Source organism: Actinoplanes sp. NPDC024001 (assembly GCF_040638955.1).
In the GTDB taxonomy this organism is placed as follows: Bacteria; Actinomycetota; Actinomycetes; order Mycobacteriales; family Micromonosporaceae; genus Actinoplanes.
Map to the genome: position 1 here is coordinate 1 of NZ_JBEZZB010000062.1, position 54248 is coordinate 54248.

Genomic DNA, 54248 nt, shown 5'->3' on the forward strand with positions numbered 1-54248 from the left:
TCCGCCGCGGCTCGTTCCGCGGCGGTGCGCTCGGCGGCGGCCCGCTCGGCCTGCCGGCCCGCGGTGCCGCGCTGCTCAGAAGTACGCTCCGTCGGCTTCCGGTCGCCGCGCTCCGCGGCCCGGTCGGCCGACGTGTTCCGCTGGGCGGAACCCGTCCGGTCCGCCACCGCAGCCCGGTCGACGAGAGCCCGGTCGGCCATGACCCGTCCCTTGACCGCCCGCTCCGCGAACGCCCGCTCGGCAAGCGCGCGCCCGGACAGGGCCCGGTCGGCCACGGTGCGGTCCGTACCCGGTCGATCCGCCGGGGCCGGGCCCGGCGTCTCCCGGCCCTTCTTCTCGTCGTCCGGCCGGTCCAGTTCGGCCGAGAGCGCCGAGCCGAAGTCCGCGGCGCCCTCCTCGCGTCGCCCACCCGTCCGGCGGGTGGTGTCGGCCACGGGGCGGCGATCGGGACCCGTCACAGAACTCGGCGTGGTCATGCGGTCTCCCTGCTGCTATCGGCGATGGACTCTGCTGGAGGGAAGGGGACGTCTCAGCCGCCGAGCGCGGCCAGGGCCTTCTGGACCTTCGGCACGTACGCCTGGGTCTCCGCGAACGGCGGGATGCCGTCGTACTTGTGCACCGCGCCGCCACCCGCGTTGTACGCGGCCAGGGCCAGCGGCACCGACTTGAACTCCTTCAGGTGCTTGGCGAGCAGCTTCGCCGCACCGTTCACGGCCTGCGCCGGGTCGAAGGCGTCGTCGACCCCGAGGCCACGGGCGGTGGCCGGCATCAGCTGCATGAGACCCTGCGCACCGGCCTTGCTGACCGCCCGCGGGTTGTAGCCCGACTCCACCTTCGCGACCGCGGCCAGCAGCTTCGGCGAGACGCCGTGGCGGGCGCCGGCCTGCTCGAACAGGTCCGCGTAGGGCACCCCGCTCAGGCCACCGGACGTACGCAGGCCGGCCGGGCGCAGCGCGGACATGTCCTGCACCGCGGCGGCCGGCACGCTGTCCAGGACGCGGCGGATGGCGGTCGGCTTCTCGTACACATTCTGGATCTTGACCTGGTCGCCCGGCTTGGGCGCCGCGATCATCTTGTTGTCGCCGAGGTAGATGGCGACGTGGTCGACCGGCGAGTTGAAGGCCAGGATGTCACCCGGCTTGGCCTCGGCCAGGCTCGCCACCGGGCGCCCGGCCCGGGCCTGCTGGCCCGAGCTGCGCGGCAGCTCGATGCCGAGGTCCCGGTAGGCGCGCTGGACCAGGGCGGAGCAGTCCATCCCCTTGTTCGGGTCGGTGCCGCCGAAGACGTACGGGGTGCCCAGGTACTTCTTGGCGGCCGCGACCACGGCGTCCCCGCTCGGGCCTGCGACGTTGGACGGCGCCGCGCCGGTGCGGGTCGCGTCGGCGAGCGCGGAGGCGAACTTGTTGCCCGAGGCGGTACCGGCCGGGCCGGCCGGCGCCGGGGCGAGACCGAGCTGATCCTGCAGCTCCGAGATGCGGGACAGAACCCCACTGACACCCAACGTCATGCTTCGCTCCCGTTCGGCTCGGCGACATCTGGTTCGGCGATTTCTGCGTCAGCGACACTGCCGGCGGCTTGACGTGCCTTGGAAGTGATCGCCAGCTCGTCGAGGTTGGCCTGGTCGACGCGCAGGTCGTGGGCGCGGACGGTGGCGGCGTGCCGCTCGGCCATCAACTCCACCGCCCGGCGGCGCTTCGCAGCGTCAGCCAGCGCGGCGACCCTCTCCCGCTCCACCTCTTCGGCGTCGGTGACCATCCGCTGAGCCCCGAACAGCCCGGCGGCGAGCGACTGCCGGGCCACCAGCGAGGCCACCATCGCCCGCGCGGTTCCCTCGGTCGGCGCGTCCGACCCGGTGAGCTCCAGCTGACGGCGCTTGACCAGGGCCTGGGCATCACGGATCTCGGCGCGGGACTGGATCACCGCACCGCGAGCGGCGTCCTCCTGAGCCTTGCGGGCGCGAAGCACGGGTCCGAGTCGGAACAGGCGGTTCAACGTTGGCCTCCTAGCGTGGGGCCGCGGGGCCCTCACCTGACCGCTTCGGCCCGCCCGCCGATCCGCTGAGCGCCTGCACCCGGGTTGCTACTGAGCTGGCTGGCCTTCGCTGTCGCTCGGCGGGCATTGCGCCCTTGGACGCTGACGTCGAAGGCGCCGAAAACGACCACGCTTCGCTAGTCGTTTTCGGTGCCCTCGACGTCAGCGGGCGCAATGCGTGGTGGTCGGCCAGAGCGCGGGGCCCCGGGCGGGGTCAGGTGGTGGCCAGTAGGGCGCGCAGGGCGGCCCAGGCGTCGTCGGCGGTGACTCGCTCGTCGAGATCCTGGCGGAGGAAGGCGCTGATCTGCGGCCAGGCCGCGTTGGCGCGGTCGGCGTCCGGGTTGGTGCCGGGGACGTAGGCGCCGATCTCGACCAGCTCGCGCACCTCGCGGTGGGCGGCCATCAGCCGGCGCAGCTCGGTCGCGTCGGCCCGCTGCTCCCGCGTGGTGATCTTGTTGGCGACCCGGGAGATCGAGTCGAGGGCCTGGATGCTCGGGAAGTGGCCGGCGGTGGCCAGCTTGCGGTCGAGCACGATGTGGCCGTCGAGGATCGACCGGGCGGCGTCGGCGATCGGCTCGTTGTGGTCGTCGCCCTCCACCAGCACGGTGTAGAGGCCGGTGATGCTGCCCCGGGCGCCCGGCCCGGCGCGCTCCAGCAGCGAGGCGAGCATCGCGAAGACCGAAGGCGGATATCCGCGGGTGGCCGGCGGCTCGCCGACCGACAGCCCCACCTCGCGCTGCGCCATCGCCGCACGGGTCACGCTGTCCATCATCAGCAACACGTCGGAACCCTCGTCCCGGTAGTACTCGGCGATCCGGGTGGCGACCGAGCCGGCCCGCAGCCGGACCAGCGGGGGCGTGTCCGAGGTGGCGATCACGACGACCGAGCGGGCCAGGCCCTCCGGGCCCAGGTCGTGCTCGATGAACTCGCGGACCTCCCGGCCCCGCTCACCGACCAGGGCCACCACGTTCAACTCCGCCGAGGTGCCCCGCGTGATCATGCTCATCAGGGTGGACTTGCCGACACCGGAGCCGGCGAAGATGCCGATGCGCTGACCCCGCCCGCACGGCACGAGCGTGTCGAGTACCCGTACCCCGAGGGACATCGGCTTGTCGACCAGCTGGCGCTCCATCGCCGAGGGCGGCGCCGCGTCGATCGCGACCAGCTCGCCGCGCAGCGGCGGCCCGCCGTCCATCGGACGGCCCAGGCCGTCCAGGATCCGTCCGCGCAGGTCCGGGCCGACCGCGATGCGCAGCGGCCCGCCGGTGCTCACCACCGAGGTGCCGGCGCCGATCCCGGCGATCGGGCCCAGCGGCAGGCAGGAGAGCCGATCGCCGTCGAGGGCCGCCACCTCGGCATAGACCGCCTCCGGACCGGAGCCGATCCGCAGCAGGTCGCCGACGTTCGCCTCCAGTCCGCTGACGGTGACCCGCAGCCCGACCGCGCCGGTCACCCGGCCGCTCACCAGTGGCCGGGCTGCGGCGATCGCGTTGTGCAAACGGTGCTGAAAGACGTCGGTCACCGACCGTCTCCTCAAGGCTGGGGTCAGATGCGAAGCGCCTCGTGGGCACGCGCGAGCGCGGCGGCGATGGTCGCGTCGACGGTCGCGGTGCCGGTCTCGGCGACGGCGTCACCGGGCTGCAGGCCGGGGTCGGGGCGCAGGGTGATCCGGCGGCCCTCGTGCTCGAAATCGCCGTTGGGTGCGGTGCCCACCAGCGTCTGGTAGTCCTCCGGGTGCAGGCTCACGGTCACCCCGCCGTGCTCCGGCGCGGCACTCATCGCCCGGCGCAACGCGTCGATGCCGCGCTCCGGATCGTCGCGCAGGGTGCGCCCGATGATCGCCTCGGCCAGCTCGAAGGCGCTCGCCAGCACGACCTCCTGCAGCTCGCTGAAGGTCGGCATGAGCTGGTTCTCGATCTCGGTGACCGCACGGCCGAGAGCGTTCACCGCGCTCGCGAGGGCGGCGGCGCGGCGATGGTCGTACGCCTCCTCGGCCGCGAGCGCGCGTGCCGCGGCGGCCTCCGTGGCCGCCGCGGCGTCGCGCTTGCCCTGCGCCCAGCCTTCGGCATAGCCCGTCGTACGGGCCTGCTGTCGAGCACGTTCGGTGGCCTCGTTGTCGATCGGTTCCGGATTGCGCAGGTCGACCGCGAACCGCGCGGCGGTGGCGCTCTCGGCCACCGCCCCGCGGATCACCGGCCGGTCAGGCGATGAGCTCATCGGCTTCGCCACCGCGCTGGATCTCGATCTGACCCGAGTCCTCGAGGGTGCGGATGACACCGACGATCTTGGCCTGGGACTCCTCGACCATCTTGACCTTGACCGGGCCGAGCAGGTCCATCTCCTCCAGCAGGTTCTCCCGGCCACGCTCGGAGAGGTTCTTGGTGACCTTGTCCCGCACGTTCTCCGGCACGCCCTTGAGCGCGGTGGCGAGGTCGGCCGGCTCCACCTGGCGGAGGATGAGCTGCACCGCCCGGTCCTCCAGGTTCACGATGTCCTCGAACATGAACATCCGGCGCCGGATCTCCTCGGCGAGCTCCGGGCTGCGCGCGTCCAGCGCCTCCAGGATGAGCCGCTCGGTGGTGCGGTCCGCCCGGTTGATGATGTCGACCAGCGGCTGCAGACCGCCGACCGTGGAGAGCTCGTCCGGCTGCAGCACGCTGGAGAGCTTGCGCTGCAGGGCCGTCTCCACCTGGCGGATGATGTCCGGCGAGGTCCGGTCCATGATCGCGATCCGGTGCGCGACCTCGGTCTGCACCTCCAGCGGCAGGCCGGCCAGGATCGAGGAGGCCAGGCCGGACGGGATGTGCGCGAGGACCAGGGCGATGGTCTGCGGGTGTTCGTACTGGACGTAGGAGAGCAGCTGCCGTGGGTCCGCGTTGCTGAGGAAGTTGAACGGGATGTCGTTCATCGAGGCCTCGAGCCGGTCCAGGATGAGCGCCGCCCGGTCCTTGCCGAGCGACGCCTCCAGGAGCTCCCGGGCGTAGTCCATGCCACCGGACCCGGCGTACCGGGTGGTGGCCATGGCGTAGAACTCGTCCATCACGTCGTCGACCTGAACCGGGTCGAGCTTGCCCAGCCGAGCCACCTCGGCGGACAGCATCTCGACCTCCTTCTCGGTCATGTTCGCGAGCACCTGCGCGGACTGTTCCTTGCCGAATTGGACCAGCATTATCGCGGCCTTGCGTACGCCCGTCATCGACAGCGTGGTGAGCGCGGGTGTGGTCAACGGATACTCCTCAAACGGTCGTGCTTGGTGTCAGGGAGGTCAGTGCGAGGAGTCCGCCGCCATCCAGCTGCGAATCAGCGCGGCGGTCTCGTCGGGCTTGTCCCGCACCAGGTCCTCGATCTCGCGGTGCCGTTCCTGACGGGCCTCGTCGTCGCGTCCCGCGACCTCGGCGCTCTCCAGCATGTTCACGCCGGCGATGGCCGTGGTGGCGTCCAGTTCCGCCTGACGCTGGGCCTCGAGCGCGGCCTGCATCTCCTCCAGGTGCCGGCGCTCCTCCTCGGTGAGCTGCTGACGCTTCTTGGCGCGCCGGTTCGCCCGCCAGGCCAGGAAGACCAGCGCGAGGACCACGAAGAGCAGGGCGGCCGTCTTGATCAGCGTGAGCTGCTTGGCTTCCTTCTCGGCAGCCGCCGCGGCAGCGAGCTCGTCCTTGGCCGCGTCCGCCGCGCTGGTGTCGAACGGCATCGAGGCGACCGCGATGGTGTCACCGCGGGTGGCGTCGATACCGGCCGCCGCGCTGATCAGCTGCTGCACCTGGTTGGCGTCCACCGCACCCGCGGTGGTGCTGTTCAGCAGGACCGAGACGTTGAGCCGGTCGATGCCGCCCGGCGCGTTGCGACGTACCTCCTGCACCTCGTTGAGCTGCCGGTTACGGACCTCGTTCTTGTTCGAGTACTGGCCGGAGCCGGTGCCGTTGGGGACCTGGATGTTGTCCGGGCCGAGCACTCCGCCGTTGCCGGAGCCGCTGCCCGAGTAGGTCTCGGTGTTGATGCTCTCCGACTCGGCCGGCACGGCCGGGTCGGCGCTGTACGTCTTGCTGCGCGTCTCGGTCTGGTCGAAGTCCAGCTCCGCCGTCGTGGTGACCACCGCGTTGCCCGGACCCACCAGGTTGTCCAGCATGCGCTGCAACGAGGAGTTCATCCGGTTCTGGAAGGCGACGGTCTGCTGCTCGGCGCTGTTGCTGCCGCCCGTGGCGATGGCCGCACCGCCGCCGGCGGAGAGCATCCGGCCCTCCGAGTCGGCCACCGTGACCTGGGTCGGGTCGAGACCCTCGACGCTCGAGGCGACCAGGTGCACGATCGACTGCACCTGGGGCTCTTCGAGCGGGTTGTTGGCCTTCGACGCGACCAGCACCGACGCGGTCGGCTTGCTCTGGTCGTCGGTGAAGACGTCCTCCTGCGGCATGACGAGGTGCACGGTGGCCGCCTCGACGCCGTCGATCGACTTGATCGTCTTGGCGAGCTCGCCCTCCAGCGCCCGCTGGTAGTTGGCGTGCTGCATGAAGTCGCTGGTGGTGATGCCCTGCTGGTCGAGCAGCGAGTAGCCGGTGCCCTCGTCGTTCGGCAGGCCCTCGCCGGACAGCTGGAGCCGCAGAGCGTTCACCTGGTCCCGGGGCACCAGGATGGTCTGCCCGTCGTTGGCCAGTTCGTACGACGTACCCGACTTCTGGAGCGACTCGACGATCGCGCTCGCGTCCTTGGTCGAGAGGTTGTTGAACAGAATCTGGTACGAGGGCTTGGCCGCCCAGGTGGCGAAGAAGTAGCCGCCGACCAGGATGGCGATGACGGCGAAGATCGTGACAGCCTTCTGTCCCGGTGTGAAGGACTTGAAGGTGTCCGTGACTCGGCGTACCGGAGCGGGAAGGCGGTCGGTCATGTCAGGCCTGCATCCTCATGATTTCCTGGAAAGCTTCGACGGCCTTGTTGCGGATTGCCATGGTCATTTGCAGACCGAGGGAGGCCTCGGTGGCGGCCATCGTGTACTGGGCCGGGTCCTTCAAGGTGCCGTCGGCGACCTGAACCGCCAGGTCGCTGGCCTTGGTCTGCGCTGCCTGGACGTTCTCGATGCCCTGCGCGAGCATCCCGGCGAAGTCGGCGTTGGGGCCCTTGGCCGCGGCGGTGCCGGTAGCCTCGCCGGCACCGGAGAACCAGTCGGTCCCCCCGATGCCGGCGATGCCGGAGAAACCGCCGATCGGGTTGATCGGTGAGCTCACAACACTCACTTCCCGAGGTTGATCGCAGCGGTGTAGGAGTCCCGCGCCCGGTCGACGACCGCCAGGTTGGCCTGGTACGAACGCTGGGCCATCATCATCTGGGCCATCTGGCTGCCCATGTCGATGTCCGGCCGGCGGACGTAGCCCTCGGCGTCGGCCAGCGGGTTGTCCGGCTCGTAGGCCAGCACACCCTCGGCACTGCCGAAGTGCACCCCGGCCACCTCGGCGCCGTTGCCGTCCTGCGCGGCACGTGCCTGCACGTAGCGCGCCTGGAAGGCGTTCTCCGAGGTACGGGTGGTGGTGTTGACGTTGGCGATGTTGTCGGCCACCGCGTCCAGCCACTTGCGGTAGACGGTGACGCCGGTGCCGGCTACGCCGATCGCGTTGAAGATGCTCATCCTCAGGCCCCCTTGATGGCTTCGCGCAGCGAGTTGTACTTGCCGTCCAGTGCACGGATGGTCAGCTGGTAGCGCATCGTGGTGTCGATGTGCTGCAGCGTCTCGTGGTCGAGGTTGACGTTGTTGCCGTTGAGCTTGGTCGGCTCCAGCGACTGCTGGATGCTCGGAGTAACCCCGAGCGGCGACTCGCCACGGGCTACGGCGCTGCTCAGCGCCTCCTCAAACTTGACCTTACGCGCCCGGTAGCCGGGGGTTTCGATGTTTGCGATGTTGTTGGCGATGGCGGTCTGCCGGGCCGCGAGGCCCGCGACAGCGACGCGCAGTGCGGACGACGAGCGGTCGTCGAACATAGGTTTCTCCCTAGTCGATATCCGTCATGTCGCCGATCCTTGGCTTGAAGTACTTGAGCAATCCGTGCTCGTACCATGCAGTTCGGCGTGACCGCCGATCCGCTGAGTCCCAAGCGGTTGCTGGGAGGTTGCACACGAAAACGTCCCGGACCCCCGCTCGGGGCTCCGGGACGTTCTCCCGTTCGTGATCACATGGCGCAGTCGAGGTAGACGGGGCGCTTGACCGCCTCGCCGGTCTCGATCCGGGACGTCATCGCCGACTGCTGGCGGTTGGCGGTGAGCCGCCGGGCCAGTTCCTCCGCCGCGGCGAGCTGGCGGGTCAGAATCGCGTCGGCCCGGGGGCGCAGCTCCAGCGGCAGCGCGCCGAGCTCGGTCGGCGGGCGCCACAGGTCCGACGGCGGCGTCTCGGCGAGCCGGCGCTCGTCGGCGAGCATCGTCTCGACCGCGACGACGTCCATCTCCAGCTCGTCGAGGGCGGCGGTCCAGGCCTCCCGCCAGTCCACGGCCGGCGTCGCGGTGCTCATGTCCCGGCCGCGGCGGCCTCGCGCCACGCGTCGCGCAGCGGCTCCAGCAGCTTGCGGCACCCGGCGACCCGGTCGGGATCGCGCTTGATGTTGGCGCCGATCAGCTCGGTCAGGATGAAGCCGTAGAGGTTCGCCAGTCCCGGCGCGCCGTCCCAGGCCTCCATGTCGAGGCTGCAGCGCAGCTCGATGATGATCTCCTGAGCGTGGCTGATCTTCTCGTTGGCGACCTCCCGGTCGTCGTTGCGGAACGCCTCCTCGCCCTGCATCAGGTCGAGGATCAGGCGGTCGTAGAGCATGGTCAGCAACTTGCCCGGCGAGGCGGTGTTGATCGAGTCCTGCAGGTAACGGTCACGAAGATTGGGTGCGCTCACTGGTTTTCCTCACTGATGGTCCGGTCCGGTCGGGCTGGCGCGGTGATCGGTCAGCCCAGGCCACCGAGCTGGCCGGCGAGCCAGTTGGACTGGTTCTTCAAGTTGCCGAGCGCGGTCTCGAGGTTGGTGTACTGCTTCTGCAGCGCGAGCTTGCGGGCCGCGAGGCGGGTGTCCCAGTTGCTGATCTGCGCGTTGAAGTTGTCGATCTCCTGGCGCCGTCCGAGGATGACCGAGGTGACGCTGCCCGCCTGCTTGCTGGTCTGCTCCTCGAAGTTGTCCGCCATGCCGATCACGGCTTCCTGGATCTTGGCGGGGTCGGCCTGGTAGGCGGCGACGAACTCGGAGGCCTTGAAGGACAGCTTGCCGGAGCGTTCGAGCTGGATCCCGAACTGCGAGAGGCTGCCGAAGGAGAGCGTCTTGGGGTTGGTGACCGGGTCGACCGGGGCCAGCTCGTTGAACTTCGGGTTGGCGTAGGAGAGGCCACCGCTGATCGAGCCCATGATCTTCGAGCTGAGCTCGCGCACCATGAAGTCACCGGTGAGCGGTGAGCTCTTCTTGGTGTTGGGGTCGTAGGCGGTCTGCGCGGAGACCTCCTCGAGAACCGCGTTGGCGGCGTCGACGAAGGCCTGCATCTTCTCCGCGATGCCGGCCGTGTCGATGTTGGCGCTGACCGTGACGCCGACCTCCGGCTTGGTCACCGTGACCGAGACGCCGGCGATCAGCCCGGTGAAGGTGTTGCTGCTGCTCTTGACCTCGTAGCTGCCCGGGGAGAGCGCCGGGTAGCCCGGGTCGCCCGGAAGGATGTACTCCGGCTCGCTGGGGCCGGCCAGCCGTCCGACGCGGATCTTGGCGTCCTCCGCGGCGGTCACCACGGTCGGCTCGGGCAGGACCCCGTTGGAGAGACCGGTCACCTGGAACGCGTTCTCGGTACCCGGCTTGGTGCTGCTGAGCTGCAGGACGGTGGCGCCCGTGCTGGTGGTCACGACACCGGCCCGTACGTTGAGGCCCTTGGTGCCGTTGATCGCCGCAGCGATGTCGGCCGGCTTCTTGCTCGTCCCGAGCGCTACCTCGACCGGGGCCCCGGGCGGCGTGCCGAACCGGAAGGTCAGCTTGGTTCCGTTGTTCCCGGTCGCGTCGTTGTTGCCGGCCGCGTACTCCATCGTCGCGACCTGGGCGGAGGCCGTCGAGATGACGTCGAACGTCGTGCTCCCCGCCGCCGAGTTCGTGCCACCCGTCGCGGTCGCGGTCACCGTCGTGGAACTGGAGGTCGCCTGGAGCGCCCGCCAGGTGGGGAGCTGGCCCAACGTGTCGGCGGAGCTCTTCAGCGCGCCCAGCTTGCTGTTCACGGACATGTAGGAGGCCACCGTGTTCTCGGCGGTCTGAACCTTGGTCTTGAGCCGGTTCTGCGGGGCTGCCTCGACCTGCATGAGGCTGCTGATCAGGCTGGAGGTGCTGAGACCGCTGACGAGGCCGTCGACAGAGCTGGACACGGTAGCTCGCTTTCAGTGCGGGAACTGCGGGCGGGAACTGGGAAGGGGTAGCCGGCGGGCGATCGCCGGCTACCCCTTCCTCTTCGGTTCGTTTGCGTTGCCGATTGAGTTGTGCTCGGTGGCAGTTCGGTTAGCGGAGCAGCGAGAGAACGCCCTGCGCCGACTGGTTGGCCTGGGACAGCATCGAGGTGCCGGCCTGGGTCAGGATCTGGGCGCGCGTGAACGACACCATCTCCTGCGCCATGTCGGTGTCGCGGATCCGGGACTCGGAGGCGGAGAGGTTCTCCACCGCGACGTTCAGGTTGTTGATGGTGTGCTCGAAGCGGTTCTGGATGGCACCCAGGGCCGCCCGCGAGTCGGACACCGACTGGATCGCCTTGTCCAGCGCGGTGATGGCCTTGTTCGGGCCGTCCGAGGTGGTCAGGTCCAGCGCGATGGTGCCGAGCGTGCCGGAGTTGACCGCACCGATCGAGACGCCGATGCGCTCGTTGGCGTTGGCGTTGGCGCCCACCTGGAAACGGCCGGTGTTGGTGAGGCCGGCGATGTCCGTGGTGGTGGAGGTGTCCATACCGAGGGCGGCGCCGGTGCCGGTGTCGGTCATGGCGAAGTCGCCGACACCGGTCATCTTGAACGACACCTCACCGTCGGTGCCGGTGGTGGCCGTCATGCTGACCTCGTTGCCCTGCATGCCGTTCGCCTTGAGCACCGTCGAGATCTTCTCGTTCATCGCCTTGGCGATGTCCTGGCCGCTCATGTCCGAGGTGATCTCGTTCGCGGCGAAGGTGACGGTGTTGTTCGCGCTGAGGGCGTTCCCGTCGGCCTCGGTCAGGGTGAAGCTGAAACCACCGGCCAGCGTGCTCTGCACGGTGCTGTCGGAAAGGTCGACCGATCCGGTGCTGGCCATCTGCTTGGTGGCGCCGAAGGTGCCGTCGAGCAGCTTTGCCTTGCCGAAGGAGGTCGTGCTGCCGATCCGGTCGAGCTCGGCGTTGAGCTGCTTCATCTCCTTGTTGGCGGCGTCCTTGGCGTCGGCGTCCATGGCACCGCTGTTGGACGTCTGCACCGACAGGTCGCGCATACGCTGCAGGATCGAGGTGACCTCGTTGAGCGAGCCCTCAGCGGTCTGGGCGACGCTCACGCCGTCCTGGGTGTTACGAACGGCAGTCTTGAGGCCGCCGATCTGCGAGCGCAGGCCCTCGGAGATCGAGAGGCCGGCCGCGTCGTCCGCCGCCCGGTTGATGCGGAAACCGCTGGAGAGCTTCTCCAGCGACTTCGCCATCTGGTTGTCCGTCACCGACAGGTTCCGGTAGGCGTTCTGCGCGGCGATGTTCTGGTTGATGCGAAGACCCATTGGGGTGATTCCTCCTTGATCGGGGTCTGACTCGGCCCGTCCGTAGGCCGTGGTGTTACGCCCCATCCATTCGGCTGGTCGCCGAGAGGCCATGAGGATTCTCTGAGATTTTTTCGGTCTTTTCGGGCGAACCGAAGAAAGCGCCGCCCCCAGTCCGTCTTTGGGTGGGCAGCTGGGGCGATCGTCGGAAACCGCTCAGCGGCACGGCGGATGTGCCGACCTGTCCGAATGAGCGGGCCTGCCGAGGGGGTGAGCCCGACCCAGCGATACGACGGAGGACCGGGTGAGCCTGACCGACCTGGCCAGCGTCCTGTGGCGTTCACGTGAGCTGCTCGAGATGCTGCTGTTCAAGCTTGAGGAGGAGCAGCTGCTCCTCGCGTCCAACCGGTCACGCTGGCTCAGCCACGCCACTCGCGAGGTGGAGGTGGTACTGGATCAGATCCGGCAGACGGAGGTGATCCGCGCCGCCTACGCGCAGGAGGTCGCCGTCGAACTCGGTCTGTCGCCGGACGCCTCGCTCGGTGAGCTCGCGGACGCGGCACCCGATCCCTGGTCGGACCTGTTGCACCAGCACCGCAAGGCGTTCCTCATGCTGACGTCGGAGATCCGGGCCCTGGCCGACGTCAATCGTGACCTGCTCACCGCGGGGCAGCGTGCGGCTCGCGAAACCATGCTCGCGTTCGCCGAGACTGTGGAAACGTACGGACCGCAGGGCCAGACCGTCAGCGGCGCCGTGCGGCGCCCCACTCTGGTTGATGAGGCGATCTGATGGGCAGCACATTCAGCGGACTCAACACCGCACTCACTTCTCTTTACGCACAGCGCCGGGGCCTGGACGTCACGGGCCAGAACATCGCGAACGCCAGCACCGAGGGTTACACCCGGCAGCGCGTGGTCATGCACGCGCAGAACGCCAACCTGGTGCCCGGCATCTACGCGACCACCGACGCGGTCGGCAGCGGCGTCACCGTCTCCTCGGTGGAGCGGATGCGCAACACGGCGCTCGACCATCGCAGCTACACCGAGCACGCCAACTCGGCCTACCACAACGCGCGGGCCGGGGCGTACGGGCTGATCGAGGACGTCTTCGCGGAGCCGAGCGACACCGCGCTGCAGGCCCGCCTGCAGGACATGTGGGACGGCTGGAACACCGTCGCCGCGAACCCCGACAAGGCCGCGCCGAAGGCCGCCCTGATCGAGCAGGCCACCACGGTCGCGGCCACGCTGAACGACGCGGCCGGGGCTCTGAACAGCCAGTACAAGTCGACCCGGGCCGGCCTGGAGACGTACGTCGGCGACGTGAACAAGGCCGCCGAGGCGGTGGCGAAGCTGAACAAGGAGATCGTCATCGCCACCCAGGCCGGTCTGCAGGCTAACGAGCTGCAGGACCAGCGGGCCCAGCAGATCCTCAAGCTCTCCGAGCTGGTCGGCGCCACGGCGACTGACACGCCCGACGGCGGGGTCAACGTCTATGTCGGCAGCGCCCAGCTGGTCAGTGACTTCTCCGCCCGGACCATCGAGGTTCGGCCCCACGGGGCCACCCGGCTCGAGGACCTCGCCACCGTCGACGTGAACCTGGACTGGGCCGACACGAAGGGACCGGTCAGCGCGGGCGGAACCCTGGGCGCCTCGATGGAACTGCTCGCCCGTGGCGGCACGCTGCAGACCATCTCCCAGCGCCTGGACACGGTGGCGACGAAGCTGGCTGACTCGGTGAACGCGGTCTACGCCGGCGGCACCAGCGCGGACGGCACCGTCCACGCTGGAGGGTTCGCGATGGACGGCACGCACGGCGACCCGTTCTTCGTCCGGATCGACTCCTCCGCGCCGCTCTCCGCCGCGAACATCAAGGTCGGTGTCACCGACCCGGAAAAGCTTGCCGTCTCGTCGGGTGACCCGTCCGGCAACTCGGTGCCGAAGATCCTGGACGGCGTCGTGGCCGACGACCTGTCCGAGCTGGCCACGTCCCGGACCGACGCCGACGCCGAGTATCAGGCGCTCATCGGCGACCTGGGTGTCTCCGCGCAGTCCGCGATCCGCCGGCGCGACATCCAGAACTCGGTGACCGACCAGGTGGACGCCGCGCGGGACGCGGAGTCCGGGGTGAACCTCGACGAGGAGATGACCAACCTGCTGACCTACCAGCGGGGTTACGAGGCGGCCTCCCGGGTGCTCACCACCATCGACTCGATGCTCGACCAGTTGATCAACAGGACCGGGCTGGTCGGTAGGTAAGGGGAGTTCAGTCAATGAGTAGCCCACGGGTCACCGAAAGCAGTGTGCGCACCCGGACGATGGCGAGCCTGCAACGAAATCTCGCCCGGACCCAGACCGCGCAGGATCAGATCTCCAGTGGCAAGCAATTACATCGCCCGTCGGATTCGCCGACCGGCACGGTGACCGCACTGCAGTTGCGCGGCGAGATACGCGCGAACAAGAAGTACTCCACCAATGCCGACGACGCGATGGGCCGGCTCGGCATGGTGCAGGACACCCTGCAGAGTGCGACCACGCTGATCGCCAAGGTTCGCGACCTGACGGTCGCGGCCGCCAGTTCCGGCTCCAGCAGCACACCGGAGGCGAACCGGGCCCGCGCCCAGGAGATCGAGCAGATCAAAGGAACGCTGCTTCAGTACGCCAACGCGAAGTACCTGGACCGGCCGGTCTTCGGTGGTGCCACGGCTGACCCGGCCGCCTACGATGCCGCGTCCGGCGGCTACATCGGGGAGGAGAACGGCCAGGTTCTCCGGGCCATCGGGCCGAACGCGAAGGTCCGGGTCGACGTACGCGGCCCGGAGGTATTCGGCACCGACAAGAACGCGGACGGGACCGACAACGAGGCACAGCTGTTTCGGGTCCTGGACAGCCTGACAGACGCCATGCGGGGAGGAGATGAGGCCTCTATCACCAAGGGTCTGGAGAACTTGGATAAAGCGTCCAATCTCCTGACTTCCACTCTTTCGGACGTAGGCGCCCGATACAATCGGGTTACCCAGATGAAGCAGTCCGCTGAGGATCGCTTGATGTCCGTGTCGTCGCAGCTTTCCGATATCGAGGATGTCGACCTGCCGAAGGCGATCATGGAATTGCAGCTCCAGCAGACCTCGTATCAGGCCGCCCTGGCCGCCACGGCCAAGGTGATCCAGCCCTCGCTCATCGATTTCCTGAGGTGACCATGACTACTCGCACCGCATCCCGACCGATTGAGTCCACCATGACCGACCCGTCGCTGGGTCTGCCGACCATCTCGATGGCGGTGCCCATGCCCGGGTTCCCGGCTCACCGGGAATTCGTTCTGGTGCGGCTCAACGAAGAAGGCCTGCTCTACGCCTTCACGTCGCTCGACAACCCGGAGCTGCGCTTTCTGGTCGCGCCGCCCGAGCCGTTCTTCCCGGACTACGCCCCGGAGATCGAGAACGAGGTGTTCGCCGCGCTGAACACCAAGGACCCGGACCGCCTGCTGCTGCTCACGGTGATCACCGCGGGCACCGAGGAGACCACCGCGAACCTCCTCGCGCCGATCGTCGTCGACCGGGACAGCATGCGAGCCATGCAGGTCGTTCTCACCGGGTCGAACTTCCCGGTCCGAGCGATCATGAATCGCAACTTCTGACCCTCCATTGAGGCTTTTTCAACGCGGCCAGGGCAGCAGCGTTGGCCGGTTGAAAAGGGTTCACTGCAGGCGCGGCCGTGTTTCCTCGCGGCCGCGCCTTTGCCATGCTGTCCGTTCCATGGATGGAGGAGGGCACCGATGCTTGTGTTGACCCGGCGGGCCGGGGAGAGCGTGATGATCGGGGACGACGTCGTCATCACGGTGCTCGAAGCCCGCGGCGACGTCATCCGGCTGGGCATTCAGGCTCCTCGCGACGTGCAGGTGCATCGTGAAGAGGTGTACCGCGAGCTTCAGGACGCGAACCGGGCGGCTGCCTCGCCCACCGAGGATGCCGTCCACGCACTGACCAGAATGCTGGAGAAGTCCGACTCGGACGAGTGAAAAGAACGCCCGCCGCCGGTCGCGGCGGGCGTTCTCCGTCCGAAGGGGAATCTCAGAGCTGCACGCCGCGGGCGCGCAGGAACGCGATCGGGTCGACCGCGTTGGCGTGGGTTGCCGGCGCCGCGTCCACGTGCACCTCGAAGTGCAGGTGCGGCCCGGACGACGAGCCGGACGTGCCGACGTGGCCGAGCAGCTGACCGAGGGCCACCGTCTGCCCCACCGTGACCACCGGGCGGCGGACCATGTGGCAGTACCGGGTGACGATGCCGCCGGCGTGCTGGACCTCGACGTACCAGCCGCAGCCCCGGAGGGTGCGGTTGCCGTCGACGTCGCAGGTGCCGGACGAGACGTTGCAGACCACCCGGATCACGGTGCCGGCCGCGGCCGCCAGGATCGGGGTGTCGCGCTTGGCGGACAGGTCGACGCCGTCGTGCGCCGGGCGGGCCACGGTGCGAAATCCGCTGACCATTCCGGCACTCACCGGCAGGCCCCAGCGCTCACCCTTGACCGGTGCCGGAATCCTCGGCGCCGGGTCCGGCGCCGGAGGGCGGGACGCGACCGGCGCCGGCGCGCACGCCGGGATCTTGGCGGCCGACCGTACGACGTACGCGTCGGACACGTACGCGCCGTTGGCCAGCCGGTTCCACAGGTTCGTGGTCCGCACCGTGCCGGTGATCCGTTGCGCGGTGACCTGGCAGACGATCCACACCTTCGCGCCGTTGGCGACGGAGCCGAACCGCTCGGCCGCCGCGGACGGGGTGCGCCGCAGGTTGAGCCGCGTCCCACCGGTCTGGGCGGTCCCGGTGAAGGTGGGTACCTTGCCGGCGGCAGCCGCCGGTGCGGAGACCGCGGGCAGCAGTGGACTCAGCAGGCTCGCGGCAGCCGCGGCCGCCAGCACGGTACGGCCCTGATGTCGAACCTTCATGCCTTCCCTTCCCGGCACGCGGGTGCGTGCGCGCGTACCGGAAAGGTTGACGGGCGACGGATGCCGGTCCCGGTGCCCGTCGAGTGCGGAACGGTTGCCGAAGTCGCGGCGCAGGACGCACCTCACCCGCACCCGCTGCTGACCCCGGAGACAACGTGGGGACCGCAGTCTTCTCCTCGGACGGATATCCCGTCCCTTCATCAGGGGAGCGAGTGTGGGCGCAGAGCGCGAAGCAGTCATCGGTGGCGGTGCGGTCGGTACCGCCTCGGCGCTGGATCTGACGGTGGATGCCCATGTGCACACCGGTTTCGCGGCCGGCCGGGACGCCGTCGGTGTGGTGGTCTCGGCGGCTGACCGGGCCGGCCTCACCGCCCTCACCTTCGCGGACCAGGCCGGGCCGGACACCACCTGGCTCACCGCGTACGCCGACGCCGTGCGCCGGGCCCGGCACCGCACCGAGCTGCGGCTGCGCGTCGCCGCCGAGGTGGAGGTCGTCCGCCCGGACGGCTGGCTCGCCCTGCCGCCCGACCTGACCCAGCTGGACACGCTCTCGGTCGCGGTCTCCGCCCTGCCGTTCGGCGACGAGCTGCTTGACGCCCGGGAGATCCGGTCGCGGCTGACCGCCGGCCAGGTGACCGCCGAGCAGGTCGCCGAGGCGCTGGTGCTGGTGACCGTGCGGGGCATCGAGCGGGCCTCCCGCTACGTGCCGTCGCAGCTGGCCCGCCCGCTCGCGCTGCTGACCCAGGCCGGCATCGACGACACCGTGATCAGCCCGGCGCTGGTCGGCGAGCTGACCGCGGCGTGCCGGACGACCGGGACGGTGGTGGAGATCAGCGAGGCCTGGCGCAGCCCGTCGGTGCGGCTGGTGGAGATGCTGCGCGACGCCGGGGTGCCCGTGCTCCCCGCGAGCGACGCCCGGTACGCCGCCGAGGTGGGCCGCTGGCAGTACCTTCGCCGATTCTGAAACCGCGTCTCCGCGAAACCGAACACGACTTGCGTTCGTCTCCGTACTCTCTGTCATGCCGGGACTTCTGCATGGGAGAGTTGCGATGAGTATGGTTCAGCAGGCTATCGAGGTCAGCGCACCGGTGCACACGGTGTACGAGCAGCTCGCGGCATTCGAGAACTACCCGCGTTTCATGACCGGCGTCCGTCAGGTGACCTCGATCGGGGCCGACCAGACGCACTGGATCATGGACGTCGACGGGAAGCGCCGCGAGTTCGACGCCCAGATCATCGAGCGGTCGCCGGACGAGCGCGTCTCCTGGTCGACGATGGAGGGGCCGCTGCTCGCCGAGACGATCACGCTGCGCCCGATGGGGGAGACGAAAACCCAGGTCGTGGCCCAACTGGAAGCCGACATCGCGTTCCTCATGCCGAGTGACCGGCACGGGCAGGAGTCGCTGAACCGCCGCCTCAAGGCCGACCTGACCACGTTCAAGGGCCTGGTCGAGAGCGGCGTGCTGGGCGGGCGCCCGATGCCGACCGGCGCGAGCGCAAAGCGGCTGTTCCCGGCCTCGCCGGCATCCGTTGCCGCGCGCATCCGCAACCGGCCCAGCACCTCGCAGCCGGGTCCCGGCGCGGGCTGGGACACCGGCGCGGCCGACCTCGGCAACGCCGACCCGACCGGCACCCGCCTCACCGACAACCCGCTGCACAGCGCGCCGACCTCGGCGGACCTGAAGACGCCGTCCGCCGTACGAGGTGCCCAAGATCTTGAGCGCGACATGCGCTCCGGTGGCGTGGCCGGCAGCGCCCGGATGGGCGGCCGCACCGGCAACGCCGACATGTGGGGCGAAGGCATGATCAACGAGGAGGAGCGCGGTTGACACCGCGCACGAAACAGAGGCCGGCCTTCGGGCCGGCCTTTTGCTATGCGGGCGCGGTCTCCAGCGTGACCAGCAGGCGGGCACCGCGGGGTACGGCGTGCTCGTAGCGAACCGAGCCGCCGTTCGCCTCGACCAGGTGCCGGACGATGAACAGGCCGAGACCCGCGCCCCGGATGAACCGGCCGAAGAGGTTGGGCAGCAGGTCCTCGGGAATCCCGGTGCCGCTGTCCTGCACCACCAGCAGCACGGTGCCGGCGTCCTGCCGGTCGGCCTGCACGTGGATCGGCGGCGCCCCGTGGCCCAGCGCGTTCTTCAGCAGGTTCTCCACCACGACGGTCAGGTGGCCGCGGTCGGCGAGCGCGGTCAGGTCCTCGTCGATCGCGATCTCGACGTCGCCCTCGGCCGCGGTCGTGGCGCTGACCGTCTCCACCACCTCGAGCAGCGGGACCGGCACCCGGCGGGCGGTCACCGTGCCGGTGTCCAGCCGGAAGAGCAACTGGAGGTCGTTCATCATCTTGATCAGCCGGCGGGTGTTCTTGTCGATCTTCGTGGCCAGCTCCAGCCGGATGTCCTCCGGCAGGTCGGCCCAGTCCGCGCAGAGCAGCTCGGCGAGGCTGGCGATCGAGCTGATCGGCTGTGCCACGTCGTGGGTGAGCATCGACGTCAGGTCGTTCTTAAAGGCGAGGGCCGCGGCGAGTTCCGCGTTGCCGCGTTCCAGCTCGGCGGCGTGCTCGGTGAGCGCGGTCTCGGCCTGTTTGCGGGCCCCGATGTCGACGCAGGTGGCGACGTAACCGCGGGGTGCGCCGGCAGCGTCCGGGATGGCGGCCATGGTGGCCAGCACCGGCACCTCGGTGCCGTCGGCGCGGGGGATGGACCAGTCCTGGCCGGTGCCGGGCGGGGGCAGCGGCGGCGGCTCGCGGACGGCGTCGTCGTGCCCGGTCAGCTCGCGCCACCGCCGGTTCACGTCGATCACCCGGTAGTTGGCGTCGAGCACCATGACGGCCTCGTTCATCGACTGCAGCAGGGTCTGGGCGAAATCCTGCCGGTCGCGCAGTTCGGCGAGCAGGTGACGCTGCCGCCGGTCGGCGCGGTCGAGGGTGCGGACCAGGTAGGCGAGCAGTGCCAGCAGCGCGAGCGCGGCGAGGATCACGCCGGTGCTCACCGCGGCGGCCGGCCGGCTGATCCCGGTCCGCACCGCGAACGCGCTGACCAGCGCGGCGATGAGGGGCGTGGCGATCAGAGCGGGGGCCAGCCGGCGTACGGCGATGCGCGGCCCCGAGTCGTCGAGGGTGCGCAACGGCCCCGTCTCGGGCCGGGCCAGGATGGTGCCGGTCGCCAGCAGCAGCAGCGCGCCGGCCAGCGGCAGCGGCATCACGCTGTCGGGTTCACCGCCGGCCGGAAAGGTCGGGGCGAACAGCCGGGGGACCAGGGCGACCAGCGCGATCGTGGCGGCGCCCAGCAGCAGCGGGTCGGCGACCCGGAACGAGACGATGCCGGCGCGGCGGGGCAGGCGCAGGTCGAGACAGGCGAGGGCCAGCCCGGCGAGGAGCGTGGCCACCGCCGCGGCGGGATGAACGCCCAGGGCGGCGCCGCCGAGACCGGCCGCGGTCAGCGCGAGGAGCGCCGCCATGGTGGAACGGGCCCGTGCGGACCGCGCGCCGGAGACCGGCATCACCTGGAGGAGGAGGGCGATCCCGGCCGGAACGAGCGCTGCCGCCGGGTCGGGGATCACCCCGCCCGACGGTGCACCGTCATTGAGCGTGCGCGTGTCCAGGACGCCGAGGACGGCGACCGTGACGCCGGCGCACCCGGCGATCAGCCGGGACAGCCTGCCCACGCCATGCGCCGCGATATGCACATATACCCCCAAGACGTGAGGGAAAGAGCATAACGCGGCTTACCGGAACGGGCGGTTACTTGCCCGCCCAGCTGAAGCCGTCCTCCAGGCGGATCTTGCTCGCGACCCGCGCGATGTCGGCGTGGTGCCGGTTGGCGTGATGGCCACAGAACGCCAGTTCGCCACCGCTGGTGAGGGCGACCTCCAACTTGGCGGCCGCGCCGCAGCGATCGCAGCGCTCGGTCAGCTCGCCGACGATGTCGATCTCGGGCGACAGCAGGGTGGTCATATCGCTCTCCTTGCTCAATGCGGTGCAGCGGTCCTGACAGCGTGAGATTCGGCCCGCGGCACGGTCGGCTTAGAGGTTCCCCGGTGTGATCCGTCCGATCCGAATCGGTCACGGATAACCGCACCGTGCGTGCAACCGGGGCGTACCCGAGCTTGCTCCTGTTCCTTTTCAGCATTTCCCTCAAGTGCTTACGGCATGCCCCTCGAGCCGGAGCAAGACCGAGAGGAAGTGCTTTTGTTCGGTACCGACGCCCGTCGCCTGGCTTTCCGTCTGATCGCCACCGCGAGCGCCGCCACAGCCGCCCTTTCCGGCCTGGCCGGCCCGGCTCTCGCCGGGGAGACCGCCGCTCCGGCCGTCGGCACGATCGCCGGGGCCGGCGCCGCCGGCGCCATCGCGGGTAGCTACATCGTCGTGCTCGACCCGGCGTCCGCCGGAACGAGCGGTGTCACCTCAGCTTCCCAGGAACTGGTGCGTGCGTACGGCGGAACGGTCGTCGACGACTACTCGGCCACCATCCGTGGCTTCCACCTGCGCGCGAGTGCCGAGCAGGCCCGCCGCATCGCCGCCGACCCGGCCGTCCGCTACGTCGAGCAGGACGCCACGATCAGCACGGCCGGGCAGCAGGCGGCGGACGTCGCCTGGGGCACGGACCGGATCGACCAGCAGTCGCTGCCGCTGTCGAACACCTACAGCTACCGGTCCGCCGCGGACGTCACCGCGTACGTGATCGACACCGGGATCCGCACCTCGCACCAGGAGTTCGCCGGCCGGGCCGCCTCCGGCTGGGACTTCGTCGGGAACGACCCGGTCGCCGACGACTGTCACGGGCACGGCACGCACGTCGCGGGCACCATCGGCGGCGCCACCCACGGCGTGGCCAAGGACGTCAAGCTGGTCGGGCTGAAGGTGCTCGGCTGCGACGGGCTGGGGTCGTACGCGGACTTCGTCGCCGCCGTCGACTGGGTGACCGAGCACGCGCAGCGGCCGGCCGTGGCGAACATGAGCCTCGGCGGGGAGGTCAGCCAGGCGCTGGACGAGGCGGTCACCCGGTCCATCGCCTCGGGGGTGACCTACACGATCGCCGGCGGCAACGAGGAGCAGCGGGCCTGCGACTACTCGCCCGGCCGCACCCCCGCCGCGATCACCGTGGGCGCCACCGACCGCACCGACCGGCGGGCCTGGTTCTCCAACTACGGCACCTGCCTCGACCTGTTCGCCCCGGGCGCCGACATCCGGTCCGCGGGCATCGCCTCGGACACCGCCGCCGAGACGATGAGCGGCACCTCGATGGCGGCGCCGCACGTCGCCGGCGCGGCCGCCCTGGTGCTCGGCGCCCACCCGGACTGGGCCCCCCAGCAGGTTCGCGACGACCTGGTCGCGCACGCCGGCACCGGCCTCGTCCGCAACGCGGGAAGCGGCTCGCCGAACCTCCTTCTGCACACCGGCCACCTGATCGGCGCCGCCTGACAACGGCTGCGCCAAGTGCCGTACGCGACCCCCACCCGGCGGATAGCGTGAACACGACCCCAGCTGCGAGGAGGATCGCCATGTCCGAGGCGCCGGTCGCCGAACGGCCGACCGTCCTCGTCGTCGACGACGAGGAGGACCTGCGCGACATCATGCGCCGCATGCTGGAGCGCCGTGGCTACGCGACGCTGGTGGCCGGTGATCCGGAGGAGGCGATCTCGGTCTGCCGGGAGCATCCGGAGATCGCCGCGCTGGTCACCGACCTGACCCTGCCCGGGGCCTCCGGTGGGGAGCTGGCCGGTCAGGCCAGCGACCTCCGTCCCGGGCTGGGGGTGGTCTTCATCTCCGGGCTGCCCAAGGACATCGCCGTCACCAAGGGCCTGGTCGGCGCGGACGCGCTGCTGGTGAAGAAGCCGTTCACCGCGGACGCCCTGCTGGCGGCCCTGAAGGCGGTCATCCCTCAGGCGGGATAGGTCAGCGTCAGCTCGCCCAGCCGCCAGCGGGCCGGGCCGTCCAGCACCGGCCAGCCCTCGGCGCGCATCCGGCGCACCGTGGCCAGCCAGCGCTGCCGCGGCCCGAACGGAGTGGCCTCGGTCTCCCACGCCCGGCCCAGCGCCCGCAGCAGCTCGTGCACCGGGTGCCCGGGAACGTTGTGGTGGATCAGCGACTTGGGCAGCCGCTCGGCGAAGACCGACGGGTGCTCCAGCACCGGCAGCCGGGCGGAGAGGGTCAGCGTGCGGGGCTCACCCCGCTCGACGACCACCCAGGTGGCGATCCGGCCCAGCTCGTCGCAGGTGCCCTCGACGAGCAGCGCGCCGGTCGCGGTCATCGTCCGCCAGGCGGCCGCCACGTCCTGCTCATCGTACTGGCGCAGCACGTTGAACGCGCGCACGACCACCGGGGCGAGCCCGGCCAGCTCGAACCCGCCGCGCCGGAACTCCAGCCACGGCGGGTCCGCGAACGGTTGGGCGCTGCTCACCCGTACCGGATCGATCTCCAGACCGACCACCGCGACGTCCGCGCGGACCGCGGCCGCCAGGCGACCGCGCAGTTCCACCGCGGTGACCGGCGTCGCGCCGTAGCCCAGGTCGACCACCAGCGGCCTCGCGGCCTGCGCCAGCAGAGCCGCACATCGGTACGCGATGTAGTTGTCCACGCGCCGCAGCCGGTTGGGATTGGTGGTCCCCCGGGTGATCGAGCCGACCGGCCTGGTCACCGTTACTGCTCCCGGTGCACCTTGTGCTGGGCGGCCTGAGCGATCGGGCGGATCACCAGCCGGTCGATGTTGACGTGCTGGGGACGGGTCGCGGCGAACGCGATCACGTCCGCGATGTCCTCGGCGACCAGCGGCTCCTTCACCCCGTCGTAGATCGAGTCGGCCTTCGTCCGGTCGCCGCCGAAACGGTTGAGCGAGAACTCGTCGGTGCGCACCATGCCCGGGTCGATCTCGATCACCCGGACCGGCTTGCCGCACAGTTCCAGCCGCAGCGTCCCGACCACGGCGGTCTGGGCGTGCTTGGCCGCGGTGTATCCGCCGCCGCCCTCGTAGGTGGTGAAGGCCGCGGTGGACCCGACCGTCACGATCGTGCCGGCCCCGCTCGCCTCCAGCGCCGGCAGCAGCGCCTGGGTGACGCGCAGGGTGCCGAGCACGTTCACGTCGTACATCCACTTCCAGTCCTCGACCGACCCGGTGGCCACCGGGTCCAGGCCGCGGGCGCCGCCGGCGTTGTTGACCAGCAGCGCGAGCGGGCCGCCCAGGCCGGTCACCACCTCGGCCAGCCGTGCCACCGACGCGTCCGAGGTCACGTCGCACTCGACCGCGGTGGCCTCCGGGCCGATCTCGGCGACCAGCTCGGCCAGCCGGTCAGCGCGCCGGGCGGCCGCGACCACGTGGAATCCCTCGGTGGCGAGGCGGCGGGCCGTGGCGGCGCCGATTCCGCTGGACGCACCGGTGACGACAGCGATTTTCTGCATGTCCCGATCCTCTCGTACGTCGCCGGTCAAGCCCGGTATCCAATGACCTGGATCACCCTCGATCGGCTGCGTGGGGGTTCGTGGACCGCCGATGGGGAAGATGAACGTTGGCGCAACAAGTTTTTCTGACGCGACGCGGAGGGGGTTCACACGTGGCTGAGCTACGGGCCGGCGGCCTGGCTGTCCCACGACGGATTGCCACCCTCTCGGTGCATACGTCACCCCTGGAGCAGCCGGGCACCGGCGACGCGGGCGGGATGAACGTCTACATCGTCGAGGTCGCGAAGCGTCTCGCCGAGCGTAACGTCGAGGTGGAGATCTTCACCCGGGCCACCGCCAGCGGCCTGCCACCGATGGTCGAGATGCTGCCCGGTGTCCACGTGCGCCACGTCACCGCCGGCCCGTTCGAGGGGCTGGCGAAGGAGGAGTTGCCGTCGCAGCTCTGCGCGTTCACCAACGGTGTGCTGCGCGCCGAGGCGGCACACCCGCCCGGTCACTACGACCTGATCCACTCCCACTACTGGCTGTCCGGTCAGGTCGGCTGGCTCGCCCGGGAGCGCTGGGGTGTGCCGCACGTGCACACCGCGCACACCCTCGCGAAGGTGAAGAACAGGTTCATCGCGAGCGGTGACCGGCCCGAGCCGAAGGCCCGGCTGATCGGCGAGGAGCAGGTCGTCGCGGAGTCCGACCACCTGGTCGCGAACACCCGGTTCGAGGCCCAGGACCTGATCACCCACTACGACGCGGACCCGGCCCGGGTCAGCGTCGTACAGCCCGGGGTGGACCTGGGCCGGTTCCGTCCCGGCGCCGTCGACCGGGCCCGCTTCGGGCTGCCGGAGAACGGCCGGATCGTGGCGTTCGTCGGCCGCATCCAGCCGCTCAAGGCGCCGGACGTGCTGATCTCCGCGGTCGCCGAGATGCGCGCCCGGGGAACGTCCGACGTGACTTTGGTCATCTGCGGCGGCCCCAGCGGCAGCGGCCTGGACCGCCCGACCGCGCTGATCGAACTGGCCGCGTCGCTCGGCGTCGCCGACTCGGTGGTCTTCCTGCCCCCGCAGACCGGCGCCGACCTGGCCGCCCTGTACCGGGCCGCCGACCTGGTCGCGGTGCCGTCCTACAACGAGTCGTTCGGCCTGGTGGCGCTGGAGGCGCAGGCCTGCGGCACCCCGGTCGTCGCGGCCGCGGTGGGCGGTCTGGTCACCGCGGTGCGCGACGGGATCAGCGGCGTGCTGGTCGACGGGCACGACCCGGCCGACTGGGCCCGCGTGCTGACCCGGCTGCTCGACGCGCCCGGTCACCGGCGCGGTCTGGCGGCCGGCGCGGTGGCCCACGCGTCCCGGTTCTCCTGGGACCGGACCGCCGAGGCGCTGCTACGGGTCTACCGTGACGCGATGAGTGAGCACCGGGCGCTGATCACGGCGCGGCTCGAGGGGGCGTGCGCATGGTGAAGGAACTGATCGAGCGGGCTCTGACCGAGCGCGAGCTGGAGTGGGAGTCCACCGGCGACAGTGCGTACGTGGTCACCCTGCCCGGCACCCACAAGCTGAAGACCGCCTGCAACCTGATCATCGGCGAGCACTCGCTGCGGATCGAGGCGTTCGTGATGCGCCGGCCGGACGAGCGGCACGAAGACCTCTGGGCCTGGCTGCTGCGCCGCAACGCCCGCATGTACGGCGTCGCCTTCTCGATCGACGCGGCCGGCGACATCTACCTGACCGGCCGGGTCGCCCTGAACGGCCTGGACGAGGACGAACTGGACCGCCTGCTCGGTTCGGTGCTCACCTACGCCGACGAGTCGTTCGACACCATGCTGGAGATCGGCTTCGGCACGTCGATCCGCCGGGAGTGGGAGTGGCGGGTCAAGCGCGGCGAGTCGCTCGCCAACCTGCAGGCCTTCAAGCACCTGGCTCCGGAGAAATGATCTCCATCTCCCAAGGTCGATGGCAGAGCGCTTAAAGCGGCGCCGAAAATAACGGTGCACCCCGCATCCGCCGGTTTGCCGCGCCCTGTCCGTGGGTACTCCGTTCCACCCGTCTGTCGTCATTTCCCGGTGTAGTTATTTCTTCCACCCGGGGGAGCCCGGACGAGTGATTGGTGGATCCTCCGATCGGTTGGTTGTCGGCGATTGTGACGGTTGAGACAGATGTCGACACGAAATCGGGTTGTAAGGCTTGACTGCCCCAACTAGCGTGGTCGATGGACGCCGAGCCGTTAGTTCGGGGAACGGGTCGATCGGCAACGATCGCCACGGAGCGGCGTTTGGGGACGGGTGGCATGAGCCGTTGGGGGACGGCGCGACCCGAGACCGGCGGTTAGTGCGGGCGGCGCCTATGGGGATGGGTGTCGCCCGCCGCCGCCGGCGCTTTTGTTTCCGGGTTGTTTCACGGCCGTCCACCGTTCCGTGGTTTTCCCGCATCGATCAAATGGTGTGCGCATTCCCCATTGGCGCGGTGTCCGATGTGTTCAGTGTCAGGAACCGGCCGCAACCAGAGCGGCCCGTGCCTCGGCCACCCGCTGCTGCTCGGCCCGCCGGGCGCGCGCCGGACCGGCGAGCAACTGACCGGCCGCGGCCAGGGCGCAGAGTCCGAAACACCCGGCCCAGAGCACCACGTCGCCGCCCTTCTGCAGGATCAGGCCGCCCAGGACCGGTGCCAGCGCCGTGCCGATCGACCAGGTGAGCGAGTTCAAACCCTGGTAACGGCCGCGCAGCGCGGGCGGTGACAGGGCCGCGACCGTGGTGGCGTTGCTCGGCGACTGGAGCATCTCGCCGAGCGTCCAGATGACCACGGTGAGCGCGTACATCCACGGGGCCTCGGCGATCGCGACCAGCCCGAACCCGACCCCGATGATCAGGACCGCGAGAGCCAGCACCCGCGAGCTGTCCCGGCCGGCGATGAACCGGGGCACGAAGAGCTGGCCCAGCACGATGAGGACACCGTTGACCGCGATCACCAGACCGTAGGTGGCGGCCGAGAAGCCGTCGGCCAGCATGGCGATCGGCAGGGTCGAGGCGTGCTGCAGGATGACCAGCACCGAGGCGAGGGTGAGCAGCAGATAGACCAGGAAGACCCGGTCCTTCAGCGCGGTGCCCATGCCGCCGGCGGAGCGGGCGTGGCCGGGACTGTTCGCCCGGACCGGGCGGGTCTCGGCCAGGAAGACCGCGGTGATGATCGCGGTGAGCAGGGTGGTGCCCGCGTCCACCACGAACAGCAGCAGGTAGTCGACCTGCGCGGCGAGGCCGGCCGCGACCGCGGCGAGCGCGAAGCCGAGGTTGATCGCCCAGTAGTTCAGCGAGTACGCCCGGACCCGGTCGTGCTCAGGGACGACGTCGACCATCATCGCGGAGAACGCCGGCCGGACTCCCTCGGAGAAGCAGCCCAGCAGCAGCGTGACGACCGCGATCTGGGCATAGGTCTCGGCGAAGCCCAGGGTGAGCATCAGCGCGGCCGCGCCGAACTGGGCGGTGAGCATGGTCGGCCGCCGGCCCCAGCGGTCGGCGAGGACCCCGCCGGTCATCGTGCCGATCGCGCCGCCCACGCCGTAGAGCCCGAGGACGATGCCGGCCTGGCTCTGCGTGAAGTGCCGGTCGCCGGTGAGGTAGATGCTGAGGAACAGCACCACGAAGGCGCCGAGCCGGTTGATCAGCGTGCCGGTCCAGAGGAACCAGAACTGCCGGGGCAGTCCGCCCACGGCTTGCCGCAACCAACCCCGCACCATGCCTCCCTGTAAGCACTGATCATGTGCTTTTCCCTTACAACCTAGGGGGCGGCGCAACCGGGTTTCCATGTGGCGGCGGACACGTACCGGGTGGCCCGCACACGGCCCGGCGCGGCGGGGGAAGATGTGCTCATGACTGGAACCCTGGTGCTGCTGCGGCATGGCAGAAGCGAGTGGAACGCCAAGAATCTCTTCACCGGCTGGGTCGACGTGGACCTGGACGCCACGGGTGAGGACGAGGCCCGGCGCGGGGGCGAGCTCCTCAAGGAGCAGAACGTGTTGCCCGACGTGGTGCACACCAGCCTGCTGCGCCGCGCGATCCGGACCAGCGAGATCGCCCTGCACATCACCGACCGGCACTGGATCCCGGTCAAGCGCCACTGGCGGCTCAACGAGCGCCACTACGGCGCCCTGCAGGGCAAGGACAAGAAGCAGACCCTGGAGGCGTACGGCGAGGAGCAGTTCATGCTCTGGCGCCGGTCGTACGACGTACCGCCGCCCCCGATCGAGGACGGCTCCGAGTTCTCCCAGTTCGGCGACGCCCGGTACACGGACCTGCCGCCGGAGCTGCTGCCGAAGTCGGAGTGCCTGAAGGACGTCCTGGAGCGCGCCCTGCCGTACTGGTACGACGCGATCGTCCCGGACCTGCGCGCCGGCAAGACCGTGCTCGTCGCCGCGCACGGCAACTCGCTGCGCGCCATCGTCAAGCACCTCGACCAGATCTCCGACGAGGCGATCGCCAAGCTCAACATCCCGACCGGCATCCCGCTGCGCTACGACCTGGACGAGAACCTGCGCCCGGTCAACGCGGGGGGTACGTACCTCGACCCGGAGGCCGCCAAGGAGGCCGCCGCCGCCGTCGCCAACCAGGGCCGCTGAACCGCCCGGTCCCGTGACAGACGGAGGCCGGGACGCCCCCGTGGCGTCCCGGCCTCCGGATCCTCGGCCGCGGTGAGAACGCGTGCCGGGATCGATCTCAGTTCTTGGTGTTCGCCGGCTCCCCGGTGATCAGGTAGATGACGTGCTCACCGATGTTGACCGCGTGGTCGGCATAGCGCTCGTAGAAGCGGCCGAGCAGCGCGCCGTCGATCGCGGTCTCCGCGCCGTAGGGCCAGTCGTCGTCGAGCATGATCTTGAAGAGGTGACGCTCGAGGTCGTCGATCGCGTCGTCCTCCTTCTCCAGCTCCGCCGCGACCGCGACGTCCGGAGTGCTCAGCAGGCCGGTGATCTTCTCGGCCATCCGGTCCGCCACCTCCGCCATCTGCTTGAAGGTCGGGCGCAGCTCGGCCGGCACGGCCGGCGACGGGTGCCGGCGCGACGCGGTCTTCGCCACGTGCTCGGCCAGATCGCCCATCCGCTCCAGATCGGCCGAGATGTGCAGGGCGGTGATCACCCGGCGCAGATCGCCCGCGACCGGCGCCTGCCGGGCGATGGTGTCGGCCACCTTCGCCTCGACCTGCTCGTAGATCGCGTCGACCTCGGCGTCGCGTTCCATCACCGCTTCGGCGGCCTTGAGGTCCGCGGTCAGCAGCGCGGTCGTCGCCTTGCGCAGCGCGGCGCGGACCGCCTCCGCCATGGTCACCAGCAGGCGGCTCACCTCGATGAGGTCGGCCTGGTACTCCTCGCGCATGTTCTGGTCCCGGTGCTCAGGGCCGGCGTAGGACGACCGGCCGGGGTGTGCTGCCCACGCTAGGTCGGGACAGCGGCCTCAACGTGAACAGCGGTGAACGACGCCGGGCGCAGTGGTGAACATTATTCGACGCGCGCCCGTTTAGTCCTTTTGGCCCTGTGGTTCAGGTAAACAATGACCCTACGATCGCAGCGTGGAGTGGGAATATGCCGTCGGCCTCGTCTCAGCTGCGCTCGCCGTCGGTGTGGGAGCGGGGCTGGCTCTGGCCCGGGTCCGCCGCTCGGGCGACACGGCCGAGCCGCGACCAGGGGAGGGGAGTGCCGCCATCGAACCGGACGAGGATCGCCCGGCGGGTAAGAACGGACTCAAAGGGCTCGGTCGCAAGAGCCTCGACTCGCTTCGGGTCGGGGTCGTCGTCCTGGACGCTGACGACTACCCGGTGCTGGTCAACCCCGCCGCACGCGCGATGGGCCTGCTCCGCTCCGGCGGGGCGCCCGGCACCATCGCCGCCCATCCCATCCTGCGTACGCTGGCCGGGCAGGTGCGGCGCACCGGCGTACGCCGGGAAGTGGAACTTGATCTGCCGCGCGGTCGCGCCGGCGGCGCGCAGGCGCCGCTCGGCCTGCACCTGCGTGCCGTCGCGCTGAACTCGACGCACGTGGCGGTCGAGGCCGCCGACGTGACCGAGTCGCACCGGCTGGCCCGGGTCCGCCGTGACTTCGTCGCCAACGTGAGCCACGAGCTGAAGACCCCGATCGGGGCGCTCCAGCTGCTGGCCGAGGCGCTGCTCGACGCCACCCAGCTGCCCGAGACGTCGCCCGAGGCGCAGTCCGAGGACCTGCTGGCCGCCCGGCGCTTCGCCGACCGCATCCACCACGAGTCCGCCCGGATGGGCCGGCTGGTGAACGAGCTGCTCGAGCTGAGCCGCCTGCAAGGGGCCGAGCCGCTGCCGCACCCGGAGCCGGTCTCGCTCGACTGGGTCATCGCCGAGGTGATCGACCGGACCCGGACCACCTCCTCGGCCAAGGGCATCGAGATCACCTACGACGGGCCCAAGGGCGCCATGGCCTACGGCAACGACAGCCAGATCGCCACCGCCGTCACCAACCTGGTCGAGAACGCGATCGCGTACTCCGGCGAGGACACCAAGGTCTCGCTCGCCATGCGGCAGAGCGACGACTGGATCGAGATCGACGTCGCCGACCAGGGCATCGGGATCGCCCCGCAGGACGTCGATCGCATCTTCGAACGGTTCTACCGAGCCGACCAGGCACGCTCGCGTTCCACCGGCGGAACCGGTCTCGGCCTGGCCATCGTCAAGCACATCGCCACCAATCACGGGGGCCGCGTCGACGTGACCAGTTCACTTGGCGACGGCTCTACGTTCACCCTGCGCCTACCCGCGCGACCCCCAGAGTCCCCCTCGCCGTCACCGACGGCGATTGAGATCGAGTCCGGTGTGGCCGGGCGCTGAGTCTTCCGGGCGGCTTCGCCGCAAAACCCGGAAAACCGCGCTTAACCCAGCCGGCGGCCTCCTGCCGCGCCCACCGGTCCCAGTGGGGCGCGAACATGTCGCGCCGACGACGGAAGGAACTTCATTGGCCCGCGTGCTCGTGGTCGAGGACGAGGAGTCGTTCTCCGACGCCCTGTCGTACATGCTGCGTAAAGAGGGATTCGAGGTATCGGTCGCTGCGACCGGCACCTCGGCGCTCACGCAGTTCGACCGGACCGGTGCCGACATCGTGCTTCTCGACCTCATGTTGCCGGAGATGTCCGGCACCGAGGTCTGCCGCCAGCTGCGGCAGCGCTCGGCCGTCCCGATCATCATGGTCACCGCTCGGGACAGCGAGATCGACAAGGTGGTCGGACTGGAGATCGGTGCCGACGACTACGTCACCAAGCCGTACTCGCCGCGTGAACTGGTCGCCCGGATCCGCGCCGTGCTGCGCCGTCAGGGGGCCGAGGCCGCCGAGGTGACCACCCCGACGCTCGCCGCCGGCCCGGTCCGGATGGACGTGGAGCGCCACGTGGTGACGGTCGACGGCGCCGGCGTACAGCTGCCGCTGAAGGAGTTCGAGCTGCTCGAGCTGCTGCTGCGCAACGCCGGCCGGGTGCTCACCCGGGGCCAGCTGATCGACCGCGTCTGGGGCGCCGATTACGTCGGTGACACCAAGACCCTGGATGTGCACGTCAAGCGGCTGCGCTCGAAGGTCGAGCCGGAGCCGTCCGCGCCGCGTTACATCGTCACGGTGCGTGGTCTCGGCTACAAGTTCGAGCCCTAGGAGTTCGAGCCCTAGGAAAAGGAACGGCCAGGCGCCCGTCCGTGGACGCCTGGCCTACCCCAACCGAGCATTGCTCCATGACAGGCTGGCATGCGACTAGGGCTTGCCGCAATCCCCGTTTCGGGTCAGGCCCGCCCGGGTGAGGCGGGCTCGCGCCCGCCGCGGCGCTTCGGCGCCTGCGCGCTCACGGTCGCCGGGTGAACGGCGATCAGGCCGGACTTCAGGCGGGCAGCGCAGAGTTCCGCCAATTTCTCGTACGCCGCCTCGCCGATCAGTGCGGTCAGCTCCGGGGCGTAGGACAGGTACATCGGCGCCGTGCCGACGTGCGCGTCCGGCGACGAGGTGCACCACCAGGCCAGATCGTGCCCGCCCGGCCCCCAGCCGCGGCGGTCGAACTCGGTCAAAGTGGACTGCAGCAGCTTGGTGCCGTCGGCCCGGGTGATCCAGTCCTGTTCCCGGCGCACCGGCAGCTGCCAGCAGACGTCGGGCTTGTAGGTGAGCGGGTGCACCCCGTCCCGCAGCGCCTGGGCGTGCAGCGCGCAGCCGCCGCCGGCCGGGAAGCTCGCGTCGTTGAGGAAGACGCACGGCCCGTCACTGGATCGGGTGGCGGTGCGCCGGGCCGGTTTGGTTCCGTCGACCGTGTCCACCTCGGTGTAATTCTTGAATCCCCGCCGATGGTGTTGCCAGGTCTCCGGAGTGAGCCGGGCGGCCGCCGCCTTGACCCGGTTCTCGTCGTCGGCGTCGGTGAAGAAGGCGCCGTGCGAGCAGCAGCCGTCGTCGGCCCGGCCGCCGACGATGCCGCGGCAGGCGGAGCCGAAAACGCAGGTCCAGCGGGAGAGCAGCCAGGTCAGGTCGGCTCGGACCAGGTGTTGCTCGTCGGCGGGGTCGAGGAATTCGATCCATTCCCGAGGGAAGTCGAGCGGGACCTCCGTCGGTGGCTGCGTGCGGCTCATCCGGCTCAGCGTACGCCCACCGATGGATCATGACCGTTTAGAGCTGATATATCCGGGCGTGCCGGGCGCGGCTACCCTGGAAGGCGTGAGTTCCCGCGTTCCCGTGCTTCTCTCCAGCTCTTCGGTCTTCCCCGAGCCGACGGCGGCGGCGTTCGAGATGGCGGCCACGGTCGGCTACGACGGCCTCGAGGTCATGGTGTGGACCGACGCCGTCAGCCAGGACGCCGGCGCCCTGAAAGGGCTGGCCGACCACTACGGTGTGCCGGTCCTGTCGGTCCACGCGCCCTGTCTGCTGGTGACCCAGCGGGTGTGGAGCTCGGACCCGTGGGAGCGGCTCAGCCGGGCGGCCCAGCTCGCCGAGTCACTGGGCGCGCCGACGGTCGTGGTGCATCCGCCGTTCACCTGGCAGCGCGACTACGCGCGCAACTTCGCCGAGGGCCTGGCCAAGGTGCAGGCCCGGCATCCGGACCTGAGCTTCGCGGTGGAGAACATGTTCCCGGTGAAGATGGCCGGCCGCTGGTTCGTGCCCTACACGCCGGGGTGGGACCCCACCGAGACCGGCTTCGACTCGTACACGCTGGATCTGTCGCACTGCGCGGCCTCGCGCATCGACGCCCTGGAGCTGGCCGACCGGATGGGTTCCGGCCTGCGGCACGTCCACCTGGGCGACGGCACCGGCGAGGGACGTGACGAGCACCTGGTGCCCGGGCGCGGCAACCAGCCCTGTGCCGAGCTGCTGCAGTCGCTGGCCGGGCGGGGCTTCACCGGCTCGGTGGCGCTGGAGATCAACACGCGCAAGGCGGCCAGCCGGCCGGCCCGGGAGACCGACCTGCGCGAGGCCCTGGAGTTCGCCCGCCGCTATCTGGCGCCCGCCCCGACCGCGATCACGCAGGCGTGAGGGTCGTCGCCGCGCGCTTGCGGGCGCGGTGTGCGGCGACGTGTGAGCGGGTGGCGCAGCGCTCCGAGCAGAAGCGGCGGCAGTTGTTCGACGACGTGTCGAGGTAGACGTTGCCGCACCGCTCGTCGGCGCAGATGCCGAAGCGGGCGCTGCCGTACTCACAGAGCCAGACGGCCAGGCCCCAGGTCGCGCCGGCCAGGAACTCGGCGCTCACCGAGGAGCCGCGGCTGGTCACGTGCATGTGCCAGTCGCTGGCGTCGTGCCCGGAGATGCGCGGCTGCACCGGGTAGACCTCCAGCAGCGCGTTGAGCTCGCGGACCGCCTCGGTGTCGCGGCCGGACGTGCCGAACTCGAAGACCTCGCGCAGGCGCCGCTGGGCCCGGCGGAAGACGGCGAGGTCTTTCTCCCCCACCTGATCCCGCATGTAGGCCTGCTCGCCGACGAACAGTGCCCGCAGGCCGGCGAGGTCGTCCAGGCCCGCGTTGACAAGGTCGACCGCCGTCCGCGCGTACGCATCGAAGTTCACCCGACAACGGTAGCCGCACCCGGCCACAGGAGACACGTTTGCGGTGCCCGGGACGTGCGAATCGGGGCCGCACCGCGCGGTCCGGAACGGGTCCGGAGGTTACGCTCGGCGCATGTTCCGTTCCCTGTTTCTCGCCGCGGCCGGTTCCCGTCAACTCGAGCGGCTGGTCGAGTCCGCGCCTGTCGCCGGGATGGTGCGGCGGTTCGTCGCCGGCCGCAGCGCCGACGAGGCTCTGCGGGTGAGCCGGGAACTGGCCGACGACGGTCTGGCCGTCAGTCTCGATCATCTGGGTGAGGACACCCACACCATGGAGCAGGCCGTCGCCACCCGCGACGAGTACGTGGCGGTGCTGCGCCGGCTGCACGATGCCGGGCTCACCCCGGCGGCCGAGGTGAGCGTGAAGCTCTCCGCCCTGGGCCAGCGGATCGACGAGAAGGCGGCGTACGAGCACGCGCACGCGATCTGCGCCGCCGCGGCCGAGGCGGGCACCACCGTGACGCTGGACGCCGAGGACCACACCACCACGGACGCCACCCTGGAGACGCTGCTGGAGCTGCGCCGGGAGTTCCCGTCGACGGGTGCGGTGCTGCAGGCGTACCTGCGGCGGACCGAGGGGGACTGCCGGGAGCTGGCGACCGCCGGGTCGCGGGTGCGGCTCTGCAAGGGCGCCTACGCGGAGCCCGAGTCGGTGGCGTTCCAGTCGGCGCTCGACGTCGACAAGTCGTTCGTCCGGTGTCTGAACATCCTGATGTCCGGCGAGGGCTACCCGATGGTGGCGACGCACGACCCGCGGCTCATCGCGATCGCCGAGGACCGGGCCCGCTGGTTCGACCGCGCCTGCGGCGAGTTCGAGTTCCAGCTGCTCTACGGCGTGCGCCCGGAGGAGCAGGCCCGGCTGGCCGCCGGCGGCAACACGGTGCGGATCTACCTGCCCTACGGCGAGCAGTGGTACGGCTACCTGATGCGCCGCCTCGCCGAGCGTCCGGCGAACGTGGCTTTCCTGGCCCGGGCGATCTCGTCGAAGAAGTAGCTATTTCGGGCGATTAACCCCCAGAACCGGCGTGTCGGTCTTGACTTTTTGTAGGCATTTCACGGAACGTATCGCGTTGGTCACAGCCGTATCGATACCGTTCTGATGACACGCACGTCATCCGTCGCGGCGCAACTGAGCCGGTCACAGCGGATCGTGCCTGCGAAAGGATCGGTGCGACGCGATGACGGGTCCAGCCCAGACCGAGGAACGGCTCTCGGAGGTGCGGTTCCTGACGGTGGCCGAGGTGGCCTCCCTGATGCGGGTTTCCAAGATGACCGTTTACCGGCTCGTGCACGGCGGTGACCTCACCGCGGTCCGGGTCGGCCGTTCGTTCCGGGTGCCGGAGCACGCGGTGCACGAGTACCTGCGCGGCGCCTTCTCCCGCAGTGCTTGACAGGGCGCCGGCCTGAGGTCGGGGTCGTGTTGGCCCGGTCGGACCGTGCCGGTACGCTGGACCGGTTGGTTCCCGGGTCCGCGCGTGCCACGTCACGTGGTGTCGCTGCTCCGGGCGCCGTGCAGTCCGGTTCCGGCCGCGCCCGTCGGGTGCACCCGGTGCCACCTGCTGTGCCGGTTTTACTCCACCTGGTTCGAGAGGCTTTTCGTATGGGCTCCGTGGTCAAGAAGCGCCGCAAGCGTATGGCGAAGAAGAAGCACCGCAAGCTGCTGCGCAAGACCCGCGTCCAGCGTCGCCGTCTCGGCAAGTGACGGACGGCCGGGCGTCTACACCCCGGCCTGACCGTCGCTTGCCCGACTGCCCGAGGATCTCAACGCATCGAAAGGTGCGCCCGTGGTGACCTCACCGCCCAGCGTTGTCGTGGTCACCGGAGTCAGCCGCTATCTCGGCGCTCGGGTGGCCGCACGCCTCGCCGCTGATTCCCGGATCGACCGCGTCGTCGGCCTGGATCCGCATGACCCGCCGGCGGGCCTTCTCGGCCTGCTCGACGGTGTGGAGCGGATCCAGGCTGACGCGCGCGCGGCCACCGAGGCGATCGCCGACCTCGGCGCCGAGGCGGTCGTGCACATGGCCGTGACCAGCGTGCCGGACCCGCAGCACGGCGGTCGCGCGGCGATGAAGGAACAGAACGTCATCGGCACCATGCAGGTGCTGGCCGCCGCTCAGGGCAGTGCCCGGCTGCGCAAGATCGTGGTGCGCTCCTCGACCGCGGCGTACGGCGCGTCGTTCCGCGATCCCGCGGTCTTCACCGAGGACACCGAGCCCCGCGCCGTGCCGCGTGGCCCCTTCGCCCGCGACATCCTCGACATCGAGGGGTACGTCCGGGGGTTCCGCCGCCGCCGGCCCGAGGTCTCGGCCACCGTCCTGCGGTTCGCCCCGATGATCAGCTCGTCCGCCGAGACGTCGCTGACCCGCTACTTCGCCCAGCCCCTGGTGCCGACCGTGCTCGGCCGCGACGCCCGGCTGCAGTTCGTGCACGTCGAGGACGCGCTGGAGATCCTGCACCGGTCGGTGATCGAGGATCACCCGGGCACCTTCAACGTCGCCGGCGACGGCGTGCTGATGCTCGCCCAGGCGGTCCGCCGGGCCGGCCGCATCGCCCTGCCGCTGCCCGAGTCGGCCCTCTCCACCGGCGCCGCGTTGCTGCGCAATCTCGGTGTCGAGCAGATCGGCCTGGACCAGATCGACCTCTTCGTGCACGGTCGGGTGGTGGACACCACCCGGCTGATCCGTGAGTTCGGCTTCACCCCGCGCACCACGGCCGCCGCCTTCGAGGAGTTCATCCAGGCGCACGCGGCCGGTTCCACCCTCACCGCGGACCGGCTCGCCGCCGCCGAGCGGACGATCCTGGACGGCATCCGCCGGGTCCGGGCCGCGGCCGAGGTCTCGGCGGGCCCGCCTGCCGATGCCCAGGCGACGGCGGGGCGGAGCCGCACATGAGCCAGCACGAGTACCGCGACATGCTGCCCGGGCACGCCGAGTTCCGGTTGCCCGCGCCCGCACCGGCGCAGCGGGTCAACGGGCGCCGTCCGATCCCGGAGGAGCCCGTGGCAGAGCCTTCGGCAGCACCGGCCGCCGGCGACACTCTGGACGTCTGGGACCAGCGGGTCGCCAAGGGCCTGGCCTTCCTGCGCCGGCGACTGGCCGGGTCGTACGAGGTGGACGACTTCGGGTTCGACCCGGAGCTGGCCGACGCCGTCTTCCACCCGATGCTCAAGGTGCTCTACCGGGACTGGTTCCGTACCGAGGTCTTCGGGATCGAGAACGTGCCGGCCGAGGGCAGCGGCCTGGTGGTCGGCAACCACTCCGGCACGATCGCGCTCGACGCCCTGATGCTGACCGTGGCCCTGCGCGACAAGCACCCGCGCGACCGGCATCTGCGCCTGCTCGGCGCCGACCTGGTCTTCCGGCTGCCGGTGATGAGCGAGCTGGCCCGGGCGGCCGGCGCCACCGTGGCCTGCAACCCGGACGCCGAGCGGCTGATGGTCAACGGGCAGCTGGTCGGCGTCTTCCCGGAGGGCTTCAAGGGCATCGGCAAGCGCTTCGCCGACCGCTACAAGCTGCAGCGTTTCGGCCGCGGCGGGTTCGTCTCGGCCGCGCTGCGCACCGGGACGCCGATCATCCCGGTCGCCATCGTCGGCGCCGAGGAGATCTACCCGATACTGGCCGACCTGAAGCCGCTGGCCCGGCTCCTCGGCGTGCCGTACTTCCCGGTGACGCCGACCTTCCCCTGGCTGGGACCGCTGGGCCTGGTGCCGCTGCCGAGCAAGTGGCTGATCCAGTTCTGCCCGCCGATCCCGACCGCGCACCTCACCGAGTTCGCCGACGATCCGCTGGTCGTCTACAACCTGGCCGACCAGGTGCGGGAGACGATTCAGGCCACCCTGCACGAGTTGCTGGAGAAGCGGCCGGACCCGTTCGGGCCGTGAGGGTTCGTGAAGGTTCGTGACAGATCGGCGTAAGTCGCTGGAGTGGTTCGTCCGAACCGTCCTATAGTGACGATTGAGGGGCGGCCCCGGAGTTTCTCACTCCGGCACCGCCCCTCGCCAACGTCAGAACAGGTCGCCGAGCAGGCCACCCAGCACGCCGTTGTCCTCGGTCTCGTCCGGCACCGGCGTGGTCGCCGCCCCGGACGGGGTGGGCGTGGTGCCCTTGACGGTCGGCTGCAGCCCCGGCGCCGGCGAGTTCCCGGTTCCTGGCTCGGCCGCGTCGCCGGTGGCATCCGGCTTGGCCTTGCTGCCGTCCTTCGCCGGCTTCGCGTCGGCCGGCTCCTTGCCCTGCTTGCTCGTGCCCTTGCTGGGACGCTCCGGCCGGGTCTCGGCACCGGAGTCCTCGTCCGCTGCCGGGCAGTCGCGCAGTTTCGGCCCGAGTGTGTCGGTGCCGGCCGGCGTGACCTTCTCGCAGCGCAGTCCGGTCCGCAGCGCCTCGGTACGCCCGGCGACGTCCTCCAGCAGGGCCATCGAGGTGAGTGCCCGTTCCCGGTTGTCCGGGGAGAGCCGCCCCAGGGCCGGTCCGAAGGTGTTCCGCTGCCCGTCGACGAAGCCGTCGAGTGTGGTCAGCGGCTTGGCGTCGCGGTGCGACACGGCCGACGTGGTGAGCAGCCGGACGCCCTTGCGGGTGTCGGCATCCATGTCGTCCAGGACGGTGCCGAAGTCCGGATCGTTGCCGTTCATCGTCACCGCCTCGGCGAGCCGGTTGCGGGCGAAGTCCAGCGACAGCTGGCCCCGCGTCGCGTCCGACCCGGCGATCGCCAGCTGGGCACGCTCGGTGGAGCGCTTGACGCCGTACAGGGCATCGCCCGGTGACGCGCTCTCGCTCGCCGCGGAGATCCCGGAGACGGCCATCGCACCGGCGGCGACGCCGATCACGATCGCCCCTCGGGCCCGGATCCGGCGTCCGAAGAACGGGCGCCGGGCCCGCTCGGTGGCTTCCGGAACCGCATCGAACTCGTCGTCGTGTGCGGTCCGGCCGATGCCGTCCCGCTCGGCCGTCGCGACCAGCATGGCGCGTAGACCGACGCGGAACTCGGAGTCGACCGGTGCGCCGGGCCGTGCCGCGGTGAGGCGGTTGCCGATGGCCACCAGCCGGTCGAGCTCCGCGTCGGCATGGCCACGGGTGTGGTGCCGACGGGCGCCGCCGGCCTCGTCGAGTAGTTCCGCGAAGCGCTCGGCACTCCGGGAGTTCGGGAACACGAACTTCACCGTGGGCACCTCCCCTCGCTCGTGACTGTCTCGCCGGCCTGCGGGCCGGCGTAGGCGACCGGGCCGGGAATGACGGCTCGGGCTCGCATCCGGACAAACGCGCGACACGCGGCCCCGGTTACGGGTGTGTGACCTCGCCATCGGCTATCGGAGCCCGACGGCTCCGCGTGTGGATTCCGGCCCCGCTCCGCATCCGGAATCACCACTGAAGAGAGAGTCAAGACTGGAACCCTTCCGGCAGGAGCCGGTTGAGTGCCCGTACGGCCCGGTACTGCAGGGCCTTGATGGCGCCCTCGTTCTTGCCCATGGTCTGCGCGGTCTCGGCGACCGAGAAGCCCTGCAGGAACCGGAGCACGATGCACTCCTGCTGTTCCGGGTTGAGCTGCTTGACCGCGGTGAGCAGGGCGACGTTGGTGATGTGGTCGACCACCGCCGACTCCGGGCTGCCCTCCGGGCCACGGTCCTCCCGGTCCGCGTCCAGAACGTCGCCGGTGGTCACCTCGAGCCGGTAACGACCCGACTTGAAGTGGTCGGCGACCAGGTTGCGGGCGATCGTGACCAGCCAGGCGCCGAGGTCGCGGCCCTGCCAGGTGAAGCTGCCGATGCGCTTGAGCGCGCGCAGGAACGTGTCCGAGGTCAGGTCCTCGGCGAGCTGCCGGTTGCCGACCCGGAAGTAGACGAATCGGAACACCGTGTCCACGTACCGGTCGTAGATCAGCCCGAACGCCTCGGCCTCGCCGGCCTGGGCCCGTTCCACGAGCGCCCACACCTCGGCGGCCGGGTCGGACCGGTCCGGCCGGGCCGGGTGCTTCGGCGGCGCCGACTCGGTCGGCGGTCCGGTGGTGCTCTGGGTCGGCACCACCACGGTGTGGTCACCGGCGACCGTCTCGGACTCGCCGATGTTGGACCGCTGGCCCGCCGTGGGCTGGGCCGGCGGGCGCGGCGTGCCGACCCGGCCGCCGAACTTGCCGTTGCCGGAGTTCGGCTGGGCGACGGCCGGCGGACCGTTCGGCGGCCGTCGGCTGCCGGTCTGCTTGGGACTGTCACCGCGGATGGCGTTGACGATCGTGCCTTCGAAGGACTCGCGCAGGCCGTTCAAGCCCTGGGAGAGCGCGAGTCGTGCCGCGAGGACGTCGCGGTGGAACGGGTCCTCGGCGTACACATGAGTCACTTCGCCTCCTCAACCCGGCGGGCCTGGAGTGTCGACCGCGAATCCGTCCCGCCAGACAGGGATTCACTGTGATTCCGTGCTTTTTGTGGCACAGCGGCCTCCTCGGGATGAGGGTGGTCACTCACAACAAAAGGGGTGGGGCAACCCGCCGAATCGCTGGTTGACCTCACCCGTTGGTGTGGATTCCGTTACACAGACCGGAAGTATCACCGACATCGGACACGGCGAGTCGCACACCGTGTGCGCTGCGCGCAAAGCCGCGAATATGATCAAACGCGACGCCCGGAGCTGCCACCACTCTCGCCGACCGGGCCGCCGGCGGCTCGGACCGGCTGTCCGGCACCCCGGTGAAAGGCCCTTTGTGCCAGACTCTGGCGTCGTGGAGGAACCCGCCCCCGATCCGGTCGCCGTGGCCGCCCGCCGCCGCCCGGAGACGCCCGCGCTGATCGCCGGCGACCTCGTCGTCAGCTGGGCGGAATTGGACACGCGGGTGTCCACAGCGGCCCGCTGGGTGGCCTCCCGCACGGCGCCCGGCGACCGGGTCGCGATCCTGCTCGGCAACACCGTGGACTTCGCGGTCGCCTACTTCGGCATCCTGCGGGCCGGGCGGGTCGCGGTGCCGCTCAACCCGGGGTACACGGCGGACGAACTGGACTACGCGCTGGCCGACTCGGGCGCGGTGGAGACGCTTTCCCGCGTACCGCTGGAAGATGTGGACGCGCGGGTCGCGCTGCCGGAGGTCCGCGCGCGGGACCTCGCGGTCCTGCTCTACACCTCGGGCACGAGCGGGCGCCCGAAGGGCGCGATGCTGACCCACGCCGCGCTCGCCGCCAACCACGACCAGCTGAGCCGGATCGAGCCGCCGGTGGTGGGCCCGGAGGACGTGGTGCTGCTCGCGGTGCCGTTCTTCCACGCCTACGGGCTGAACACCGGGCTCGGCACGGTCGCGCACCATGCGGCGACGGGCGTCCTGGTCGAGCGGTTCGACGCGGCGGCCACCCTGGAGCTGATCACCGAGCATCGGGTGACCGTGACGGTCGGCGTACCCGGGATGTATCAGGCCTGGACCGCGGCCGCCGGCGCCGGCAGTGCGCTGAGCGGCCTGCGGACCGCGGTCTGCGGCGCGGCGCCGCTGGAGCCGCGCGTCGCGGCGCGCTTTCGCGCGCTCACCGGCAAGAGCATCCTGATCGGGTACGGGCTGACCGAGTCCGCACCGGTGTTGACCACGACCGCGGTCAGCGATCGTGACAAGAGTGGCTCGATCGGCCGGCCGCTGCCCGGTGTCGAGCTGCTGCTGCGGTCCCGCGGTGGTGCCGAGCTGTGGCGCGACGGCACCGCGTCGATCGAGGAGGACCCGGCCGAGCTGGACCTGGCGGTCGCTGTGTCGGCCGGCACCGATCCCGGCGAGATCGTGGTGCGCGGGCCGAACCTCTTCTCCGGCTACTGGCCGGACGGCAGCGGCGGGCCGGACGCCGAGGGCTGGTGGCCGACCGGCGACATCGCGTACGCGGACGGCGACGGCGACCTGGTCCTGGTCGACCGGATCGGCGAGCTGATCCTGGTGAACGGTTTCAACGTCTACCCGGCCGAGATTGAACGGGTGCTGGACGGGCATCCCGGGGTGGCGGCGGCGGCCGTGGTCGCGGTGCCTGACCCGCAGAGCGGCCAGCGCCCGCACGCCTATGTGGCGCCCGCCGGCGACCCGCCGCCGGGCGTGACCGAGCTGCAGGTGCACTGCGCGGCCCGGCTGGCCCGGTTCAAGCTGCCGACCATCGAGCTGGTGCCCGAGCTGCCGCGGTCGGCGACCGGCAAGATCCGTAAGAGGGAGTTGCCCTGATGACGAACCGACTCACCCTGATCAGCCGGGTGGGCTGTCACCTGTGCGAGGTGGCCGAGCAGACACTGGACCGGATCGCGCCCGGGCAGTGGACGAAGGTCGACGTGGACTCCGACATCGAGCTGGAGCGCGACTACGGCGACCGGGTGCCGGTGCTGCTGCTGGACGGCAAGGAGCACGGTTACTGGCGCATCGAGGAGGAGCGCCTGCTGCGGGATTTGGCTCGACAACCGGGTGAACCTCGCCTGTAGTTTGGCTCCCCGTGACAGCAAAGCACCTGGTCTGGGACTGGAACGGAACCCTTCTCGACGATCTGCACCTGGTGGTCTCCTCGACGAACCAGGCGTTCGCCACGGTCGGCGGCCGCGCCGTCGAGGCCGATGAGCACCGGCGGGCGTTCCGGCGCCCGGTCGCCGAGTTCTACGCCGAGATGCTGGGACGGGCGGTGGACGCCGAGGAGTTCGGCCGGCTCGACCGGATCTTCCACGACGCGTACCGCGTCGGGCTGACCGACATCTCCCTCGCCGCCGACGCGATGGCCGCGATCACAACCTGGCCGGGCAGCCAGTCGCTGCTCTCCATGTGGTTCCACAGCGAGCTGGTCCCGGCCGTCGAGGGGTACGGGCTGGCCGGCGTCTTCGCCCGGGTGGACGGCCTGCGTACCGAGATCGGCGGCGACCTGAAGGCCGGGCACCTGGCCAACCACCTGGCCGAGCTCGGCGTGGCCGGCGGCGACGTGGTGCTGATCGGTGACTCGCTCGACGACGCGTCCGCGGCCGAGGCGGTCGGCGGGCAGGCGGTCCTCTATACGGGGGGTTTCACCGACCCCTCCCGGCTACGCGCGTCCGGCCGTCCAGTGGCCGACACGCTGGTGGATGCCGTAAAGATGGCCATGTCACTCTGAGTCAGGTGGCCCCGGCGGGGTCGGACAAGTAATACTCGACAGGTCGGCTCGGCTAACACAGCCGGGTCGATCTTGTCCAATTGTCCCGACAAGATCGCGATTTGTGCACGCCTTCACAAGCGCCTACTCTGTGACTCCGACGAGCCCCGCTACCACAGCCACCCCACGAGGGTTCCACCGGTATCGCACAGACAGGGCTCACCGCAGGTCCGCCTCGTCGGCACGGAGTCAGATGAGTCAGCAGCGTCACGGAAGCACGCCCGGCGAAGCCGATGGCGTCCCGGCCTTCCCGGATCTACCGGAGGCGACCATCGCGCGACTGCCGGAGTACCTGCGCGCCCTCCATCACCTCGCCGAGACCGGCGCCGAGACGGTCTCCAGCGAGGGACTCGCGGCCGCCGCCGGGGTGAATTCCGCCAAGCTTCGTAAAGATCTGTCCCACCTGGGGTCATATGGGACCCGTGGGGTCGGCTACGACGTGACCCTGCTGGTCGACCAGATCGAGTACATCCTCGGCCTGGACAAGAACCGGGCGGTCTGCCTGGTCGGAGTCGGCAACCTCGGGCACGCGCTGGCCGGTTACGCCGGGTTCGCCAGCCGTGGCTTCCGGGTCGTCGCCCTCTTCGACGCCGATCCGAAGAAGGTGGGCGAGCGGATCAACGGGCTGACCGTGCAGCACATCGACGAGCTGAACCGGATCGCTGCCGAGGAGTCGATCGCGATCGGCGTCATCGCGACCCCGCCGGGCACCGCGCAGGCGGTGGCCGACGCGCTGGTCGCCGCCGGTGTGACAAGCATCCTGAACTTCGCTCCGGGGGTTCTGTCGGTGCCGCCCAACGTCGACGTGCGGAAGGTGGACCTCGCCATCGAGCTCCAGATCCTCTCGTTCCATGAACATCGCAAGGCGTCCCTGACCGCGCTTCCGGGTGGCCGGACCGCCGAGGCGGACAACCAGGAGGCGGTTGGCTCGTGAACCTGCTCAGCATCGGTGCCTCGTACCGCACCGCGGACGTGGCCGTCCTGGAGCGGCTCGCCATCGCCGAGTCGGCCGTGCCCGACCTGCTGCAGAAGCTGGTCGCCCAGCCGTACGTGGGGGAGGCCGTCGTCGTCTCCACCTGCAACCGGGTCGAGGTCTACGCGGCGGTCAGCGGCTTCCACGGTGGTCTCGGCGACATCTGCAACGTGCTCGCCGAACACTCCGGGATCCCGGCCAGCGAGCTGGCCGGCCACCTCTACGTGCACTACGGCGAGGCGGCGGTCCAGCACTCGTTCCGGGTCTCCTCCGGCCTCGACTCGATGGTCGTCGGCGAGGCCCAGATCCTCGGGCAGCTGCGCGACTCGTACCACGCGGCGACCGAGGTCGACTCGGCCGGACGGCTGCTGCACGAGCTGATGCAGCAGGCGCTGCGGGTCGGCAAGCGGGCGCACGCCGAGACCGGCATCGACCGGGCCGGGCAGAGCGTCGTGACGGCCGCGCTGGACGTGGCCGCCGACCATCTCGGCGGCGACCTCACCGGCCGGTCCGCGCTGGTCATCGGCGCGGGCGCGATGGGCGCGCTGTCGGTGGCGACGCTCACCCGGACCGGGGTGGGCCCGCTGCGGATCACCAACCGCAGCGCAGAGCGGGCCGACCGGCTGGCCGAGGCGTACGGCGCGGTCGCCGTCCCCTTCGACGACCTGGAGTCGGTGCTCGGCCAGGTGGACATCGTGGTCAGCGCGACCGCCTCCACCGAACCGGTGCTGACCCGTGACCGTCTTCTGCCGGTCCTCGCCTCCCGTTCGCCGGCCGAGCCACTCGTCGTGCTCGACCTGGCCGTTCCGCGAGACGTCGCGCCGGACGCGGCCGACCTTCCCGGCCTGGTGGTCGTGGACATCGACGGGCTGGCCGCGAGCCGGCGCGCGCTGCCGGCGGCGGCCGAGACCGCGGCGGTCGAGCAGATCGTCGCCGGTGAGGTGGAGAACTTCCTCGGCTGGCTGCGGGGCGCCGAGATCGCCCCGACGGTCGCCGCGCTGCGGACCCGTGCGGAGGAGGTCGTCTCGGCGGAGATGCGCAAGTTGATCTCCCGGCGGCCGGAATTCACCGAGGAGCAGCGGGCCGACGTTTCCCGTACATTGCACCGGGTCGTTCAGCAGCTGCTGCACTCGCCGACCGTGCGGGTCCGGCAGCTCGCCGCCGAACCCGGCGGGGATCAGTACGCGGCCCTGCTCCGCGAGCTGTTCGACCTGGACGTGCCGCTCGCCACCCACGCCAACGCCGTACCTGAGATCGGGGGGAACTCATGACGCAGTTGCCGGGTTTTCCGCGCCGTCCGCAGGACCAGGCGTCGGTAGCAGCACAGACCACGCCGCTTCGGCTCGGGACGCGGGGCAGCGCCCTGGCGCTCACCCAGTCGCAGATGGTCGCCGACGCGTTCACCGCGGCCACCGGGCGCCCGGTGGAGCTGGTGCGCATCGTCACGTCCGGCGACACGTCCTCGGCCCCGGTGGCCCAGCTCGGCGTGGGCGTGTTCGTCTCGGCCCTGCGGGACGCCCTGCTGGCCGGCGAGATCGACTTCGCCGTCCACTCGTACAAGGATCTGCCCACCGGCGACCACCCGCGACTGCACATCGCCGCGGTTCCGCCCCGTGAGGACCCGCGGGACGCCCTGATCGCCCGGGACGGATTGACCCTGGCGGAGCTCCCGCCCGGCTCGGTCATCGGCACCGGTGCGGTGCGCCGTATCGCGCAACTGCGGGCTTTGGGCCTAGAGTTGCAGGTCACGCCGATTCGGGGGAACGTCGACTCGCGCATCGCCCGGGTACTCGGACCCGAGGCCGACCTCGACGCCGTCGTCATCGCCCGGGCCGGTGTGGCACGTCTCGGCCGATCGGCGGAGATCACCGAGACGCTCGACCCGATGCTCATGCTGCCCGCCCCGGCTCAGGGTGCGCTGGCCGTGGAGTGCCGGGCCGACGACAGCGATTTGGTCGGGCTGCTGTCCGCACTCGACCACGCACCGACCCGCGCCGCGGTCATCGCGGAGCGGTCGATGCTTGCCACGCTCGAGGCCGGGTGCTCCGCACCGGTCGCGGCACATGCCGAGCTCGCCGAAGGTGAGAACGGTGACGAGATATACCTGCGCGGTGCGGTGATCAGCCCGGATGGGGTTCGAGCCATCCGACTGTCGCGTACCGGAACGCCCGCCGGCGCGGCGGAGATCGGCAAGGCACTTGCCATCGATCTCCTCGACGCCGGAGCCGATACCCTGATGGGGAGCACAGAATGACCACCCGCACCGCCCGTAAGCCAGCCGGACGCATCGCGTTCATCGGCGCCGGACCCGGCGACCCGGAGCTGCTGACCCGCCGCGCGTATGCGGCGTTGACCGATGCCGACCAGGTGGTCTACGACCGCGGCGTGCCCGATTCCCTGCTCAGCGCGATCCGCTCCGACGCCAAGGAGGACGCGCAGTTCAGCCCGGCCGAGGGCGCCCCCGGCGACGTCGCCAAGGTGCTGCTCTCCGCGGCCAAGTCCGGCCTGTCCGCCGTGCACCTGGTCGCCGGTGACCCCTTCGGCCACGACTCGGTGGTCAAGGAGGTGCAGGCGGTCGCGCGGACCGCGGTGCACTTCGAGGTCATCCCGGGCATCGGCCAGGCCGAGGGCGTCGCCGCCTACGCCGGCGTGCCGCTGCCGGGCGTCCGGATCGCCGCCGACGTCGACGACATCACCACCCTGGACTTCGACGCGCTCGCCGCGGCCGCCCAGAAGGGCTCGTTCGCGGTCGCCGTGGACGCCGGCGACCTCGCCGCGGTCCGCGACGGCCTGCTGGCCGCCGGCGTCGAGCCGGGCGTGCCGGTCGGCGTGACCGGCGACGGCACCGGCGAGACGCAGTACACCACCACCTCGACCGTGGACAGCTTCGTCGCGGCGGCGCTCGGCTTCACCGGCCGGGTCGTCCTCACCGTCGGCTCGGACGTCGCCGAGCGCGACACCCTGAGCTGGTGGGAGAACCGCCCGCTGTACGGCTGGAAGGTGCTCGTCCCGCGCACCAAGGAGCAGGCCGGCGCGATGAGCGCCCGGCTGCGTGCCTACGGGGCGATCCCGTGCGAGGTGCCGACCATCGCGGTCGAGCCGCCGCGCACCCCGGCCCAGATGGAGCGCGCCGTCAAGGGCCTGGTCGACGGCCGGTACGCCTGGGTGATCTTCACCTCGGTGAACGCGGTCCGCGCGGTCTGGGAGAAGTTCGGCGAGCACGGCCTGGACGCCCGCCACTTCGGCGGCGTGAAGATCGCCTGCATCGGTGAGGCGACCGCCGAGGCGGTGCGCGCGTTCGGCATCCAGCCGGAGCTGATCCCCTCCGGTGAGCAGTCCAGCGAGGGCCTGCTGGCCGAGTTCTCGCCGCACGACGAGATCCTCGACCCGGTCGGCCGGGTGCTGCTGCCGCGTGCCGACATCGCCACCGAGACGCTCGCGGCCGGGCTCATCGAGCGCGGCTGGGAGGTCGACGACGTGACCGCGTACCGGACGGTGCGGGCGGCCCCGCCGCCGGCCGAGATCCGCGACGCGATCAAGTCGGGTGGCTTCGACGCGGTGCTGTTCACCTCGTCGTCGACCGTCCGGAACCTGGTCGGCATCGCCGGCAAGCCGCACGCCCGGACCGTGGTGGCGGTGATCGGCCCGAAGACGGCCGAGACCGCGGTGGAGTTCGGCCTGCGGGTCGACACCCAGCCGCAGACGGCGTCGGTGCCGGACCTGGTCGAGGCGCTCGCCGAGTACGCGCTGGAACTGCGCGAGAAGCTGGCCGCCATGCCGGCCAAGCAGCGCCGCGGCTCCAAGGTCCAGGGCCCCACCGCCCTCCGTTTCCGCTGATCCGAGAAGAGCGCGCCGGCTGGTCCGGCGCGCTTTTCGTTTTGAGGAGCGCCCGATGTCCTTCCCTGACATCCGCCCGCGCCGGCTACGGCGTACGCCCGCGATCCGCCGGCTCGTCGAGGAGACCCGCCTCGCCCCGTCCGAGCTGATCCTGCCGCTCTTCCTCAAGGAGGGGCTGACCGAGCCGAAACCGGTCAGCTCGCTGCCCGGGGTCGTCCAGCACACCCGCGAGTCGCTGCTCAAGGCCGCCACCGAGGCGGTCAGCGCCGGTGTCGGCGGCCTGATGCTGTTCGGTGTGCCGGACAACGCCAACAAGGACGAGACCGGATCGGCCGGCGTCGACCCGGACGGCATCCTCAACGTCGGCCTCCGCGACCTGCGGGCCGAGTTGGGTGACGCCACGGTCATCATGGGCGACCTGTGCATCGACGAGTTCACCTCGCACGGGCACTGCGGAGTCCTCGCCGACGACGGCTCCGTCGACAACGACGCCACCCTGGAGATCTACGCCCGGATGGCGGTCGCACAGGCCGACGCCGGCGCCCACATGGTCGGCCCGTCCGGGATGATGGACGGCCAGGTCGGTGTGATCCGTAAGGCGCTGGACGCGGCCGGCTACCAGGACGTGGGCATCCTCGCCTACTCGGTGAAGTATGCGGGCGCCTTCTACGGCCCGTTCCGGGAGGCGGTCGAGTCCACGCTGCAGGGCGACCGTCGCCAGTACCAGCAGGACCCGCCGAACCTGCGGGACGCGCTGCGCGAGGTCGACCTGGACGTGGCCGAGGGCGCGGACATCGTGATGGTCAAGCCGGCGCTGCCGTACCTCGACGTGATCGCCGCGATCCGGGAGCGGGTCACCGTGCCGGTCGCCGCCTACCAGGTGTCCGGCGAGTACGCGATGGTCGAGGCGGCCGCCGCCAACGGCTGGATCGACCGGGAGCGGGTGATCCTCGAGTCGCTCACCTCGATCAAGCGGGCCGGCGCCCAGATCACCCTGACGTACTGGGCCACCGAGGCCGCCCGGCTGATGAGCAACCGCTAGTCGGTCGGTTCCAGGCTCTGCACGAGCTGGGAGACATCGGCGATGTACTCGAACCAGTCGCGGTCGGACTGGTAGCCCAGCTCGGCGTTGACCTTCAGCATCGACTCGTTGTGCTGCGCGTTCCACGTCTGGACCTGCCGCAGGCCCGGCTCGGCGGCGCGCAGCTCGAACAGCATCCGCGCCTTGATGGCCCGATCGATGCCGTAGCCGCGGTGTTCCCGCACGACGATCGTGTCGTACTGATCGGCGCGCTCGGGATGCTGGGCGGGGACGACCACCTCGGTGAGGCCGGCCACGGCGCCGGTGGCCTCGTGCATGGCCAGCACGATGTACGGCTTCAGGCCCCGCTTGTGCAGCGTGTCGAGCGAGTCGCGCAGCCGCTGCGGGTCGGAGGAGCGGGGCGCCAGGTCGAGGTCGTCATCGTCGTGCTGCGCTTCCGCCTTGGCGTGCGCATAGGCCTCCAGCAGCCACTCCGGCGGGCCTCCGGGGTGGTACTCGATGCGGTAGCCGGGGCTGATGCCGTTGGCCATCGCGCTGAGTGCCGACCAGTCGACGGCGTCCAGGTTGAGCACGGAGCGGGTCTCCACATACTCCCGCTCGAAGCCGAGCGCCTCGTAGAACCCGATGGCCGAGGTGCCGCCGATCGCCTCGACGCCGATCGAGGAGAACCCCTCCAGGTACGCCCGGCGGGCGGCCATCGCGACCAGCTGACGGCCGAGCCCACGGCGGCGCAGCTCCGGCCGGACCACGATCTCCAGCACGCCGATGTCGCCGAGCAGCAGGATGTTGACGTGGGCGTAGATCTGGCCCTCGCCCTCGGGCACGCGGTCGTCCTCAGCGATCCAGGTGATCCGCCGCTCGCCCGGCATGGTCTCCGCGAGATAGTCGCGGACCTGCACGTCCCGCCAGGGTGGATCGTCGGGGAGATCGGCGGCCATGACCGCGTTGACCATCTCCACGAGCGAGTGGATCTCGGCCGCGGACGCGGAGCGGGGATCCCATTCACGCACCCTCACCCGTACATCGTGCCGTTCAACGGACCTTCAGGGAAGGGCTGACCACGCAAAAGTACCGGCCCGCTCACCGTGCGTCGCCGGTGTCCCATCAGGTACGGCTGCGCAGCCCGTAGTCGTTCGCCGTGTTGAAGACGTCCTGTGCGTACTGCCGGACGTCGTTGTAGGTCAGCACCGCCTCCCACCAGAGTTCGGGCCTGGACAGATCCCGTCCTCCCTTGCAGAGGTACGCCGCCGCGGTCAGGGCGGCGTCGTCGATGTCGTTCGGGTTCTTCACGCCGTCGTTGTCGGCGTCGATCGCGGTGGCCTGCCAGGTCGCCGGAATGAACTGCATCGGCCCGACCGCCCGGTCGTAGTTGAGGTCCCGGTCCAGCACGCCCTGGTCGGTGTCCCGGATCAGCTGGCGGCCGCCCTGGCCGTCCAGCGGCAACCCGTAGATCGTCGGCTCGGCCACGCCGTTCACGCCGAGCACCGAGCCCTCGTGGCTGCCGTGACCGGACTCGATCTTGCCGATCGCGGCCAGGGTGGTCCAGCTCAGGTGGCAGGACGGGGTCTGTTTCGCGGCGACCAGCTCGGCATAGCCGTAGGCCTGGACGGCGACCACCGGGATGCCGACCCGGGTGCCGACCTGCTGGGCCCAGGAGGCCAGCGCGTCGGCCGGCCGGTTGCCGGTCGCGGTGGGCTGCACGGTGGGCAGCCCGGGCGCGGGGGTGATCGGCGCGGACCCGGTCGGTGGTGGCGGCGGCCCGGCCGAGTTGGGCAGGCCGGACGGTGCTCCCCAGGTGGCGCCGGGCGCGCCGGGCCCGCCGGGCGCGCCGGACTCACCGGTGAACGTGGGGGTAGCGCTCGGGACGGGGGCCGCCTCGAGGGCGCGGGGCACCAGATAGGCGCCGGAGGTCGCGGCCAGCGCGACCAGCGCGACCACGACGATGCCGGGCAGGATTACCCGGCCGGCCGGCCCTTTCGCCCAGGTGATGGTCGCCCGGCCGGCAGCCGCCATCGGGCGGGGGTTGCGGCCCTTCGCCACGGGACCCGCGTTCATGGTGAGCGCCTTCTCAGCGTCGCCCACCTTCACCGCGGCGCCCACCTTGGTGGGGTCCTCCACCTTCGTGGCGTCGCCGGCCTTGGCGGCATCGCCGGCCTTCTTGGCGTCCTCCACCTTCGCGGCGTCGCCACCCTTCGAGCCGTCGTCGCCCTTCGCAGCGTCGTCGCCCTTCGCAGCGTCGCCGGCCTTAGGAGCATCGCCGACTGCCGGCCCGGCAGCATCCCTGGCTTTGTCTGATTTGTCAGCGCCGACCGGATCGGCCGGCGGCGTCACCGACCGAGGCGGCTGCGGAGCCGCCGGCTCAGACTCGGCCGCCCGGCCACCACCGGGCGCCGCGCCGGAACTCCCGAGCGGCCCGCCCTGATGCGGTGCCGCGGAGCGCAGCTCCGGTCGCTCTGCTGGGTTCTTCCGCGCCTCCGCCACGGCATCGACCCTACCCGTCGATGTCACCCCCTGGGGAGGTCGCTCAGGCCCTGTGGACAACTCCCGGTGCGCCACTGCCCGCAGGGGCCCTACGCTGGTCGGATGCCGCGTTATGAGTACCGGTGCCGCGCCTGCGGCGCCACCTTCGAGGTCAGCCGTCCGATGCGTGAGGCCGCCGCCCCGGCAGCCTGCCCGCAGGGCCACGACGACACGGTCAAGCTGCTGTCCACTGTCGCCGTCACCGGCCGGGGCGGTGGCGCCCCGTCCGCGCCGGCGGGTGGTGGCGGCGGCGGATGCTGTGGCGGCGCCTGCGGCTGCTGAGATGACACGCCGCGCGGCTGGAGGACAGTGGCCGCGCGGCGTTTCCCGTCCGTCGACTTCGGCCGGTGAGGCATTGCTTGCGGCTCGTGTCCCTCCGGTGACTCGTACGGGTACACCCGAACGGCCTGACGGTTTTGGCCGAGAGCGGCGTTTCCGCGTTCGATCTCTTTCGTTACGAGACGCGTAGTCCCGTATGCCGCCGTCGATCCCGCGATCACTTTGTCCTCCGTACGGGGTCGGTCGTGGCGGGAACATGATTACCGTCCGTTCCTACGATGGGCGGTGACACAGAGATACGGCAGCATGAGGCGCGACTTCCACAAAGGGGGCGGAGGTTCCACCGTGTCCGGACGGAGCGAGCTACCTAGCGGTCTGGTGACCTTTATGTTCACCGACATTGAGGGCTCGACACGGCTGGCCCGGATGCTCGGCGAAGAGTACCGGGAAGTTCTCGGTGCGCATCGTTCGGTGCTACGCGCTGTGCTCAGAGACTTCGATGGTGTCGAGCTACTAACTGAGGGTGACTCCTTTTTCGTGGCGTTCGCGCATGCCGACGCCGCCGTCGCGGCATGCGTCGAAGCGCAGCGGCGACTGTCCGCACACGACTGGCCACACGGTGACGCCGTGCCGCGGGTCCGGATGGGACTGCACACCGGCCGGGCCACCCCGGTCGGCCGGGAGTACGCGAGCGCCGAGGTGCATCGCGCCGCCCGCGTCTCCGCCGCGGCGCACGGCGGTCAGGTGCTCTGCTCCGAGGCGACCGCGCTGGCCGTGACCGCCACCTACGCCACCACCGGCGGCGGACCGGCGGCCGGCACGCTGGCCACCGTGGACCTGCTCGACCTGGGCACCTTCCGGCTGCGCGGCTTCGACGACGCCGAGCGGATCTTCCAGGTCATCGCGCCGGGTCTGGACCGGGACTTCCCCCGGCCGCGGACCGCCGAGGCGCCGCGGCACAACCTGCCCGCCGAGCACAGCGCTTTCGTCGGGCGCCGCGCCGAGTCCGCCGAGCTGGCCGAGTTGATCAGCCACAACCGGCTGGTCTCGGTGGTCGGCCCGGGCGGGGCCGGCAAGACCCGGCTCACTCTCGCGGTGGCCGAGCGGCTGCTTCCCGCGTACCCCGACGGGGTTTGGACGATCGATGCCGCGACCGCGGCGAACGGCCTGCCCACCGCCCTGGCCGCGGCTCTCGGCCTGCGGCCGGAACCGGGCCGGCCGATGATCGACACTCTGGTCGAGCAGTGCGCCGAGCGGCGCATGCTGGTGCTGTTGCAGACCTGCGACGCGGCGCCGGCGCTCACCGCGACCCTGGCGCACCGCCTGCTCAGCCGGTGCCGGCGGCTCGACGTGGTGACCACCGGCCGGGCCCCGCTGGGTCTGGGCGGCGAGACCGTGTGGCGGATTCCGCCGCTAGCGCCGGCGGACGCGTTCGCGTTGCTGCGTGATCGTGCCGCGGCCGCGCAGGGCGGCCGGTTCGGTGAGGGTGAGGCGCAGCTGGCCTGCCTGGCGGCCCGGCTGGAGGGGTCGCCGCTGGCGATCGAGCTGGCCGCGGCACGGCTGCGGCTGCTGCCCGCCGAACAGCTGGCCCGGCGACTGGACGACCCGCTGCGCGCGCTGGACAACGACGCGGCCGGTGAGGGGCGGCACGCCAGCCTCGCCAACAACCTGGCCTGGTCCTACCGGACGCTCGGCACGCCGGCCGCCGGCCTGCTGCGCCGGATGGCCGTCTTCGCCGGCCCGGTCGATCTCGCGACGGTCGAGGGGTACGGCGCCGGCGCGCTCGGCGCGCTCTCCGAGCTCGCCGACAAATCCCTGGTCGAGGTGGTGCCGGGGCCGCGCTACCGGCTCTCCGAGCAGGTACGGGCGTACGCGTTGCGCCAGCTCGCCGCCGCCGGGGACGAGCCGGCCGTCCGCGACCGGCATCTGAGCTGGTCGCTGGAGATGCTGGACAGTGTCACGGTGGACACCGACGGGCAGGTGCGCACGGTCTCGCTGACCGACCTGAGCCCGTGGGTGCCGGAGTGGCAGGCCGCCCTGCGCTGGGCCGCGACCGGCGGTGACGTCCGGGCCGGGCTGCGCCTGGCCGGGGCGCTGGACCCGTGGTGGCGTGAGCACGGCGGTGCCCGCGAGGGCCGGGAGCTGCTCACCCTGCTCGACCGGCGGGCCTGCGGCGCGGACGTCACGCCCGCCGAGCTGGCCGGTGCGTCGCTGGTGCACGCCGGCCTGGCCGACGACCGCGTCGAGCGGGAACGACACCTGCACCGCGCGGAGGAGGCGGCACGGCGCAGTGACGATCCGGCGCTGCTGATCCGGGTTCTCGCCGCGCGGGCGCAGGCGGACAACGCCGGTGACGCGGTCGCCGCCGAGCAGGCCTGTCGCACGGTGATCGCGCTGGCGGAGCAGGCC

General features: G+C 70.8%; 57 protein-coding genes. 30 read left to right on the top strand and 27 right to left on the bottom strand.

Features of this window, described 5'->3' with window-relative positions:
* The 14 genes from AB0F81_RS23955 to AB0F81_RS24020 form a co-directional block, all read right to left on the bottom strand.
* Positions 1 to 434, bottom strand: a 434-nt coding sequence (locus AB0F81_RS23955; RefSeq protein ID WP_360200706.1) for a hypothetical protein, incomplete at its 3' end; no start/stop codon positions are given.
* A 95-nt stretch (positions 435 to 529) separates the two neighbouring features.
* On the bottom strand, positions 530 to 1507 hold the full coding sequence (locus AB0F81_RS23960) for a transglycosylase SLT domain-containing protein (RefSeq protein WP_360200707.1): 978 nt from the start codon (positions 1505 to 1507) through the stop codon (positions 530 to 532).
* Complete coding sequence (locus AB0F81_RS23965) at positions 1504 to 1992, bottom strand: cell envelope biogenesis protein TolA (RefSeq protein WP_360200708.1); 489 nt, start codon at positions 1990 to 1992, stop codon at positions 1504 to 1506. The genes AB0F81_RS23960 and AB0F81_RS23965 overlap by 4 nt, the downstream gene beginning before the upstream one ends.
* 253 nt (positions 1993 to 2245) lie before the next feature.
* A complete protein-coding gene (locus AB0F81_RS23970) occupies positions 2246 to 3553 on the bottom strand; it encodes a FliI/YscN family ATPase (RefSeq protein ID WP_360200709.1) in 1308 nt (435 codons plus the stop codon).
* A 23-nt stretch (positions 3554 to 3576) separates the two neighbouring features.
* Positions 3577 to 4248 carry a FliH/SctL family protein gene (locus AB0F81_RS23975; protein ID WP_360200710.1) on the bottom strand — a complete coding sequence of 224 codons (672 nt, stop codon included), beginning with the start codon at positions 4246 to 4248 and terminating at the stop codon, positions 3577 to 3579.
* The gene (gene fliG / locus AB0F81_RS23980; RefSeq protein ID WP_360200711.1) at positions 4232 to 5257 is read right to left on the bottom strand and encodes a flagellar motor switch protein FliG; all 1026 of its coding nucleotides are present in this window, start codon (positions 5255 to 5257) and stop codon (positions 4232 to 4234) included. Before fliG ends, AB0F81_RS23975 begins: the two co-directional genes overlap by 17 nt.
* Positions 5258 to 5296: 39 nt before the next feature.
* Complete coding sequence (gene fliF / locus AB0F81_RS23985) at positions 5297 to 6910, bottom strand: flagellar basal-body MS-ring/collar protein FliF (protein ID WP_360200712.1); 1614 nt, start codon at positions 6908 to 6910, stop codon at positions 5297 to 5299.
* A gap of 1 nt (position 6911) precedes the next feature.
* The gene (fliE, locus tag AB0F81_RS23990) at positions 6912 to 7247 is read right to left on the bottom strand and encodes a flagellar hook-basal body complex protein FliE (RefSeq protein ID WP_360200713.1); all 336 of its coding nucleotides are present in this window, start codon (positions 7245 to 7247) and stop codon (positions 6912 to 6914) included.
* A gap of 5 nt (positions 7248 to 7252) precedes the next feature.
* Positions 7253 to 7645, bottom strand: a complete 393-nt coding sequence (locus tag AB0F81_RS23995) for a flagellar basal body rod C-terminal domain-containing protein (RefSeq protein WP_360200714.1) — start codon at positions 7643 to 7645, stop codon at positions 7253 to 7255.
* Between the two features lie 2 nt (positions 7646 to 7647).
* Positions 7648 to 7995, bottom strand: coding sequence for a flagellar basal body protein (locus tag AB0F81_RS24000; RefSeq protein WP_360200715.1), 348 nt, complete (start codon positions 7993 to 7995; stop codon positions 7648 to 7650).
* 188 nt (positions 7996 to 8183) lie between these two features.
* Positions 8184 to 8519: a hypothetical protein gene (locus AB0F81_RS24005; protein WP_360200716.1), complete on the bottom strand. Its 336-nt coding sequence runs from the start codon at positions 8517 to 8519 to the stop codon at positions 8184 to 8186.
* Complete coding sequence (gene fliS / locus AB0F81_RS24010) at positions 8516 to 8890, bottom strand: flagellar export chaperone FliS (protein WP_360200717.1); 375 nt, start codon at positions 8888 to 8890, stop codon at positions 8516 to 8518. Before fliS ends, AB0F81_RS24005 begins: the two co-directional genes overlap by 4 nt.
* 50 nt (positions 8891 to 8940) lie before the next feature.
* Positions 8941 to 10380, bottom strand: coding sequence for a flagellar filament capping protein FliD (gene fliD / locus AB0F81_RS24015; protein WP_360200718.1), 1440 nt, complete (start codon positions 10378 to 10380; stop codon positions 8941 to 8943).
* A gap of 130 nt (positions 10381 to 10510) precedes the next feature.
* A complete protein-coding gene (locus tag AB0F81_RS24020; protein WP_360200719.1) occupies positions 10511 to 11728 on the bottom strand; it encodes a flagellin in 1218 nt (405 codons plus the stop codon).
* Positions 11729 to 12011: 283 nt separating this feature from the next.
* Here AB0F81_RS24020 and AB0F81_RS24025 point away from each other — a divergent pair, with 283 nt between their 5' ends.
* The 5 genes from AB0F81_RS24025 (at position 12012) to csrA (ending at position 15722) form a co-directional block, all read left to right on the top strand.
* Positions 12012 to 12497 (top strand): flagellar protein FlgN, encoded by a 486-nt coding sequence (locus tag AB0F81_RS24025; protein ID WP_196418732.1) that lies wholly within the window; start codon positions 12012 to 12014, stop codon positions 12495 to 12497.
* Positions 12497 to 13963: a flagellar hook-associated protein FlgK gene (gene flgK, locus AB0F81_RS24030; RefSeq protein WP_360200720.1), complete on the top strand. Its 1467-nt coding sequence runs from the start codon at positions 12497 to 12499 to the stop codon at positions 13961 to 13963. Before AB0F81_RS24025 ends, flgK begins: the two co-directional genes overlap by 1 nt.
* Before the next feature lie 14 nt (positions 13964 to 13977).
* On the top strand, positions 13978 to 14901 hold the full coding sequence (locus tag AB0F81_RS24035) for a flagellin (protein ID WP_360200721.1): 924 nt from the start codon (positions 13978 to 13980) through the stop codon (positions 14899 to 14901).
* A 41-nt stretch (positions 14902 to 14942) separates the two neighbouring features.
* Positions 14943 to 15341 (top strand): flagellar assembly protein FliW, encoded by a 399-nt coding sequence (locus tag AB0F81_RS24040; protein ID WP_360200722.1) that lies wholly within the window; start codon positions 14943 to 14945, stop codon positions 15339 to 15341.
* A 138-nt stretch (positions 15342 to 15479) separates the two neighbouring features.
* Positions 15480 to 15722 (top strand): carbon storage regulator CsrA, encoded by a 243-nt coding sequence (gene csrA / locus AB0F81_RS24045; protein ID WP_360200723.1) that lies wholly within the window; start codon positions 15480 to 15482, stop codon positions 15720 to 15722.
* Between the two features lie 52 nt (positions 15723 to 15774).
* On the opposite strand, the gene AB0F81_RS24050 is transcribed toward csrA, so the two are convergent.
* Positions 15775 to 16647 (bottom strand): peptidoglycan DD-metalloendopeptidase family protein, encoded by an 873-nt coding sequence (locus AB0F81_RS24050; protein ID WP_360200724.1) that lies wholly within the window; start codon positions 16645 to 16647, stop codon positions 15775 to 15777.
* A 214-nt stretch (positions 16648 to 16861) separates the two neighbouring features.
* On the opposite strand from AB0F81_RS24050, the gene AB0F81_RS24055 reads away from it, so the two are divergent.
* Positions 16862 to 17611, top strand: coding sequence for a hydrolase (locus AB0F81_RS24055; protein WP_360200725.1), 750 nt, complete (start codon positions 16862 to 16864; stop codon positions 17609 to 17611).
* 85 nt (positions 17612 to 17696) lie between these two features.
* Entirely contained in the window at positions 17697 to 18476 is a 780-nt protein-coding gene (locus AB0F81_RS24060) for an SRPBCC family protein (protein ID WP_360200726.1), read from the top strand.
* Positions 18477 to 18519: 43 nt separating this feature from the next.
* On the opposite strand, the gene AB0F81_RS24065 is transcribed toward AB0F81_RS24060, so the two are convergent.
* Both AB0F81_RS24065 and AB0F81_RS24070 read right to left on the bottom strand, forming a co-directional pair.
* The gene (locus AB0F81_RS24065; protein WP_360200727.1) at positions 18520 to 20313 is read right to left on the bottom strand and encodes an ATP-binding protein; all 1794 of its coding nucleotides are present in this window, start codon (positions 20311 to 20313) and stop codon (positions 18520 to 18522) included.
* Between the two features lie 76 nt (positions 20314 to 20389).
* Positions 20390 to 20602, bottom strand: coding sequence for a hypothetical protein (locus AB0F81_RS24070; protein ID WP_360200728.1), 213 nt, complete (start codon positions 20600 to 20602; stop codon positions 20390 to 20392).
* Between the two features lie 234 nt (positions 20603 to 20836).
* Between AB0F81_RS24070 and AB0F81_RS24075 the strand changes: the two genes are divergently transcribed.
* Both AB0F81_RS24075 and AB0F81_RS24080 read left to right on the top strand, forming a co-directional pair.
* Entirely contained in the window at positions 20837 to 22069 is a 1233-nt protein-coding gene (locus AB0F81_RS24075; protein WP_360200729.1) for a S8 family peptidase, read from the top strand.
* Positions 22070 to 22149: 80 nt separating this feature from the next.
* Entirely contained in the window at positions 22150 to 22542 is a 393-nt protein-coding gene (locus AB0F81_RS24080) for a response regulator (RefSeq protein ID WP_360200730.1), read from the top strand.
* On the opposite strand, the gene AB0F81_RS24085 is transcribed toward AB0F81_RS24080, so the two are convergent.
* Both AB0F81_RS24085 and AB0F81_RS24090 read right to left on the bottom strand, forming a co-directional pair.
* Positions 22530 to 23285 (bottom strand): class I SAM-dependent methyltransferase, encoded by a 756-nt coding sequence (locus AB0F81_RS24085; RefSeq protein WP_360200731.1) that lies wholly within the window; start codon positions 23283 to 23285, stop codon positions 22530 to 22532. The genes AB0F81_RS24080 and AB0F81_RS24085 overlap by 13 nt on opposite strands.
* A gap of 2 nt (positions 23286 to 23287) precedes the next feature.
* Positions 23288 to 24043, bottom strand: coding sequence for an SDR family oxidoreductase (locus AB0F81_RS24090; protein ID WP_360200732.1), 756 nt, complete (start codon positions 24041 to 24043; stop codon positions 23288 to 23290).
* Positions 24044 to 24195: 152 nt separating this feature from the next.
* Between AB0F81_RS24090 and mshA the strand changes: the two genes are divergently transcribed.
* Together mshA and AB0F81_RS24100 are read left to right on the top strand one after the other, a co-directional pair.
* Positions 24196 to 25491, top strand: coding sequence for a D-inositol-3-phosphate glycosyltransferase (gene mshA / locus AB0F81_RS24095; RefSeq protein WP_360200733.1), 1296 nt, complete (start codon positions 24196 to 24198; stop codon positions 25489 to 25491).
* On the top strand, positions 25485 to 25964 hold the full coding sequence (locus AB0F81_RS24100) for a YbjN domain-containing protein (protein ID WP_360200734.1): 480 nt from the start codon (positions 25485 to 25487) through the stop codon (positions 25962 to 25964). The genes mshA and AB0F81_RS24100 overlap by 7 nt, the downstream gene beginning before the upstream one ends.
* 548 nt (positions 25965 to 26512) lie before the next feature.
* Here AB0F81_RS24100 and AB0F81_RS24105 read toward each other — a convergent pair.
* Positions 26513 to 27760 (bottom strand): MFS transporter, encoded by a 1248-nt coding sequence (locus tag AB0F81_RS24105; protein WP_360200735.1) that lies wholly within the window; start codon positions 27758 to 27760, stop codon positions 26513 to 26515.
* A gap of 132 nt (positions 27761 to 27892) precedes the next feature.
* Between AB0F81_RS24105 and AB0F81_RS24110 the strand changes: the two genes are divergently transcribed.
* Complete coding sequence (locus AB0F81_RS24110; protein ID WP_360200736.1) at positions 27893 to 28639, top strand: phosphoglyceromutase; 747 nt, start codon at positions 27893 to 27895, stop codon at positions 28637 to 28639.
* A 97-nt stretch (positions 28640 to 28736) separates the two neighbouring features.
* On the opposite strand, the gene phoU is transcribed toward AB0F81_RS24110, so the two are convergent.
* On the bottom strand, positions 28737 to 29390 hold the full coding sequence (gene phoU, locus AB0F81_RS24115; RefSeq protein ID WP_360200737.1) for a phosphate signaling complex protein PhoU: 654 nt from the start codon (positions 29388 to 29390) through the stop codon (positions 28737 to 28739).
* A gap of 193 nt (positions 29391 to 29583) precedes the next feature.
* On the opposite strand from phoU, the gene AB0F81_RS24120 reads away from it, so the two are divergent.
* Together AB0F81_RS24120 and AB0F81_RS24125 are read left to right on the top strand one after the other, a co-directional pair.
* A complete protein-coding gene (locus tag AB0F81_RS24120) occupies positions 29584 to 30864 on the top strand; it encodes an ATP-binding protein (protein WP_360200738.1) in 1281 nt (426 codons plus the stop codon).
* 124 nt (positions 30865 to 30988) lie between these two features.
* Positions 30989 to 31672, top strand: coding sequence for a response regulator transcription factor (locus tag AB0F81_RS24125; protein WP_189199254.1), 684 nt, complete (start codon positions 30989 to 30991; stop codon positions 31670 to 31672).
* 125 nt (positions 31673 to 31797) lie between these two features.
* Here the strand turns inward: AB0F81_RS24125 and AB0F81_RS24130 are convergent, their stop codons facing one another.
* The gene (locus AB0F81_RS24130) at positions 31798 to 32625 is read right to left on the bottom strand and encodes a hypothetical protein (RefSeq protein WP_360200739.1); all 828 of its coding nucleotides are present in this window, start codon (positions 32623 to 32625) and stop codon (positions 31798 to 31800) included.
* An 85-nt stretch (positions 32626 to 32710) separates the two neighbouring features.
* On the opposite strand from AB0F81_RS24130, the gene AB0F81_RS24135 reads away from it, so the two are divergent.
* The gene (locus tag AB0F81_RS24135; protein ID WP_360200740.1) at positions 32711 to 33523 is read left to right on the top strand and encodes a sugar phosphate isomerase/epimerase; all 813 of its coding nucleotides are present in this window, start codon (positions 32711 to 32713) and stop codon (positions 33521 to 33523) included.
* Here AB0F81_RS24135 and AB0F81_RS24140 read toward each other — a convergent pair.
* Positions 33510 to 34049 (bottom strand): CGNR zinc finger domain-containing protein, encoded by a 540-nt coding sequence (locus tag AB0F81_RS24140; RefSeq protein ID WP_360200741.1) that lies wholly within the window; start codon positions 34047 to 34049, stop codon positions 33510 to 33512. The two genes, AB0F81_RS24135 and AB0F81_RS24140, sit on opposite strands and share 14 nt — an antisense overlap.
* Positions 34050 to 34161: 112 nt before the next feature.
* On the opposite strand from AB0F81_RS24140, the gene AB0F81_RS24145 reads away from it, so the two are divergent.
* The 5 genes from AB0F81_RS24145 to AB0F81_RS24165 all read left to right on the top strand — a co-directional run bounded on the left by AB0F81_RS24145 (position 34162) and on the right by AB0F81_RS24165 (position 37965).
* Positions 34162 to 35079, top strand: a complete 918-nt coding sequence (locus AB0F81_RS24145) for a proline dehydrogenase family protein (protein ID WP_360200742.1) — start codon at positions 34162 to 34164, stop codon at positions 35077 to 35079.
* Positions 35080 to 35263: 184 nt separating this feature from the next.
* On the top strand, positions 35264 to 35476 hold the full coding sequence (locus AB0F81_RS24150; protein WP_360200743.1) for a helix-turn-helix domain-containing protein: 213 nt from the start codon (positions 35264 to 35266) through the stop codon (positions 35474 to 35476).
* 209 nt (positions 35477 to 35685) lie between these two features.
* Positions 35686 to 35787, top strand: a complete 102-nt coding sequence (locus AB0F81_RS24155; RefSeq protein WP_007465623.1) for an AURKAIP1/COX24 domain-containing protein — start codon at positions 35686 to 35688, stop codon at positions 35785 to 35787.
* Between the two features lie 82 nt (positions 35788 to 35869).
* On the top strand, positions 35870 to 36976 hold the full coding sequence (locus AB0F81_RS24160) for an NAD-dependent epimerase/dehydratase family protein (protein WP_360200744.1): 1107 nt from the start codon (positions 35870 to 35872) through the stop codon (positions 36974 to 36976).
* On the top strand, positions 36973 to 37965 hold the full coding sequence (locus AB0F81_RS24165; RefSeq protein ID WP_360200745.1) for a lysophospholipid acyltransferase family protein: 993 nt from the start codon (positions 36973 to 36975) through the stop codon (positions 37963 to 37965). The genes AB0F81_RS24160 and AB0F81_RS24165 overlap by 4 nt, the downstream gene beginning before the upstream one ends.
* 123 nt (positions 37966 to 38088) lie before the next feature.
* Here AB0F81_RS24165 and AB0F81_RS24170 read toward each other — a convergent pair whose 3' ends face one another.
* The gene (locus AB0F81_RS24170; RefSeq protein ID WP_360200746.1) at positions 38089 to 39237 is read right to left on the bottom strand and encodes a DUF5667 domain-containing protein; all 1149 of its coding nucleotides are present in this window, start codon (positions 39235 to 39237) and stop codon (positions 38089 to 38091) included.
* A 217-nt stretch (positions 39238 to 39454) separates the two neighbouring features.
* Entirely contained in the window at positions 39455 to 40408 is a 954-nt protein-coding gene (locus AB0F81_RS24175; RefSeq protein ID WP_360200747.1) for an ECF subfamily RNA polymerase sigma factor, BldN family, read from the bottom strand.
* A 379-nt stretch (positions 40409 to 40787) separates the two neighbouring features.
* On the opposite strand from AB0F81_RS24175, the gene AB0F81_RS24180 reads away from it, so the two are divergent.
* The 8 genes from AB0F81_RS24180 (at position 40788) to hemB (ending at position 49040) form a co-directional block, all read left to right on the top strand.
* Entirely contained in the window at positions 40788 to 42245 is a 1458-nt protein-coding gene (locus AB0F81_RS24180) for an AMP-binding protein (RefSeq protein ID WP_360200748.1), read from the top strand.
* Positions 42242 to 42496, top strand: a complete 255-nt coding sequence (locus AB0F81_RS24185) for a glutaredoxin family protein (protein WP_360200759.1) — start codon at positions 42242 to 42244, stop codon at positions 42494 to 42496. Before AB0F81_RS24180 ends, AB0F81_RS24185 begins: the two co-directional genes overlap by 4 nt.
* An 11-nt stretch (positions 42497 to 42507) precedes the next feature.
* Complete coding sequence (locus AB0F81_RS24190) at positions 42508 to 43149, top strand: HAD hydrolase-like protein (protein ID WP_360200749.1); 642 nt, start codon at positions 42508 to 42510, stop codon at positions 43147 to 43149.
* A 232-nt stretch (positions 43150 to 43381) separates the two neighbouring features.
* Entirely contained in the window at positions 43382 to 44122 is a 741-nt protein-coding gene (locus AB0F81_RS24195; RefSeq protein WP_360200750.1) for a redox-sensing transcriptional repressor Rex, read from the top strand.
* Positions 44119 to 45432, top strand: coding sequence for a glutamyl-tRNA reductase (locus AB0F81_RS24200; RefSeq protein WP_360200751.1), 1314 nt, complete (start codon positions 44119 to 44121; stop codon positions 45430 to 45432). Before AB0F81_RS24195 ends, AB0F81_RS24200 begins: the two co-directional genes overlap by 4 nt.
* A complete protein-coding gene (gene hemC / locus AB0F81_RS24205; protein WP_360200752.1) occupies positions 45429 to 46415 on the top strand; it encodes a hydroxymethylbilane synthase in 987 nt (328 codons plus the stop codon). Before AB0F81_RS24200 ends, hemC begins: the two co-directional genes overlap by 4 nt.
* A complete protein-coding gene (locus AB0F81_RS24210; protein WP_360200753.1) occupies positions 46412 to 47998 on the top strand; it encodes a uroporphyrinogen-III synthase in 1587 nt (528 codons plus the stop codon). Before hemC ends, AB0F81_RS24210 begins: the two co-directional genes overlap by 4 nt.
* A 55-nt stretch (positions 47999 to 48053) precedes the next feature.
* On the top strand, positions 48054 to 49040 hold the full coding sequence (gene hemB, locus AB0F81_RS24215; protein WP_360200754.1) for a porphobilinogen synthase: 987 nt from the start codon (positions 48054 to 48056) through the stop codon (positions 49038 to 49040).
* Here hemB and AB0F81_RS24220 read toward each other — a convergent pair.
* Positions 49037 to 50056: a GNAT family N-acetyltransferase gene (locus AB0F81_RS24220; RefSeq protein ID WP_360200755.1), complete on the bottom strand. Its 1020-nt coding sequence runs from the start codon at positions 50054 to 50056 to the stop codon at positions 49037 to 49039. The genes hemB and AB0F81_RS24220 overlap by 4 nt on opposite strands.
* Positions 50057 to 50144: 88 nt before the next feature.
* A complete protein-coding gene (locus AB0F81_RS24225; RefSeq protein WP_360200756.1) occupies positions 50145 to 51371 on the bottom strand; it encodes a lytic murein transglycosylase in 1227 nt (408 codons plus the stop codon).
* Positions 51372 to 51623: 252 nt separating this feature from the next.
* On the opposite strand from AB0F81_RS24225, the gene AB0F81_RS24230 reads away from it, so the two are divergent.
* Together AB0F81_RS24230 and AB0F81_RS24235 are read left to right on the top strand one after the other, a co-directional pair.
* Positions 51624 to 51842 carry a zinc ribbon domain-containing protein gene (locus AB0F81_RS24230; protein ID WP_360200757.1) on the top strand — a complete coding sequence of 73 codons (219 nt, stop codon included), beginning with the start codon at positions 51624 to 51626 and terminating at the stop codon, positions 51840 to 51842.
* Between the two features lie 384 nt (positions 51843 to 52226).
* On the top strand, positions 52227 to 54248 hold a 2022-nt coding region (locus AB0F81_RS24235), incomplete at its 3' end, for an adenylate/guanylate cyclase domain-containing protein (protein WP_360200758.1).

Excerpts from the sequence above, each read along its gene's own strand:
- AB0F81_RS23960 (WP_360200707.1), bottom strand. The coding sequence starts at position 1,507 with ATGACGTTGGGTGTCAGTGGGGTTCTGTCCCGCATCTCGGAGCTGCAG.
- AB0F81_RS23975 (WP_360200710.1), bottom strand. The coding sequence starts at position 4,248 with ATGAGCTCATCGCCTGACCGGCCGGTGATCCGCGGGGCGGTGGCCGAG.
- fliF (WP_360200712.1), bottom strand. The coding sequence starts at position 6,910 with ATGACCGACCGCCTTCCCGCTCCGGTACGCCGAGTCACGGACACCTTC.
- AB0F81_RS23995 (WP_360200714.1), bottom strand. The coding sequence starts at position 7,645 with ATGAGCATCTTCAACGCGATCGGCGTAGCCGGCACCGGCGTCACCGTC.
- AB0F81_RS24000 (WP_360200715.1), bottom strand. The coding sequence starts at position 7,995 with ATGTTCGACGACCGCTCGTCGTCCGCACTGCGCGTCGCTGTCGCGGGC.
- AB0F81_RS24005 (WP_360200716.1), bottom strand. The coding sequence starts at position 8,519 with ATGAGCACCGCGACGCCGGCCGTGGACTGGCGGGAGGCCTGGACCGCC.
- AB0F81_RS24020 (WP_360200719.1), bottom strand. The coding sequence starts at position 11,728 with ATGGGTCTTCGCATCAACCAGAACATCGCCGCGCAGAACGCCTACCGG.
- flgK (WP_360200720.1), top strand. The coding sequence starts at position 12,497 with ATGGGCAGCACATTCAGCGGACTCAACACCGCACTCACTTCTCTTTAC.
- AB0F81_RS24035 (WP_360200721.1), top strand. The coding sequence starts at position 13,978 with ATGAGTAGCCCACGGGTCACCGAAAGCAGTGTGCGCACCCGGACGATG.
- AB0F81_RS24040 (WP_360200722.1), top strand. The coding sequence starts at position 14,943 with ATGACCGACCCGTCGCTGGGTCTGCCGACCATCTCGATGGCGGTGCCC.
- csrA (WP_360200723.1), top strand. The coding sequence starts at position 15,480 with ATGCTTGTGTTGACCCGGCGGGCCGGGGAGAGCGTGATGATCGGGGAC.
- AB0F81_RS24050 (WP_360200724.1), bottom strand. The coding sequence starts at position 16,647 with ATGAAGGTTCGACATCAGGGCCGTACCGTGCTGGCGGCCGCGGCTGCC.
- AB0F81_RS24060 (WP_360200726.1), top strand. The coding sequence starts at position 17,697 with ATGAGTATGGTTCAGCAGGCTATCGAGGTCAGCGCACCGGTGCACACG.
- AB0F81_RS24070 (WP_360200728.1), bottom strand. The coding sequence starts at position 20,602 with ATGACCACCCTGCTGTCGCCCGAGATCGACATCGTCGGCGAGCTGACC.
- AB0F81_RS24080 (WP_360200730.1), top strand. The coding sequence starts at position 22,150 with ATGTCCGAGGCGCCGGTCGCCGAACGGCCGACCGTCCTCGTCGTCGAC.
- AB0F81_RS24090 (WP_360200732.1), bottom strand. The coding sequence starts at position 24,043 with ATGCAGAAAATCGCTGTCGTCACCGGTGCGTCCAGCGGAATCGGCGCC.
- AB0F81_RS24100 (WP_360200734.1), top strand. The coding sequence starts at position 25,485 with ATGGTGAAGGAACTGATCGAGCGGGCTCTGACCGAGCGCGAGCTGGAG.
- AB0F81_RS24105 (WP_360200735.1), bottom strand. The coding sequence starts at position 27,760 with ATGGTGCGGGGTTGGTTGCGGCAAGCCGTGGGCGGACTGCCCCGGCAG.
- AB0F81_RS24110 (WP_360200736.1), top strand. The coding sequence starts at position 27,893 with ATGACTGGAACCCTGGTGCTGCTGCGGCATGGCAGAAGCGAGTGGAAC.
- phoU (WP_360200737.1), bottom strand. The coding sequence starts at position 29,390 with ATGCGCGAGGAGTACCAGGCCGACCTCATCGAGGTGAGCCGCCTGCTG.
- AB0F81_RS24130 (WP_360200739.1), bottom strand. The coding sequence starts at position 32,625 with ATGAGCCGCACGCAGCCACCGACGGAGGTCCCGCTCGACTTCCCTCGG.
- AB0F81_RS24145 (WP_360200742.1), top strand. The coding sequence starts at position 34,162 with ATGTTCCGTTCCCTGTTTCTCGCCGCGGCCGGTTCCCGTCAACTCGAG.
- AB0F81_RS24150 (WP_360200743.1), top strand. The coding sequence starts at position 35,264 with ATGACGGGTCCAGCCCAGACCGAGGAACGGCTCTCGGAGGTGCGGTTC.
- AB0F81_RS24155 (WP_007465623.1), top strand. The coding sequence starts at position 35,686 with ATGGGCTCCGTGGTCAAGAAGCGCCGCAAGCGTATGGCGAAGAAGAAG.
- AB0F81_RS24165 (WP_360200745.1), top strand. The coding sequence starts at position 36,973 with ATGAGCCAGCACGAGTACCGCGACATGCTGCCCGGGCACGCCGAGTTC.
- AB0F81_RS24195 (WP_360200750.1), top strand. The coding sequence starts at position 43,382 with ATGAGTCAGCAGCGTCACGGAAGCACGCCCGGCGAAGCCGATGGCGTC.
- hemC (WP_360200752.1), top strand. The coding sequence starts at position 45,429 with ATGACGCAGTTGCCGGGTTTTCCGCGCCGTCCGCAGGACCAGGCGTCG.
- AB0F81_RS24210 (WP_360200753.1), top strand. The coding sequence starts at position 46,412 with ATGACCACCCGCACCGCCCGTAAGCCAGCCGGACGCATCGCGTTCATC.
- hemB (WP_360200754.1), top strand. The coding sequence starts at position 48,054 with ATGTCCTTCCCTGACATCCGCCCGCGCCGGCTACGGCGTACGCCCGCG.
- AB0F81_RS24230 (WP_360200757.1), top strand. The coding sequence starts at position 51,624 with ATGCCGCGTTATGAGTACCGGTGCCGCGCCTGCGGCGCCACCTTCGAG.